Genomic DNA, 56,169 nt, shown 5'->3' on the forward strand with positions numbered 1-56,169 from the left:
CCCGGTCGAAGGCGAAGGCGAGCACCTCGTCGTCCCCGCGCCGGCCCTCCACGCCCACCACCACCGACCGGCGGCGGCTGACCCGCGCCGGGGTGTCGTCGGGCAGCACCACCACCGGGCAGGTGGCGGTGGCCGCCACCGCGGAGGCGACCGACCCCAGCAGGAGACCGGCGACGCCGCCGAGCCCCCGGCTGCCCAGCACGAGCAGCTGTGCCGACCGGGAGGCGCCGGCGAGCACCTCGGCCGGGTGGCCCTCCTCGACCCGGCACGTGATCCGGTCGCGGGGGAGCACCCCGTCGAGCTCGGCGGCGACCGCGCTCAGCGCTGCCTCCGCGTCGGTCTGCCAGGCGGGCAGCGACCCGCTGCCGGGCGGCGGGTCGACGACGATGCCGGCGTGCGCCCACGGCAGCGCGTGCACCAGGTGCAGCGGGACGCCGAGGCGCTGGGCCTCGGCCGCCGCGGACCGCGCAGCGCGCCGGGCCAGGGCCGAACCGTCGTAGCCGCAGACGACCGGCGCGGTGGGGGTGGCGGAGGTGGTCATGGGAGCTCCGTTCGGGACGACGTGGGTCAGGCGCCCGCGGCCTGCCGGGCCACCTGCGGGGCGGCGGGCGTGAGGCGCACGGCGACGACGCCGGGGACCGTCGCGGCCAGCGTGCGGACGGCCCGCTCCTCGGCCGGGTCGCCGCCGACCGGGTCGCCGCCGTCCGGGTTGCCGCCGTCCGGGGCACCGTCCCGGGCGCGGCGCAGCTCCGCCACGCCCTCGGTGACCGCCACGTCCCAGGTGCCGGACCGGCCCGTGTAGGCCTCCACCAGCGCCAGCAGGTCGCGGCGGATGTCGTCGTCGTCCCGGACGAGGGTGCGCAGCAGGTCCCGGCGCGACAGGATGCCCACGAGCCGCTCGCCGTCGACGACGGGGACGCTGCGCAGCCGGTCGTCGACGAACAGCCGGGCCACGTCGGCGACGTCCGCCGTCGCGAGCACGGTGCGGGCGCGGGCCGTCATCACCCCGCGCACCAGGGGCGACGGGGGCACGGCCGCGATCTCGGACCGGCGCAGGTGCAGCCGGGGGTCCTGGGGGAGCCGGTCGCGCAGCACGTCGGCCTCGGTGACGATGCCGACCAGGCGGCCGTCGTCGTCGACGACCGGCAGGGCGGCGAAGCCCCGCTCGGCCAGCACCTCCGCCGCGTACCTCGCCGAGGTGTCCGGCCCCACCGTGACCACGTCGCGGGTCATGACGTCCCTGGCCTGCACGGTTGCCTCCTGGTGGCGGTCCGGCCGTCGTCCTGCGCCCATGCTCGGCAGCCGGGGGCCGGGTCCCCAGGGCCGTCCCGACCGCGGGGCAGGGACCTCCGGCCCTCGCTCTGCCGGTGCGGGGGCGGGACCGTCGGCGCACGCCCGGCCGAGGAGGACCCATGGACGAGCAGACCCCGCTGCCCGCGCTCACCGCCTGGACCGGGGTCGCGCGGTGCGCCGTCCGCTGCGCCCTCCTGCTGGCGCGGGGCCGCCTGCACCTGCCCCGCGAGCACGTGGGCCGGCTGCTGCGGTTCGCCGACGGCACGACGGGGCGCGTCTACCGCGAGACGCGGGTGGACGGGCCGCCGGCCGGAGCGCCGTGCCTGCTGGTCGTGGAGTTCCGGCTGCGCGGCGTCCGCGGCGCGGGGCACCGGCTGTTCCGCTGGGAGAGCCTGCTCAACACGCCGCTGTTCGCCGGCTTCCCGGGGCTGCGCAGCAAGCTCTGGCTCGCGCACGACGAGCACGGCGTCTACCGCGGGGTCTACGAGTGGGACGGCCCGGAGCGCGCCGCGCGGTACGCCAGGTCGCTGTGGCGGGTGCTGGCCCTGGTGAGCGCCCCGGGGTCGATCCACTACCACGTCGTGCCGGGCATGACCCGCGACCGGCTGCTGGCCGACCCCGGCGTCCTCGCACCGGTGGCCGCGGACGACGCCGCCGGCTGGTGGCGGCTGGTCGGCGTCGGGTGACCGGCAGCCCGGACGTGCTGGTCGTCGGGGCCGGACCGACCGGCCTCGCGCTGGCGCTGCAGGCCGCCCGGCACGGGGCGTCGGTGCGGGTGGTCGACCGGCGGGGGGACCCGGTCCGCCGGTCGCGGGCGATGATCGTGCACCCCCGCACGCTGGAGGTGCTCCGGCCGCTGGGCGTCACCGACGCGCTGCTGGACCGGGCGGACACCGCGCCCGGCGCCCGGCTGCACCTGGGCGGTCGCGTGGTGCAGGTCCGGCTGGCCGATCTGGCGCTGCCCGGCACCGCGTTCCCGCACCTGACCCTGGTGCGGCAGGCGGACGTCGAGGCGGTGCTCGCGGCCGCGCTGCGGGAGGCCGGCGTGGCCGTCGGCTGGGGCACCGGGCTCGGGGCGCTCGCCGCCGGCGCCGGCGGGGTCACCGCCGTGCTGCACGGGGCGGTGGGGGAGTCGCGGCTGGACTGCGGCGCGGTGGCCGGCTGCGACGGGGCGGACAGCACCGTGCGCCGGCTGACCGGGACCGGCTGGCCCGGCGCGCCGTACCGGACCGAGGCGGTGCTCGCCGACGTGCACCTGGCCGGGGACCTCGTCGCCGGGGGACCGGCCCCGGACGGCGCCACGATCGGGGTCGGCCGCGCCGGCCTGGTGTTCCTCTTCGCGCTGGGGGAGGGCGCGCCGTGGCGGCTGCTGGCCACCCGGCAGGTCCCGGGCCGGCCGCTGCCGGCCGGTGCGGACGGCCCGCCGGTCGCCCCCGCCGAGCTGCAGCGGCTGCTCGACGCCGCCGGGTTGCCGGCCCGGGTCACGGACGTGACGTGGTCGGCGAGGGTGGGGCTCCAGCGCCGCATCGCCCGGCGGTGGCGGACCGGGCGGGTGTTCCTCGCCGGGGACGCCGCGCACGTCTCCTCACCGGCCGGCGGGCAGGGCATGAACCTGGGTCTGCAGGACGCCGCGGACCTCGGCTGGAAGCTCGCCCAGGCGCCCGCCAGCAGCGCGCCGGAGCTGCTGCTGGGCTCCTACCAGCGCGAGCGGCGCCCGGTCGCGGCCGCGACCCTCGCCCTGACCACCGGCCTGTTCTGGTTCGAGGCGGGCGGGCACCCGCTGGCCGGCGCGGTGCGGGGTGCCCTGGCCCCCCGGGTCGCACCGGTGGTGCCGTGGCTGGCCGGCCGGCAGCGGTTGGTCGCCGAGGGGGTGCGCCTGCTGGGCGGACTGCGGACCGGCTACCGGGGCAGCCCCGTCTGCCGGTGGGGGAGCGTGCGTCCCGCTGGTGGGCCGCACCCCGGCGACCGGCTGCCCGACGCGCCCGTCGTCCGCGGCGGCCGGCCGGAGCGGTTGCACGCCCTGCTGGCCCGACCGGGCGTGCACGTGCTCCTCGACCGGGACGCCGACCCGCTGCCACCCGCGCCGCCCGGCGCCCGGGTGACCGTGCACCGGCTCGACAGCAGCGCCGGCACCGGCGTGCTGGGGGTGCGGCCCGACGGGTACACCGGCTTCCGCAGCGGCCTGGTCGACGACGAGCTGACCGACTGGCTCGGGGTGGTCGGCGCCGGCGGAGCACCGCCGGGCTGAGCGCGCCGGTCACCTCACCGGCCGGCCCCCGGGGTGGTGCCGCCCGGTCGAGGACGTCGCGGGCGGCCGGGAGCCACGCCATGTCGTGCACCGCGCTCCCCAGCACCCAGGCGCGGAAGGCGGCCGGGTCGACATCGGACCCCAGCGGCCGGCACGTCACCGGCTCGCCGGCCGTCTGCAGCCGCGCGGCGATGCGCTCGGCGACCCCGCGGGTCGAGCCCGCGGCGGAGGCGTACCCGACGAGGACCGGGCCGGGGCCGGGGGAGTCGTGGTCCACGGCTCACCCCGGCGGCCGCGCCACGGACCCCGCCAGCGCCCGCACGGTCGCCCCCTGCGGAGCAGGGGGCAGCGGCACCACCAGCGCGGGCACCGCCGACTGGGAGACCGCCGCCCGGACCGATGCGCTCAGCGGCCCGGCCGGCGCGCGGCGGCCCACCACGAGCAGCTGCGCGCCGTCGGCCTGCCCGCGCGCCGGGAGGCCGGCCGGGTCACCGGTCACCTCCAGCCGCATGCGGACGCCCGGGGCGGTCGCCTGCAGCCGGCCCACGGCCGCCGGCAGGTCCGGGCCCTCCTCCCGCTCCGGGCCCGGGCGCAGCTCCACCACCCGCAGGTCGCAGCTGCGCGTGCTGGCCTCGAGCGCGGCCGTGCGCAGCAGCTCCGCGACGTCCGCCGGGTCGCCGGTGTCCACGCCCACGACGACGGGGCACCCGTGGTGCCCGAGCACGGGGGCGGCGGCCGCCGACAGCACCGGTCGCGGGCTCTGCCGGATGACGGTCGCGCGGACGGCCCCGACGACGCCGGCGAGCGGCCCGGGGCCGTGCGCGCCCAGGACCAGCAGGTCGGCGTCCGGGGCCTCCGCGAGCAGGACGTCGGCCGGACGGCCGTCGACGAGTGCGGCCTCGACCCGGGTGCCCGGGTGCGTCGCCGCGAGCCGCCGCCGCAGCCGCTGCAGGTGGTCCTCCGCCGCTTCCCGGGCTGCTCGGCGCACCGGGGACCCACCGGGTCCGGCGGCGCCGCCGACCGGCCAGTCGAAGACCCGCAGCAGGCGCAGCGGCAGCAGCCGTCGCTGCGCCTCGTCCGCGCCCGCCCGGGCCGCCGTCTCGGCGAGGTCGGTCCCGTCGACCCCGACCAGCACCGGCGGGAACCGGCTGCCGGGCCTCACGCCGGCGCCAGCGGCACGGTGAGCACGGGGACGGCGACCCCGTGCAGCACGGAGTGGAGCGTCGCCTCCGCGAAGGGGGTGGCGTGCTGGCCCAGGACGACCAGCGACGCGTCGTCCGCCTCCTGGGCGACGACGTGCGGGGCACGTCCCTGGACAACCACGGCGTCGATGGCCAGCTCCGGGTGCCGCCGGCGGAGTGCGGCGACCAGGTCGTCGACGGCTGCGCGCTCGGCCTGCTGGACGGCGGCCGGGTCCCAGCGCCACTCGAGCGGCCGCAGGGTCTCGTCGGTGAGCTGCCACCAGGCGTGCACCACCCGCAGCGGCTCACCGCGCAGCTCCGCCTCGACGGCCGCCGCCTCCAGCACCGGACCGGCGTCGGCGACCACGTCGACGGCCGCGACCACCCCGCGGTTGCGGGCGCCCCAGGGGGCGGTCCGGTGCACCAGCACCGGGCAGGGGCCGGTCGTCGCGACCGCCTCGGCCACCGAGCCGAGCTCGCCGGTGGCACTGGAGGACGTGCCCGTGGCCCCGAGCACCAGCAGCTCCGCCGTCCGGCCCTGGTCGGTGAGCACCTCGACCGGCGAGCCGTCGAGGACCGCCGTGCCGACCTCGTCGGCCCCCAGCTCGGCGGTCAGCCGGGTGGCGAGCCGGGCCAGCGCGGCCGTCGCGCTCGACCGGACCGCGGCCCGGGCGTCCAGCCCCTCGGGCAGCCCGGTCAGCGGGCGGTCCGGCCAGCGGAGCACCCGGACCAGCCGCAGCGGCCGGCCCCGGCGCGCCGCCTCGGTGGCGGCCGCGCGGGCTGCCGCCTCGGCGGACGGGGAGCCGTCGACCCCGACGACGACGGGGTGGGCAGGGGACAGGGACATCAGCTCTCCTCGATCGGGTGGCGGTCAGGCGGGCCGGCGGCGGCCGGCCCACTCCGGTTCGACGTCGGCCCACTCGCGCTCCCAGCGGCGGCTGCGCTGCCGCCACAGCGCCCGGCAGACGCCCAGGTGCAGCAGCCCGGCGGTGCCGGCGGTGCCGAGGAAGACGAGCACGCCCTGGCTGAACGCCTGCCAGAAGACGTCGTCGGCGCTCATCGGCGCGGGCACCCGGCCGCCGTCGGCGTCCAGCCAGACGGTCACCTCGTCGCCGGCCCGCATCCCCGGGCGGGCCGGGACGGTGCCCGAGCGCGCGGTGCCGTCGGGTGCGGTCCAGCGGGCCTGGGTCGGGTGCCGGTCGCCGGTGGTGCCCAGCGTCGCCGGGGGAGCGTCGTCGACCAGGACGGCGACCTGCTGGGACCGGTCGGCGGCCTGGACGGCGGCGACGCGCTGCGCCGCCGCGTGCGCCACGGTGCCGACGGCCAGGGCGACCGGCACCGCGAGCAGCAGGACGGCGGCGAGCAGGACGCGCGAGGCCAGCTCGAGCCGGTCGCTGCCCCGCTTGAGCGGGCCCCGGCCGAGCACCGCCCGGCGGAGCAGCCGCCGTCCCACACCCGTCTCCCCGGACATCAGCGCACCTCCGCCCGACCGCATCCGTCGAGGTGGAGCGTGGCCCGCCGGCGGCGGGCCGGATCGGGCCGGAGGTCCCTGGCCGGGCGGGAAAGGTCCCCGTCGGTCGGCAGCTGAGGACCAACGACCTGGGGCAGCGCGCCGCCGCGCACCTAGCGTGCAGGAGGACGCGGCGATGCGGAGGGCGTGCCGATGACCGACCTGCGCACCGCGCCCGCCCTGGCGCGGCCGACGCCGCCGACCGGGCTGACCGCGGCCGAGGTCGCCGACCGGGTCGCCGGTGGTCGCACGAACGCCACCACGACCCGCACCAGCCGGACGGTCGGCGAGATCGTCCGGGCCAACGTGCTCACCGTCTTCAACGGACTGCTGGTCGCGCTGTTCGTGGTGGTGATGGCCACCGGCCGGTGGCAGAACGGGCTGTTCGGCGGGGTGGTGCTGGCGAACTCCGCGATCGGCATCGTGCAGGAGCTGCGGGCCAAGCGCACCCTCGACCGGCTCGCGGTGCTCAACGCGGCGCCCGCCCGGGCGGTCCGCGACGGCGCCGAGCACGAGGTGCCGGTCTCCGACGTCGTCCAGGACGACGTGCTGCGGCTGACCGCCGGGGACCAGGTGCCGGTCGACGCCGTGGTGCGCGACGCGGGCGGCCTGACCGTCGACGAGTCGTTGCTCACCGGCGAGTCCGAGGCGGTGGCCAAGCAACCCGGCGACCCCGTCTGGTCCGGCGCGATCGTGCTGGCCGGTTCCGGGCACGTGCAGGCCACCGCGGTCGGCGACGACTCCTACGCCGCGCGGCTGTCGGCCGACGCCCGCCGGTTCACCCGGGCGCCGTCGGAGCTGGTGACCGCGACGAACCGGCTGCTGCGCTGGATCTCGCTGGTCCTGCTGCTCGTCGGCCCCGCCGTGCTGTGGAGCCAGTTCCGGTCGGCGGACAACCGCAGCTGGCAGGAGGCGGTCACCGGGACGGTCGCCGCGCTGGTCGGCATGGTCCCCGAGGGGCTGGTGCTGCTGACCACGCTGGCGTTCCTGCTCGGCACCCTCACGCTGGCCCGCCGCCAGACGCTGGTGCAGGAGCTGCCGGCGGTGGAGGGCCTGGCCCGGGTCGACGTCGTCTGCCTGGACAAGACCGGCACCCTCACCCACGGCGACGTGCGGTTCGACCGGCTGGTCCCGCTGGCGGGCGGCGGGCAGGACGACGGTGCGGTGCGGGCGGCGCTGGGGCTGCTCGCCGCCGCCGACGGCGGCAACGCCACCGCCGCCGCGGTGGCCGCGGTCTTCCCGCCGCCGCCGGGCGTCGCGGCGGCCGGCAGCGTGCCGTTCTCCTCGGCCCGCAAGTGGTCGGCCGTGCGCTCGCCCGGCGGCACCAGCTGGCTGCTCGGGGCACCGGAGATGGTGCTGGCCGGCGCGGCCGGTCCCGGGGTGACCGGCGCCCGGCAGCGCGCCGACGAGCTGGCGGCGGAGGGCCGCCGGGTGCTGCTGCTGGCCTGCTCGGCGCGCCCCTGGACGGCGGCTGGCGCCGACGTCCGGCTGCCGGCGGGGATCCGCCCGGTCGCGCTGGTGGTGCTCGGCGAGCGGATCCGCGCCGACGCCGCTGAGGTGCTGCGGTTCTTCACCGAGCAGGGCGTGGCGCTCAAGGTCATCTCCGGGGACAACCCGCGCACCGTCGGCGCGGTCGCCGCCGCGGTGGGCGTGCCCGGGGTGACCGGCGCGGCCGACGCCGTCGACGCCCGCACCCTGCCGGAGGACCTCGAGGGCCTGGCCGGCGCGATCGAGGCCGGCAGCGTGTTCGGCCGGGTGACGCCGCAGCAGAAGCGGGCGATGGTCGCCGCCCTGCAGCGGCACGGGCACGTGGTGGCGATGACCGGCGACGGGGTCAACGACGCGCTGGCGCTCAAGGACGCCGACATCGGCGTCGCGATGGGCAACGGCTCCCCGGCCACCCGCGCGGTCGCCCAGCTGGTGCTGCTGGACGGCCGCTTCGCCCACCTGCCCGAGGCGGTCGCCGAGGGGCGGCGGGTCATCGCGAACATCGAGCGGGCGGCGAACCTGTTCCTGGTGAAGAACGTCTACTCGCTGGCCCTGGCCCTGGTCACCGTGGCGACCCTGGTCGCCTACCCGCTGGCGCCGATCCAGCTGACGCTGATCTCCACGGTCACCATCGGCGTGCCCGGCTTCTTCCTCGCGCTCGGCCCCAACCGGCGGCGCTACCTGCCCGGCTTCCTCACCCGGGTGCTGCGCTTCTCCGTGCCCACCGGGGTGGTCACCGGCGCGGCCGCCTACACCGGGTTCGCGCTCACCCGCTGGCTGGAGCCGGCCGGCGGGGTCGCCGGAGCCCGGTCGACCGCGACGCTGGTGGTGCTGGCCGTGGCGCTGTGGACGCTGACGCTGCTCGCCCGCCCGGTGCGCGCCTGGAAGCTCGGGGTCGTCGCCGGCATGGCCGGGCTGGCGGCGCTGGCGGTGGCCGTGCCGGCGCTGGCCCGGGACGTGTTCCTGCTGGAGCTCACCCCCACCGGGGTGCTGGTCGCCGCCGGGACCAGCGCCGCCGCGGCCGTGCTGGTCGGGCTCGTCGACCTCCGGTTCGTCGACGGCCGGTTCAGCGGCGCCCGGCGGGCCGCGCCGGCGGCCGGCTGAGCGCCCGCACCACGCCGGCGGCGATCTGCAGGTCCTCGCGCGCGCGGACCACCAGCACCCGCACGCCCGGACCGGCGGCGGAGACGTCGGTGTCGGGGTTCCCGGTGGCGGACGCGTTCCGGGCCGGGTCGACGGCCACCCCCAGGTGGGCCAGCCGCGCCGCCGCGCCCGCGCGCACCGCCGGGGCGTGCTCGCCGACGCCGCCGGTGAACACCAGGGTGTCCAGCCCGCCGAGGGCGACGGTCATCGCCGCGACGTGCCCGGCCAGGGAGTGCAGGTACACGTCCAGCGCCAGCCGCGCGTCCGCGGTGCCGGGGTCGTCGGCGGGGCCGGCGGCGCGGGCCAGGACCTCCCGCATGTCCGCCGTGCCGGCCAGCCCCTGCAGCCCCGAGTCGTGCTCGAGGGCGTCGGCGACCTCGCCGGGCCGCAACCCCTCGTGCTCCTCCAGCCAGAGCAGCAGGCCGGGATCGACCGAGCCGCTGCGGGTCGCCATCACCAGCCCCTCGAGCGGGGTGAAGCCCATCGTGGTGTCGACGCTGCGGCCCTCGAGCACCGCGGCCAGCGAGGCACCGGCCCCCAGGTGGCAGGTCACCACCCGCCGGCCGCCCGGCGCCAGCTCCGCCGCCCGGCCGGCGGCCCAGGCGTGCGACAGACCGTGGAAGCCGTAGCGGCGCACGGCCCACCGGTTGCGCCAGGCGCGGGGCAGCGCGTAGGTCGACGCCGCCGCCGGCAGGGTGGCGTGGAAGGCGGTGTCGAAACAGGCGACGTGCGGGACGCCGGGCAAGAGCTCCCGCGCCGCCGCCAGGCCGTGCAGCGACTTGGGCTGGTGCAGCGGGGCGAGCTCCACCAGGTCGTGCACCCGCCGCTCCACCGCGGCGTCGATGACGACCGGCTCCACCAGGTCGGGGCCGCCGTGCACGATGCGGTGCCCGACCGCATCGACGTCCGGCGGCCGGTCGGGGAGGTCGTCCCAGGAGTCGACGGCCACCCCGTCGTCCACCAGGTCGACCTTCAGCGAGCTCGAACCCGCGTTGACGACGAGGACCCGCACGTCAGTACGGCCAGGTCCAGCCGGACACCTCGGGGAGGTCCTCGCCGTGCTCGCGGGTGTACGCCCGGGCGCGGGCCCGGGCGTCGACCATCTCCTGCCGCAGGTGCGCCATCCGGCCCTGCAGCGACGGGGTGCGGTCGATGACGTCCATGACCAGGTGGTAGCGGTCGAGGTCGTTGAGCATCACCATGTCGAACGGCGTGGTGGTGGTGCCCTCCTCCTTGTAGCCGCGCACGTGGATCTCGGCGTGGTTGGTCCGGCGGTAGGTCAGCCGGTGGATCAGCGACGGGTAGCCGTGGAAGGCGAACACCACCGGCCGGTCGGTGGTGAACAGCGCGTCGAACTGGGCGTCGGGCAGCCCGTGCGGGTGCTCGGTGTCCGGCTGCAACCGCATCAGGTCGACCACGTTGACCACCCGCACCCTCAGCTCCGGCACCCGCTCGCGGAGGATCGCCGCCGCGGCCAGCGTCTCCAGGGTCGGGACGTCGCCGGCGCAGGCCAGCACCACGTCGGGCAGCTCGCCGGCGTCGTTGCTGGCCCACTCCCAGATGCCCAGCCCGCGGGCGCAGTGCAGCACCGCGTCGTCCATCGAGAGGTAGGTCAGCGCCGGCTGCTTCCCGGCGACCACCACGTTGATGTAGTCGCGGCTGCGCAGGCAGTGGTCGACGGTCGACAGCAGGGTGTTGGTGTCCGGCGGCAGGTAGACCCGCACGATCTCGGCCTTCTTGTTGACCACGTGGTCGATGAAGCCGGGGTCCTGGTGGGAGAAGCCGTTGTGGTCCTGCCGCCACACGTGGCTGGACAGCAGGTAGTTCAGCGACGCGATGGGCCGCCGCCACGGGATCGCCCGGGTGGTCTTCAGCCACTTGGCGTGCTGGTTGAGCATCGAGTCGACGATGTGGATGAACGCCTCGTAGCAGTTGAACAGCCCGTGCCGGCCGGTGAGCAGGTAGCCCTCCAGCCAGCCCTGGCACAGGTGCTCGGACAGCACCTCCATCACCCGGCCGTCGGGGGCCAGGTGGTCGTCGCCGGGCAGCAGCTCCGCGTTCCACGCCCGGTCGGTGGCCTCGAAGAGCGCCTGCAGGCGGTTGGACGCCGTCTCGTCGGGTCCCATGACCCGGAAGGTCGTCGGGTTGCGCCGGACTACGTCGCGCAGGAAGGCGCCGGCCACCCGGGTCGCCTCGCTGGTCGCGGTGCCGGGCGCGGGCACGTCGACGCCGTGGCCGCGGAAGTCCGGGAGCAGCAGCTCCTGCAGCAGCTCGCCGCCGTTGGCGTGCGGGGAGGCGCTCATCCGGCGCTGACCGCGCGGGGCCAGCGCCGCCAGGTCCGGTCGCAGCGCGCCCTCGGCGGTGAACAGCTCCGCCGGCCGGTAGCTGCGCAGCCAGGCCTCCAGCTGGGCCAGGTGCGCCGGGTTGCTGCGCACCCCGGCCAGCGGCACCTGGTGCGCCCGCCACGTCCCCTCGACCGGGACGCCGTCGACGGCGGCGGGGCCGGTCCAGCCCTTCGGGGTGCGCAGCACGATCATCGGCCAGCGCGGCCGGGACACGTCGCCGCCGCGGGCGCGCTCCTTGATCGCGGCGATGTCGTCGAGCGCGTCGTCGAGCGCGGCCGCGAACGCCTGGTGGACGGCGTCCGGGTCGTCGCCGGCGACCACGATCGGGCGGTGGCCGTAGCCGCGCAGCAGCGCCAGCAGCTCGTCCTCGGGCAGCCGGGCGAGCACCGTCGGGTTGGCGATCTTGTAGCCGTTGAGGTGCAGGACCGGCAGCACCGTGCCGTCGCGGGCCGGGTCGACGAACTTGTTGGAGTGCCAGCTGGCCGCGAGCGGACCGGTCTCGGCCTCGCCGTCGCCGACGACGCAGGTCACCAGCAGGTCGGGGTTGTCGAAGGCGGCGCCGTAGGCGTGCACCAGCGCGTAGCCGAGCTCGCCGCCCTCGTGGATCGACCCCGGCGTCTCCGGTGCGACGTGGGAGGGGATGCCGCCGGGGAAGGAGAACTGGCGGAACAGCTGCCGCAGCCCGTCGGTGTCCCGGCCGATGTGCGGGTAGACCTCGCTGTAGGTGCCCTCGAGGTAGGCGTTCGCGACGATGCCGGGCCCGCCGTGGCCGGGGCCGATGACGTACATGGCCGACAGGTCCCGGGCCCGGATCGCCCGGTTGAGGTGGGCGTAGACCAGGTTCAGCCCGGGTGTGGTTCCCCAGTGGCCGAGCAGCCGCGGCTTGACGTGCTCCGGTCGCAGCGGCTCGGTCAGCAGCGGGTTGTCCATCAGGTAGATCTGCCCGACCGACAGGTAGTTCGCTGCTCGCCACCACGCCTCGATCAACCGCAGCTCGTCGGCGTCCAGCGGCCCGGCGGCGGTGTCGTGCGTGGGCGACTGGCGCGGTGCGGTGGTGGTCATGCGGCTCCCCGGGTCCCACGGCTGGACGTCCCGGGGGCCACGCTCCCCGAGCCCGGTCGGGCGGTGCAGGGACCAACGTCCCGCCCCGCCGGGGTACCCGGTCCCGGGCGGGCGCCCGGAACGGCTACTGCCGCCCGCCGCGCAGGGCTAGCGTGACGGCAACAGGGCGGGGGACCTGGCCGAGGGCCCCGTCGAGCGCCGACCGGGAGGTGCCGGTGATGGGCAGCACCCCGCAGCCACGGGCGCGCACCGAGGTGCCGGGTCCGCCCAGGAGCCCGGACCCGGACCCGGCGGCGCTCACCTTCCCCGACGTCCCCCGGCTCGAGCTCGACCAGCTGCTGGAGCAGCTGGTCGACCGGGCGCAGGAGGTGCTCACGACCCAGGGCCGGCTGCGCGGGCTGCTGCGCGCGAACCGGCTGGTCGCCGGCGACCTGGCGCTGCCCGTCGTGCTGCGGCGGATCGTCTCCGCGGCGCGGGAGCTGGTGGGCGCCCGGTACGCGGCGCTCGGTGTCATCGGCCCCAGTGGCCTGGTGGAGTTCGTGCACGAGGGGATGCCCCCGGACGCGCTGGCGCGGATCGGCCACCTGCCGCAGGGCAAGGGGCTGCTCGGTGCCCTCATCGACCAGCCGGAGCCGATCCGCATCCCGCACGTCCGCGACGACCCCCGGTCCGTCGGGTTCCCCGCGGGCCACCCGGGGATGGAGAGCTTCCTCGGCGTGCCGATCCGGGTCCGCGGCGACGTGTTCGGCAACGTCTACGTGGCCGACAGCACCCGCGGCACGTTCAGCGCCGAGGACGAGGAGCTGCTGGCCGCGCTGGCCGTGTCGGCCGGCGGGGCGATCGACAACGCCCGGCTGTACGAGACCGCACGGGCCCGCGGTGAGTGGCTGCAGGCCTCGGCCGCGGCCACCCGCGAGCTGCTCTCACCCGGCGCGGACGACGGCCGGGCCCTCGCGCTCATCGCGGAGCGCACCCAGGAGATCGCGGACGCCGACCTCGCGCTGCTGATGGTCCCCGACGGCCCGGACGGGTCCCAGCTGCGGATCGCGGTCAGCGTGGGAGAGGACGGTGGGCACCTGCGCGGGCGCACGCTGCCCGTCGCGACGTCGCTGTCCGGGCGCGTCCTCACCACCGGTGAACCGGTCGCGGTGCCGCGCCTGACCGACGAGGGGGGCCTCGCGGCGCTCACCTCCGGGCGGGTCGACGTCGGGCCGGTGCTCGCCGTCCCGCTGACCGGGTCCGGCCGGGTGCACGGGGTGCTGACCGTGGGCCGGTTGGCCGGGCGCCCCGCCTTCACCACCGACGACGTGGACATGGTGTTCAGCTTCGCCAACCACGCCGCGCTCGCCATCGAGCTCGCGGAGGCCCGCCGCGAGCAGGAGCGCGCCTCGGTGCTCGGCGACCGGGAACGGATCGCCGCCGATCTGCACGACCACGTCATCCAGCGGCTGTTCGCCGCCGGGCTCAGCCTGCAGGCGCTCGCCGCGACCATGGGCCCCGGGGCGGCGGCGGACCGGCTGGCCACGACCATCCGCGACCTGGACGACACCATCGGGCAGATCCGGGCAAGCATCTTCCAGCTGCAGGAGGGGGCGCGGGCCCAGTCCGCCGGGCTGCGCACCCGGGTGCTCGCGGTGGTCGACGAGGTCGTCCCCGCGCTCGGCTTCGAGCCGGCGCTGCGCTTCGACGGGCTGCTCGACGCGCTGGTGCCGGACGCGGTCGCCGACGACGCGGTGGCGGTGGTGCGGGAGGCGCTGACCAACGTCGCCCGGCACGCGCGGGCGCGCAGCGCCCGCGTCGAGCTGACGCTGGCCGACGGGGCGCTCACCGTGGTGGTCCGCGACGACGGCCGGGGGCTGGGGCCGACGTCCCGGCGCAGCGGTCTGGCGAACATGCGCCGGCGGGCGCAGGGGCACGGCGGGGACCTGGTCGTGGCGCCGGCGGTCGGCGGGGGCACCGTGGTCACGTGGCGGGGGCCGACGCGGGCGTGAACCCCCACGCCCGCGTCGCCACCCGGTGGCGGACCGTCGCGACGTCGACCCGGACCAGCTGCCCGCCCGGCTCCGCGGTCAGCGACGCGTCGGCCGGCGGCCACACGCAGACCCCCACCACGGTGACCGTCCAGCCGCGCCGCAGCCCGACGTCCCACGCGTCGGCCTGCAGCGCGACGATCGTGCCGGGCCGCACGTGCTCGGCCGTCTCCGCGTCGACGCAGGTCAGCAGCGCGCCGTCGGCCCCGGTGAGCAGCGGGACCGGCCGGATCTCCGGCAGCGCCCCGACGGTGAAGCCCAGCCGGCCGACCGGGACCGAGGACAGCAGTCGCCGCCACTCGGGCGCCGGGGGCGCGGAACCGGTCATCGTGCACCCCCGCGTCAGCCGGGCGGCGCGGTGGCGGGGGCGGTCTGCCGGCCCGCGGCGAGCACCGCGGCGATCTCAGCCGCCCAGGCGGTCACCGACGGCCAGTCGCGGAAGTCCCCGACCGGGGCCCGCATGGCCGTCACGACCGCCCGTTCGCCGACGTCCAGGCGGGCCGGGTCCAGCCGGCCGGGGAACAGCCGGTGGCCGGTGCTCCCGAGCAGCCGCCCGAGCACCGCGACGTCGTGCGGCTCGTCCGGGGGGAAGGGGGGCGCGCCGATGGGCCCGCTGCTGAACAGCCAGACCGGGCGTTCCCGCAGCCGGCCGAGGTGGCCCATCGCCCAGGCCCTCGCGGGCTCCAGCCACCGCCCGGCGTAGACCGCGCTGCCGAGCACCACGGCGTCGTAACCGGCGGGGTCCGGGGCCTGCGCGACCGGCAGGCAGACCGCCGAGCCGGTGTCGGGGGACCGCTCCAGGTCCCGCGCGAGCGCCACGGCGAGCTCGGCGGTGGCGCCGTGCCGGCTGGCCACCGCCACCAGCACCCGGGGTCCGGGCCGTGCGTCCATGAGATGCCACCCCCTGGGGGCCGGTCCAGCGGGCGGGCGCGCCGTCCTCCTGCTCCCCCCCGAGGCTGGCCCCCCGCGCATCGGCGCGCGCGGTGCCGGCCGTCCCACCTGCCCGGGACCTAGGACCCCGGCTGCCGCGTCGCCGTACGGAGGTCCCGGTGCCCGGGGGACGACTGCGCGCCCGCGCCGAGCCGTTCGGCCCTGGCCGCCGGTGCCGCCGGGGCCGGACGCTGGCGTCATGGCGATCGACACCCGCTCCGCCGCTCGAGCGAGCGGCTCCCGACCGCCCGCGGAGGCCAGGCTGTGGCGACGCTGGCTGCTGGTGGTCACCGCCGGGGAGGCGGTCGGCTTCCTGCTGCCGGCGGCCGCCGCGGCGCTGGGTGCCGCCGGTGCCCCCGGCCCGCTCCCGCTGCTCCTGCTGCCGCTGGCCGGGGCGGGGGAGGGTGCGGTGCTCGGCTGGTCGCAGGCCCGGGTGCTGCGGCGCCGGCTGCCGGACCTGCCCCTCGAGACCTGGACCGCCCGGACGGCGGCGGCCGCCGCACTGGCGTGGCTGCTGGGCCTGCTGCCCAGCAGCACGGCGGACGTCTGGCGCGGCTGGCCGACCGCCGGGCAGGTCGGGGCGGCCGCGGTCGGTGGCACGGTGCTGCTGCTGTCGCTCGGGACGGCGCAGTGGTCCGTGCTGCGGTGGCACGTCGCGCATGCCGGCCGGTGGATCGGGTGGACCGCGGCCGGGTGGCTGGCCGGGCTGGTGGTGTTCACCGCCGTGGCCACCCCGCTGTGGCACCCGGGCCAGGACCCGGTGCTGGTGACCGCGATCGGCGTGCTCGCCGGGCTGCTGATGGCCTCGTCGATGGCGGCGGTCACCGGAGCCGGTGCGGTGCGGCTCGCCCCGGTGCCGCGGCTGCTGCCGCGCCGGTGAGCCCGGACCGGCCGGTGCCGGCTCCGCACCCGCCCCGGATCGTCGTGGGGGTCAGCCCGACGGACGACGGCGACGGCCCGCTGTGCTTCGCGCTCCGGGAGGCCGCCCGGCGGGACGCCACCGTGCTGGCGGTCACCGTCTGCCCCGGTCCGGTCGCTGCGCCGGCACCCGACCCGGCGGAGGTCACGGCCCGCCGTGAGCACCTCGTGACCCTGGTCCAGCGCGCGGTCGCCGCGACCGGCGTCCGGGGACGCACCCAGGTCGAGGTGCTCGCCGGCCCGGTCACCGGCGTCCTGCTCGCCCTGGGCCGGGACGCCGACCTGCTCGTGCTCGGCCTGCACCGGGACCTCCGGCGCGGGGAAGGGGTCCGCGGGGAGAGGGAGCGCGCATGAGCGAGCAGCGGGACGACGGGCCGGGCGGTCCCGCCGGGGTGGACCGGCCCCGGGTGGTGGTGGGCGCCGACGACTCGCCCGGGGGACGCGACGCCCTGGTGGCGGGGCTGGTGGAGGCGGCCCGCCGGGGGGCTGTGGTCGAGGCGGTGCACGCGGTGCAGCCGCCGGTGTCGTTCGGCGGGCCCTACCCGGTGCCGAGCTCGGTGTGGCCGGAGGTGCGGGAGCGGGCGCTGCTGCGCACCCAGGACCTGGTGCGCAGCGTGCGCGCCGACCCCGCGGTGGCCGCGGTGCCGGGCGCGGCCGAGGTGCCGGTGACCGTGCACGCCTGCTCGGTACCGGCCGCGGAGCGCCTGGTCGGCCGGGCGCACGGGGCGGAGCTGCTCGTCGTGGGCAACCGCGGCCGGGGGGCGGTCGGCAGCGTCCTGCTGGGCTCGGTCGCGCTGCACTGCGCGACGCACGCCCCCTGCCCGGTGCTCGTCGTGCACCCGGCCCCGCCGGGCGCGGCGGGCCGGCGGGTGGTCGTGGGTCTCGACGGGTCGGGTCACGCCCGGGCCGCGCTCGCGGCCGCGCTCGACGCGGCGGCGGCCCGGGCGTGCCGGTGCGCGTGGTGGCCGCCTTCGAGATGGCCGACCAGTGGGCGGAGCTGACGACCGTCGTCGTGCCCACCCGGGCGGAGGTGGCCGCCCAGCTGCGCGCGGCGGTGGACGCGGCAGTGGCCGAGGAACGAGCGGCCGCCGGCGCCCGGCTCGGCCGGCCGGCGCCCGAGGTCGACGTCGTGGTGGTCGAGGGCCGCCCGCTCGATGCGCTGCTGCAGGCGGCCACCGACGCCGGGCTGCTCGTCGTCGGCTGCCGCGGCCACGGGGAGTGGCGGGGCCTGCTGCTCGGGTCGGTCGCGCTCGGCGCGGCGATGCACGCCCCGTGCCCGGTGCTCGTCGTCCACCCCGCTGCCTGAGCCGGTCCCGGACCGACCTCCGACCCGCCCGGGGCCGACGAAGGGCCGTGGTCCCGGGGGTGCCCCCGGCGCGACGGTGGGCGGGCCCCGTGCAGCAGGTCGGCGCGACCGCGGCGGCAGGCGCGGGCAGATCCCTCAGGAGGTGCGCCGTGACCGAGCAACCCGCGCCCTACCCGGTCCGGGTGGACGCGACCCAGGAGCAGACCACCCGGTGGCTCTGGCTGGTGAAGTGGTTGCTGGTGCTGCCGCACGCGGTGGTGCTCGCGTTCCTGTGGCTGGCGTTCACCGTGCTGACCGTCGTCGCGTTCTTCGCCGTCCTGGTCACCGGCCGCTACCCGCGGGCGGTGTTCGACTTCAACGTCGGGGTGCTCCGCTGGACGTGGCGCGTGCAGTACTACGCGTACTCCGCGCTCGGCACCGACCGGTACCCGCCGTTCACCCTCGCCGAGGTGCCCGGTTACCCGGCGCACCTGTCCGTGGAGTACCCGGAACGGCTCTCCCGGGGGCTGGTGCTGGTGAAGTGGTGGCTGCTGGCGATCCCGCACTACGTCGTGGTGGCCGTCTTCGCCGGCGGCGGTCTCTGGCTGACCTCCCGGGCGGGGGACGACGGGTGGGGCGGGAACTGGGGCTCCGGCGGCCTGATCGGGCTGCTGGTGCTCGTGGCCGCGGTCGTGCTGCTGTTCACCGGCAGGTACCCCCGCCCGCTGTTCGACTTCGTCCTCGGCATGGACCGGTGGGTGCTGCGGGTCGCCGCCTACGCCGCGCTGATGACCGACCGCTACCCGCCGTTCCGGCTGGACATGGGCGGCACCGACCCCGGCTCGGTGCCGGCCGGGCCGCTGCCGCCGGCACCGACGGGCACCGGGACCGCGGCGCCCGTCCCGGCCGGCGGTGCCACCGCGACCACGACCGCGCCCGCCGGGCCCGGGGGCCGGCCCCGGGGCTGGACGGCGGGCCGGGTGGTCGCCCTGGTCGCCGGCGCGCTCCTGGTGCTGGTGTCGACCGCGCCGCTGGCCGCCGGGACCGGGCTGCTCGTCGCCGATGCCACCCACCGGGAGGGGGACTGGCTGGTCAGCCCGGCCAGCACGGTGTCGACCGGGCGGTACGCGCTGGTCAGCGACCGAGTCGTGCTGGAGACGGCGGGAGCTGACTGGGTGCTCGACGACCTCGTGGGCCGGGTGCGGGTGCAGGCCACCCCGACCGACGGGTCGACACCGCTGTTCGTGGGCATCGCCCCGTCGGCCGAGGCCGACCGGTGGCTGGCCGGTGTCGGCCAGCGGATGGTGACCGGCGACCGGATGTGGGACGGGTGGACCAGCGGGATGGGCCGGATGACGACCGACCTGGCCGGCGGCCCGCCGTCCTCGGCGCCCACGCAGGCCAGCATCTGGGCGGCGCAGACCAGCGGTCCGGGTGCGCAGCGGCTGACCTGGACCCCGCGGGACGGCGACTGGACGGTCGTGGTCATGCGGGCCGACGGCGCGGCCGGGGTCTCCGCGGACGTCCGGCTGGCCGCCACCGTCCCGGCGCTCCGTGCGGTCTCCATCGGGCTGCTGGCCGGCGGTGCCCTGCTGCTGGTGGTCGGCGGGCTGCTCGTCGCTCTCGCCGTCCAGCGCGCGCACGTCCCGCCGGGGCCGCCGACCGCACCGGACGGAGCCGGCACCGCACCGCGGATCCCGGGTCCGGCCGCCGCGCCCACGGCGGAGACGGCACCGGAACGGGCGACGCAGGAACAGGCGGCGCAGGGCCGCTGAGCGAGGAGCGCGGGGCGCCGGGACCTACGTCCCGGCGCCCCGTGACGTGCGGACGGCGCCCCGTCCCCGCCGGCGGCGGCAGGCTCGGGACGACCGGGCCGGAACGGCCGGCACCCGGTGCGAGGAGGACGTCGTGGACCAGAAGAGCACCGCGCCCGCCGACCGGGTCGTCGTCGGGGTCGACGGGTCACCGGGCGCCCGGGCCGCCCTGGACTGGGCCCTCGCCGAGGCGGCCCGCCGGCAGTCGCCGCTGGAGGTGGTCGCCGCCTTCCCGGTGGACTTCTACTGGATCGACCCGCTGCTGGAGAACCCCGCGCGCATCGAGGAGATCCGCGCGGACACCGAGCGGTTGACCCGGGAGCTGGTCACCGGGGCCCGGGCGGCCGCCGGGCGGGACGTCGACGTGACCGTCACGGTCGTCGCCGGTGCCGCCTCCGAGCACCTGGTCCAGCGCAGCCGCGACGCCGCCCTGCTCGTCGTCGGCAGCCGCGGCCGGGGCGGGGTGCGCAGCACGCTGCTCGGGTCGGTCGCGCTGCACTGCGCCGCGCACGCCGCCTGCCGCGTCGTGGTCGTCCACCCGGGGGCGGTGGCCGCCCCGGCGCGGGTGGTGGTCGGGGTCGACGAGTCGGACACCGCGGGCGCCGTGGTCCGCGCCGCGGCGGAGGCGGCGGCCGCGCTGGGGGCCGAGCTGCACGCGGTCACGGCCGTGACCGTGCCCGACTACTGGACCGAGGCCTACGTCTTCGAGGTCCGCGAGTTCACCCGGATGCGCGAGGCCGCCCAGACGGCGGCCGAACGCCTGGTCGCCGAGGTGCTGGGCGACCGGCCGGACCTCCGGGTGCAGGTGCGCGCCCTCGACGGGCCGCCGCAGGACGTGCTGGTCCGGCAGGCCGCGGGCGCCGCGCTGCTGGTGGTCGGCAGCCGGAGCCGCAGCCGGCTGGCCGGCATGGTGCTCGGCTCGGTGGCGCTGCACGCCGTGGTGCACGCCCCCTGCCCGGTCCTGGTGGTGCACCCGGACACGGTTCCGGAGGCCGGGCGGGACACCACCGCGCTGGCCGCCGCCGGCAGCTGAGCCCCTCTCGTGCTCGCCTGGGTGGTCGACCGCCCCGGGCCGCTCGCCGACGGGGTGCTGCGCCGGGTCGAGCGCGACACACCGGCCCCGGGCCCCGGCCAGGTGCGGGTGCGGATCTCGCTGTGCGGGGTCTGCCGCACCGACCTGCACCTGGCCGAGGGCGACCTGCCGGCGCGCCGTCCCGGCGTCACCCCCGGCCACGAGGTCGTCGGGCGGGTCGAGGCGCTCGGCCCCGGCGTGACGCGCTTCGCCGTGGGCGACCGGATCGGCGTCCCCTGGCTGGGGCGCACCGACGGCAGCTGCCGGTTCTGCCGGCGGGGGCAGGAGAACCTGTGCCTGCACCCCGCCTTGACCGGCTGGGACGTCGACGGCGGGTACGCCGACGCCTGCTTGGCCGAGGAGTCCTTCGCCTACCCGCTGCCCGACGGGCTCAGCGACGAGCAGGCGGCGCCGCTGCTGTGCGCCGGGATCATCGGGTACCGGGCCCTGCGGGCCGCGGAGGTGCCGCCCGGTGGTCGGCTGGGGATCTACGGCTGGGGGCAGCGCGCACCTCACCGCGCAGGTGGCCCTGGCCCAGGGGCTGCGCGTGCACGTCCTCACCCGCGGCACGCGCAACCGGGAGCTGGCGGTGCGGCTGGGCGTGGACTCGGTGGGCGGTGCCACCGACGTCCCGCCCGAACCGTTGGACGGCGCGGTGCTGTTCGCGCCGGCGGGGGAGCTGGTGCCGGCGGCGCTCCAGGCGCTGGACCGCGGGGCGACCCTGGCGGTGGCCGGCATCTGGTTGTCCGACGTCCCGGCGCTGGCCTACGACCGCGACCTGTTCCAGGAGCGCCGGCTGCGCAGCGTCACCGCGAACACCCGCCGGGACGGGGAGGAGTTCCTCGACCTGGCGGCCCGGCTCGACGTGTGGGCCACCACCACCGGCTACCCGATGGAGCGGGCCGACGTCGCCCTGGCCGACCTCGCCGACGGGCGGTTCGGCGGCGCCGCCGTGCTGCACAACTGACCGACCGGTCGGCGGGCAGCGGGCCCCTCCCCGCGGGCCGGGACAGCGGCCCGAGCCGGCGGTGCGCCGCGCACCAGCTCCTTCCACCGCCCGGCCCGACCCACCAGGATCGGACGGGCGCTGCGGTGTCGGGAGGAGGCCCGGGTGGACGACGTCCTGTCGATCGACACCCTGGCCGCCGTCGCCGCGGTGTCGCTGCTCGCCGCCCTGGTCAAGGGGCTGTTCCCGAAGCTGGCCGTGCCGCAGGTGGTGCTGCTGCTGGCCGGGGGGATCGTGCTCGGGCCGCACGTGCTGGACGCCGGGTCCGCCGGTGACGTGCAGGTGCTCGCCGACGTGGGCCTGGGCTTCGTCTTCCTGCTCGCCGGCTACGAGCTGGACCTCCGACTGCTCGGCGAGGCGGCCGGGCGGCGCGCGGTCCTCGCCTGGGGCACGTCGCTCGCGCTCGCCCTGCTCGTCGTCGGTGCGCTCACCGCCGGCGGGGTGGTCCGGGACTTCCTGCCGGTGTCCCTGGCGCTGACCACCACGGCGCTGGGCACCCTGCTGCCGGTGCTGCGCGACGAGGGGCTGCTCACCGGCCCGCTCGGGCGGGTGCTGCTGGCGACCGGCGGCGCCGGCGAGCTGCTGCCGGTGCTGGCGATCGCGGTGTTCCTGGGCAGCCAGGGGCGGCTGGCCGCGCTGGCGTCCCTCGGTGCGGTCGCCGTCCTCGCCGGGGCGCTCGCACTGCTGCGCCACGCGGTCCGCGACGGCAGCCGGCTGGCGACCGTTGCGCTCGCCGGGCAGGACGAGACCGGCCAGATCACCCTGCGCGGCACGGTGCTGCTGCTGGTCGCACTCATCGCGGTCACCGACCAGTTCCACCTGGACGCGGTGCTCGGCGCCTTCCTCGCCGGCGTGGTGCTCCGGCGCTGGGTCGGGCCGGCGGCGCCGCAGCTGGAGGCGAAGCTCGACGCGGTCGGCTACGGGTTCTTCGTCCCGGTGTTCTTCGTGTCCTCCGGCATGGCCCTGGACCTGCCGGCCATCGCCGACGCGCCGCTGCGGCTGGTCCTCTTCCTGGTGCTCATGGTCGCGGTGCGGGGTGGCCCGGCGCTGCTGGTCTACCGCGGGCTGCTGCCGGCCAGGCAGCGGGTCCAGGCCGGGCTGGTCAGCGCGACCGCGCTGCCGGTGCTGGTGGCGCTCACCGAGATCGGGCTCCGCAGCGGCACCATGCTCCGCGAGAACGCCGCCGCCCTGGTGGGCGCCGGCGTCGTCACCGTGCTGGTGTTCCCCGCGCTCACCGTGTCGCTGGCCCGGCGACCGGTGGCCGGCCCGCCGGGCCCGGGGCGCCGGCCCGGCGCCCGCCGGCGGACCGGCCCCGCGCCGCCGGTGCGCCGAGGCCGCGGGTGAGCACGGCGAGCAGGTCCGGCACCCCGGTCACCGGGCCGGCACCTGCTCGTCGAGCCAGTCGAGGAGGCGCTCGTCGCGCAGGCCCGCGGCGGCCGGCTCGCAGTGCCCGTCGGCCCCCTCGGCGGCGGTGAACGGCACCAGGGTGGCGCGGGCTCCCACCCCGGCGGCCATCCGGGCCGGCTGGCCCGGCCAGAACTGCTCGTGCTCGGGGTCGGTGACCAGCAGCGGGCAGCGGATCGCGGCGAGCTGCTCGTCGCTGACCCGGTGCTCGCGCATCGCGGTGAAGAAGTCGAACGGCGAGGTCGTGCCGTAGGGGCGCATCCGCCACCGCAGCGTCGTCCGGGTCGCGGGGGAGACCTTGAGCCCCAGCTCCATCTGCCGGTCGAACCTCTCCCGGTCGCCGGCGTCGAGCAGTTTGACCAGGAAGTGCGGCAGCTGGCCGACCGCGTAGCTGGCGACCTCGACGACGCCGGGGTCGGCCACCGCCGCGGCGACGCGGTGCTCGGCGGCCAGCGCGCGGGGCACCCAGCAGCCGGCCTGGCTGACGCCGACCACCGCGATCCGCCCGGGGTCGACCTCGGGCCGGGTGGCGAGCAGGTCGAGGACCGGGGTCAGCACGTGCTCCCAGTCGGGGCGGAAGGGGAGGGACTGCCGCACCAGGGCCGCGTTCTGGCCGGGGCCGTCGTAGGTGACGACGTTCCAGCCGCGGGGCAGCGCCCCGGCCGCGCACCGGGTCCACGCGCCGACGACGGAGCCGTCGCTGCCGTTGGTGTAGACCAGCGTCCGGCGGGGCTCGTCGGGTGGCCCCGAGCGGAACAGGTACCCGGGCAGCGTCGTGCCCTCGTAGGGCACGGCCAGCCGCTCGACCGGGACGTCGCCGAGCTCGGTGAACCGGTCCCAGGCGTCGCGGTGGCGTTCCCACAGCTCGGTGAACGTCCCCGTGGCGTCCGCCTTCTCCGACGCCGCGGCGAAGTAGGTGGCCGCGCGCAGCCAGCGGGCCGCCGCCGACCGCCGGTGCCCCACCGCCTCGGCCTCCTGCGCCAGCGCGGCCACCCGGTCGGCCGTCGCCGTCCACTGGGTGACCCAGCTGCGGGCGTCGCCGTCGTGCACCCGGTCGACGGTGGTGAGCACCTCGCCCACGTCGGCTCCCCGGGCGTAGGTGGCGCCGAGGACGTTCTCCGCGGCGAACTGGAAGTCGGCGTGCTTGAAGAAGGTGTGCACCCTCAGCTCCTCGGGGCCGGGCCGGCGGGCGGCGGGTCCGCCCGGCGGGGGCACCGTCGCGTCGCCGTCGCCAATCCCGCTCCAACCGCGGGTGCGCGGTCAGGACGGCGCGGCGCAGCTCCCGGTCATCGCGGCGGTCTGCCGGACCATCCCGAGCCGGGCGGCGAGGAAGGGCAGCGACGACCGGAACGCCGCCCGCCACACGGCGAAGGTGTGCTGGCCGCCGGGCACGACGACCAGGCAGGTGTCGATCTGCGCCTGCCGGGCCAGCGGGGCGAGCTGCTCGGCGGCGGCGAGCGGCTCGGCGTCGTCCGCACCCACCTCGAACCACCCGCCCAGGTGCCGGTAGCGGTCGCCCGCGGCGGCCAGCAGGTCGGGAGGCTCGTGCGCCCGGAACGCGGCCTCCGAGCCGCCGAACAGCTCGGCCACCGTCTCCGCGACCCCGCTGTTGGTGTCGCCGGCGCGCGGGCCGACCAGCCCGCTGTACTGCCCGAACGCGGTGAACAGGTCCGGGTGGCGCAGCGCGAGCACCATGGCGCAGGTGCCGCCCTCGGACAGCCCGGCCACCGCCCACCGCCGCCCGGGCGGCTGCGCGCCGGTCATCGCCACCACCGCGGCCGGCACGTCCTCGGTCAGGTAGGTCTCCACCCGGCCGCGGTCGCTGTCGACGCACTCGGTGTCACCGGTCAGGGTGCCGTTGACGTCGGGCATGACCAGCACCGGCGCACGCCCGCCGTGCCGCGCCGCCCAGGCGTCGGCGGTGGCCGGGGCCTCGCCGCCCTCGACCCAGTCGGTCGGTGAGCCGGGCGTGCCGTGCAGCAGCATCACCACCGGCAGCGTCGGGCGGTCCCGGGCGAACCAGGCCGGCGGCAGGTACACCTGCGCCGGACGCGCGTCGAAGCCCGACCGGGGCGCGGGCAGCTGCACCGCGACCACCGACCCGTGGTCGGGGACCCGGCCGCGGCGGTCCTCGGCCGCCTCCAGGCTCGACGCGTCGGGGGAGGTCCGGCCCAGCGCCTGGCCCAGGGTGGGGTAGTAGCCGTAGTGCGCGTTCACCGCGGCGGCCGCGCTGGCCAGCAGCAGCACCAGGGTCACCAGCACGCCGGTGAGCCGCAGCAGCAGGCCGCGGTGGCGCACGAACGCCCGGACCGTGCCGGCCAGCGCGAGCACGGCCAGGACCAGGACCAGGCCACGAACCGGCCACCACGCGGTGGCCGAGACGTCCTCCAGAGCGTCGATGCCGGGCAGGATAGGCCGGGTGACCGCGCTCGCGGCAGGCCTTGCCCTCCTCGCCGCCGCGCTGTTCGCGGTCGCCGCCGCGGTGCAGCAGCGGTCGGCCGCGGAGGTCCGCGACGAGCAGGCGCGCGGGCTGCGGCTGGTGCTCGCGCTGGCCCGCCGGCCGCTGTGGTGGGCCGGGGCGGTGAGCGACACCGGCGGCTACGTGGCGCAGGCCGCCGCGCTCGGCGCCGGGTCGCTGGTGCTGGTGCAGCCGCTGCTGGTGACCACGCTGCTGTTCGCCCTCCCGCTGGGCGCCGCCTGGGCCGGCCGGCGGCTCCGGCCGCGGGACTGGCTGTGCGCGCTGCTGCTGGCCGCCGCGCTCGCGGTGTTCGTGGTCGCCGGCCAGCCCTCCGCGGGCACCGACCGCGCCGGGCTGCGCGACTGGCTGCCCACCGCGGTGGTGCTGGCCGTGGTGCTCGTCGGCTGCCTGGCCGGGGCGGCGACCCTGCGCGGCACGCCGCGCGCCCTGCTGCTGGCGGTGGCCACCGGCATCGCCTACGGCGTGGGCGCGGCCCTGACCAAGGGCGTGGTCAGCACCCTGCACGCCGGGCCGGTCGCGGTGCTCACCAGCTGGGAGACCTACGTGCTCGCCGCCGCGATGGTCGGTGGCACGCTGCTGCAGCAGTCGGCCTTCCAGGCCGGGGACCTGGCCGCCTCGCTGCCCGCGATCACCGTCGGCGAGCCGGTGGTCGCCGTCGTCATCGGCACGGTGGTGCTGCACGAGCGGCTGCGGGCGGACGGGGCCGAGTGGGTGCTGCTGGCGGCCGTCGTCGTGGCCATGGTGGTCGCCACCGGCGTCCTCGCCCGGTCCGCCGCGGGACCGGCGGCCCCCGCCGGCGAGCCGGCGACCGCGGGACGGCGGGGCTGAGCCGGTTCAGCCGGTGGTCGCCGGCTCCGCGGCAGGCGCGGACCGGCGCCGCAGCCGCGCGGTGAACGCCAGCAGGAACGGCGGCAGGCACAGCACCACCGTCGCCAGCGCCAGCAGCGACACGTACACCACCGGGTCGCCGGTCTTCAGCTGGCTGGGCGGGATGAAGCCGAGCACGAAGGAGCCCAGGCAGCCCAGCAGACCCACCCCGCCGACCAGGTACACGCCGGGCAGGCCGCCGGGGACCCGGTAGGGGCGGGGGGTGTCCGGCTCGGTGTGCCGCAGCCGGATGACCGCGGCGAACATCAGCCCGTACATCACCACGACGATCTGGGCGGTGACCGCCGACAGCATCCAGTAGGAGGTGCTCACGCTGGGCACCAGCAGGAACAGCAGCGCGAACACCGAGCCGGCCACGCCCTGCAGCACGAGCAGCCGCACCGGGACGTCGTCGCGGTTGACCTGCCCCAGCCGCGCCGGGGCCAGGCCGTCGCGGGCCACCGCGGCCACGCCCTTGGCCGGGCCGAGCACCCACGGCGTCAGGTGCGCGATGCCGCCCAGGGCGACCAGCAGCGCCAGCGGCGCGACCAGCCAGCCCAGGTCGAACCGGTCGAGCACGCTGCGGAACAGCTCCATGGTCCCCGAGACGAGGCTGATCTCCCGCCGGGGCAGCACGAACGCCATGAACAACGAGCCGAGCACGGAGAAGACCACCGTCACCGCCACGGTCAGCGCGATGGCGCGGGGCACGGTGCGGCCGGGGTCGCGGGTCTCCCGGGCGTGGAATCCGGCCATCTCCATGCCGGTGAACAGCAGCACGATGCCGCCGAGGAACGCCAGGTTGTCCCACGCCACGTCGGGCACCAGCGCGTCGGCGGAGAAGGGGATCTGCGACCGGTCGCCGCGCAGCAGGAACGCCGCGCCCAGCACGACCACCAGCACGGCCGGCAGGATCGACCCGGCGACCGTGCCGACCGCGCCGATCACCGAGGACGCCCGCACGCCGTGCAGCGCCGCGGCCGTGGTGCCCCAGAAGCACACCAGCATGACCACGACCAGGTAGGTCTTGTCGGTGGCCAGCGACGGGTCGACCACGTAGGCCAGCGAGGCGGCGATGAACGACAGCACCGTGGGGAACCAGGCCACGTTCTCCGCGTAGTCGCACCACACCGCCAGGAACCCGGTGCGCCCGCCGAACGCCTGGCCCACCCAGGCGAAGACCCCGCCCTCCCGCGGCCAGGCGGTGCCGAGCTCCGCCGCGACCATGGCGATCGGCACCAGGAACACCAGGATCGACAGCGCGAACAGCGCGAGCATCGCCCAGCCGTACTCGGCCATCACCGGCAGGTTCCGGGCGCTGACGATCGACGCCACGTTGATCATCGCCAGCGCCAGCACGCCCAGACGCACCGGCCGCGCGACCCCGCCGCTCACCGGGCGCCCGCCGCGCGCAGCGACCGGCCCAGCCGGTCGCGCACCTCCCGGTCACCGGACCCCTGCAGGAAGACCGTGGTCCGGCCGAGGGTCCACACCACCCCGCTGCCGCGCGGGCGCACGAGCGACTCGAACTGCCGGGCCGCGGCGTCCCGGTCGGCGGTCGAGGCGAAGCCGTCCACGGTCACCCCGGCCCGCCCGCCGTCCGCCGCGCAGCGGACCGCCAGCTCGTACGTGCGGCTCTCCACGGCGCCGGGGGCCAGGCCCGCCGGGTGGTCGTCCTCGGCGCACACCTCGAGCCCGGCGTCGGTGACCGCCCGCTCGACCTCGGGGAACGACGCGCTGCCGTCGTCGGCCCGCGGCCGGCCGGCCCACTGCACGACGGCGAGCGCGGCCAGCAGGCAGACCAGCACGGCCGCTCCCGCGAGGGCGGTGCCGCGGTCCCGGTCGACCGGGGCGGTCACGCCGCCGCCCGGGGTGGCCCGTCGTCCTCCACGGCCTTGGGCACCAGCAGGTCCCCGAGCCCGGGGACGGCCAGGAAGCCCTCCGCGCCGGCGTAGCGGATGCCGACCCGCGGCAGGTCCGCCGGGTGCCGGTAGGCCAGCACCCGGGGCAGCCACTCCGGGCCGAACTTGGCGTTGAAGTCGTGCAGCGACTTGATCTGGAAGAACGGGTTGACCACGCCGACCGCCCAGCGGGCCGCCCGCTGGACCGGGGTGAAGGGGACGTCGTCGGCGAACAGCCGGCCCCACATCGCGAAGTTCATCGACAGCCGGGCGATGCCCCGGGCGCCCAGCGACGCCGCGGTCTGGCTGATGAGGAACTCGGTCATGCCGTTGGGCGCGTCCGGGTCGTGCCGCATCAGGTCCAGCGTGTAGCCGAAGTCCGGGCCGTACGCCGGGACCAGCCGCAGGAACCCGCCGGGCACCCCGTCGGCGTCCAGCGCGACGCAGAGCAGGAACTGCGGGTCGGCGCCGGCGCCCTGCACGTCCTGGGACAGCGTCATCGTGAAGCCGCGCTCGGGGTGCTTGCCCCGCCACCGCTCGCTGATCGCGTTGAGCTGGGCGACCAGCGTGGGCGAGGCCTGGGACTCCGCGACCAACCGGAACGAGTGGGTGCGCCCCACCCGCCGCACCGCGGCCCGCAGGCCCTTGCGCTCGGGGCCCTCCAGGCTGAAGGTGCGGCAGTCGATGACCGCCTCGTCGCCGAGGTAGAACGCGGAGAAGCCGCGCGAGGAGTACAGCGGCATGCTCGCCTCCCGCGCAGCGAGCAGGGCCGGCTCCCAGGACCGCTCCTCGCACTCGGCGAGGAACTCGTCGAGCACCCGGACCACCGAGTCGCGGGCTCCCACCGGGTCGCCGGACACCAGCGCGTAGCCACCGAGGTAGGTGTAGGCCAGGAACGCCTCGCCGTCCCGGGAGAAGAAGAAGTTCTTGTCCGGTCGCAGAGCGAAGTAGGCCAGGGTGTCCCAGCCGTAGGTGTGCACGAGCCGGCTGGCGTGCTCCCAGTCACCCTCCCGCCGGGGCTGCCGGGTGGTGAGCGGCCGGAACAGCAGCAGCGCGAGGACGGCGAGGCCCGCGATGCCGAGCGCCAGCAGCGCGTCGGGGAAGAACGCGGCGAAGAACCGGGACCGGTAGGTGTACGGGCCGTCCAGCCCGACCAGGCCGCCGAACACCGTCGCCAGCGCGCCGCCCGGACCGAGCGCGGGGCTCAGCCGGTCGTGCTCGAGGGCCAGCGCGCCGAGGCCGAACGCCAGCACGCAGGCCAGGTACACCGGGACGAACCGGGCCAGGCGCAGCAGGGACGGCGGGTCGGCGGGTGCCCGGAAGGCCGAGCGGTGCACCAGCAGCAGGGCGAGCAGGACGACGCACACGCCCAGCGCGACCGGGTGCGGGGAGCGCCCCTTGACCAGGTTCACCAGCACGCCCAGCGCGAACAGCACCACCGCCACCCGCCAGGCGGTCCGTTTCCGCTTGGCCAGCTGGTCGGCCACCAGGACCAGCACCAGCCCGATGACCACCGAGGCGACGTGCCCCGCGACCGGCAGCGCCATCGGTCCGGCGTCCAGGGTCTCGGTGCGCCACGCGGAGTGCACGAACGGCAGCCGCGGGAGCAGCTGCAGCAGCCCGGCGAGCGCGGTGAGCACCGCGAGCACCCGGGGTGCGGTCCGGTGGGCGGCGCGCGCCGGGGGTGGCGGCACCTCCCCGGTGGACGGCGCCAGCGGCGACAGCGCGACCACCGACCCGCCGGGCGGGCCGCCGTTCCCGCCCGCGGCGGGCGGGGCGACCGGCGTCGGCGCCAGCAGCGGCCGCGGCGCGCCGCCGGGACCCCCGCCGGGCGGCGGGGCGAACTCCGGGCGCAGCGTCGGGAAGAGGATGACCTCGCGGATGGAGTCGACGCCGGCCAGCAGCATGACCAGCCGGTCGACGCCGATGCCCAGCCCCCCGGTGCACGGCATCCCGCGCTCCAGCGCCCGCACGTAGTCCAGGTCGACGTCGCCGGCCTCCGGGTCGCCACCGGCCTTGGCCCGGGCCTCCGCCTCGAAGGCCGCCAGCTGCTCCACCGGGTCGTTCTGCTCGGAGTAGGCGTTGCACAGCTCGGACCCGGCGACGATCAGCTCGAACCGCTCCACGTACGCCGGGTCGTCGCGGTGCACCCGGGCCAGCGGCGACACCTCGCGGGGGTAGTCGGTGCAGAAGACGGGGCCGACGACGTCGTGCTGGACCTTCTCGTCGTAGACCTCCTTCATCAGCCGGCCGGCCCCCCAGCCGGCCTCGTACGCCAGGCCCAGCCGGTCCAGGACGGCGCGCGCCTCGTCCAGCGGCATGTCCGGGTGCATCCGGGCGCCCGTGACGCCGGCGATCATGTCGGCGAACCGGCGGCGCGGCCACGGGGTCGCAGCCAGGTCGATGGTGGTGCCGCGGCGGTGCACGACCAGCTGGTCGCCCAGCGCCGCCCGCGCCGCGTCGAGCACCATGCCCTCGACCAGCTCCATCATGTCGCCGTAGTCGGCGAACGCCTGGTAGGCCTCCAGCAGGGTGAACTCCGGGTTGTGCCGGGTGTCGATGCCCTCGTTGCGGAAGACCCGCCCGATCTCGAACACCCGCTCCATGCCGCCGACGACCAGCCGCTTGAGGTGCAGCTCCAGGGCGATCCGCAGGTAGAGGTCGAGGTCCAGTGCGTTGGAGTGGGTGACGAAGGGGCGGGCCGCGGCCCCGCCCTGGATCGTCTGCAGCACCGGCCCCTCGACCTCGGTGAACCCGCGGTCCTCCAGGTGCCGGCGCAGCGCCCGCACGGTCGCGTGCCGCACCCGGAACACCTCGCGGGTGCGCTCGTTGCCCTGCAGGTCGGCGTACCGCTGGCGGTACCGGGTCTCCACGTCGGTGATCCCGTGGTGCTTGGCCGGCGGGTCGGTGAGCGCCTTGCCCAGGACGGCGAACCGCTCGACGCAGATCGACGGCTCGCCGCGCCGGGTGGTCATGACCGTGCCCTCGACGCCGACCCAGTCGCCGCGGTCGAGGTCGTCGAAGGCGCGGTAGCGGTCGGGGGGCAGCACGGTCCGGTCGGCGTACAGCTGGATCGTGCCCGTGCGGTCACGGAGGCGGCCGAACGACAGGAAGCCCTGCGGCCGCAGCAGCTCCAGGCGCCCGGCCACGCGCACCCGCTGCCGGGTCCGGACGTCGGGCGCCAGGTCGCCCGCGGCGGCCCGGACGTCGGCCAGCGACGCGTCGGTGGGCCAGCGGTAGGGGTAGACCTCCTGGCCGGCCGCGCGCAGCTCCTGCAGCTTCTCCAGCCGGCGCCCGCGCTCGCCGGCGCGCGGCCCCGCGGTGTCCGCGTCCTGGACCATCACCGCACCATAGGGGCGTCGTCGGGGGCCGGACAGGGGTTCGCGTCCCGGTCCGGCACCCCCGTCTCCGGGGCAGGTACGAACAGGTCGACCACGGTGTCCCAGCGGGTGCGGCGGCCGACGGGGTGGCGCAGCCGCGCCCTGCGCATCCGGCGCGAGCCCGCCGGGTACCAGCGCCGGGCCCAGGGCGACTCCGGCCGGGCCAGCCGCACCGCGCCCACGAGCGCGATCACCGGGACGAAGACGCCGGCGACCCCCAGCACGACCCGACCCTTGAGGATGCACACCAGCGCCAGCACGAGGTCGGCCAGCACCGTGGCGGCCACCACCGTCTCGCCGTGCGCCCGGTCGGCGTCGAACGGGTTGGCGCCCAGCAGCAGCAGGACCCCGACGATGAGCGCGATGAGCACGGCGTCGACGGAGGTGCGCCCCTGCTTCGACCAGTACACGTCGTCCAGGTGCAGCCACAGGGCGAACTCGTCCAGGGTCAGCCCGGCGCCGACGCCGAACAGCACGGCGACGACCGACGCCCACGGCTGCTCCGGCCGGTAGGTGATCTGCGCCGTGCCGGCGCCCAGCAGCAGGAAGATGCCGTAGACCTCGTGGTGCACGTGCACGCCGCCGACCGAGGCGTCCCGGAACGGGCCGCGGCCGGCCCGGATCGCCCGGGTGATGAGCCGGGTGACCAGGAAGGTGAGCAGGAACGCCCCCACCATCCAGGCGACGACCGCGCGGCGGCCGCCGAGGAAGGGCATCAGCTCCGGGGTCAGCGCCGACACCGGGCACCTCCGGTCGCGGGGCCACCACCCGGCCCGCCGCTCACCGGGAGCTCCCACCGGACCATGCCGCTCCTCCCGGTCGGGGCCGCCCGCACGGCCGCTGCCGCGACCCTGCCCGGCGCCGGTCCAACCGCACTCCAACGCCGGCCCGGCGCCGGCCGGGGGCGCCGCGTTGCAGCGGGGTTGGACCGCCGGCCGGCACCGTGCCGCCACGGGCTGCGCACCCGCGCACCGTGCGACCGCTCGGGTGGGAGGAGGGCCATGACGGACGACCCGGCGCACCGGACCCCGGCCGCGGGGCCGGCGAGCTGGTGGTCGGCCCTGCTCGCCGGCACCCGCGCGGGCCGTGCGCCGTGGGCCGTCGGCGCCGGCATCCGGGCGGCCGTCGCCGCGGGGGCGGTCCTCGGCGGCTCGGCCGCCCTCGGCGACCTGCGCGCGGGCGGCATCGCCTACCTCGGGGTCGCGTGCGCCGTGGGCTTCCTCGGCCACGGTGCGCTGCGGGCCCGGGCGGCGCGGGTCGCCGGTCAGGCCGCCGGCGCCGCGGTCGGGATGACGGTCGGCGCCCTGACCCCGGCCACGACCGGGTGGGTGGTCGCGGTGGCGGCCGCCGTGGGTGCGCTCGCCGGGGTCGTGGGCCGCACCGGGCCCGCGTCGACCGGGGCGGCGGTCATGGCGGTCGTCGGCCTGGCGTACACCCAGTTCGGCCGGCTCGACCTGCCGGTGTGGGAACCTCCCGCGCTGTTCTGCGCGGGCAGCGCGCTGGTGCTGGCCCTGGAGCTGCCGGGGGCGGTGCTGCACCGCGGCCGGGCCGGCCGGGAGGCGGTGGCGCAGGTCTTCACCGCGGCGGCCGACCTGCTGGGCACCGGCCCGGGGCCGGCCGGCGACGCCGCCCGGCACCGGCTGGCGCGGGCGTCCGCGGAGGCCCGGACGGCGGTGGCCGGCTACCGCGCGCGGCCGGGGGCCAGCCCGCTGGACGCGGCCTGGACCGAGGCCCGGGACGCGGCGGCCACCGCGGCCCGGCTGCACGCGCTCCCGGCCGCCGCCGGCGGCCCTCCCGCCCCGGAGGTGGCGGAGCTGACCGGCGGCTGGCGCCGCCGGTCGGCGGAGCTGCGGACCGGGCGCCTGGACCGCTGGTGGACCGCCGCGCCCGCGCCGCCCCCGGCCCGGCGCCGGTGGGCCGTCCCCGCGCCGGCGGGCGGACCGGAGGCGCTCCTGCTGGGCGCCCGGCTCGGCGTGTGCGTCGCGCTCGCGACGGCGCTGGCCGGCTGGCTGCACCCGCCGGCGCACGCGTTCTGGATCCCGCTGACCGTGGCGGTGGTCCTGCGCCCGGAGTACGGCCCGGTCGTGCTGCGCTCCCTGCACCGGTTGGCCGGCACGGTGGTCGGGGTCGGCCTCGTCGCCGGCGTGCTGGCGCTGGGCCCGTCGCCGGCGTGGCTGTGCCTGGCCGCGGCGCTGGCCCTGGGGATCGACGCGCTCGCCGCGCCCCGGCTCTACGGCCTGGCCGTCGTGGGGATCACCGGCTCGGCGCTGCTGAGCACCGGCGTCGCCGACCCGTCCGGCGTCCAGCCCGGGGCCCGACTGCTGGACACCGTCCTCGGCTGCGGCATCGCCGCGCTGGCCGGGGTGCTGCTGTGGCCGCGGCGCGGGCTGCCGGACGCGGCGCGCGCCGCGCGCGCGACCCTCGCCGCCCTGGCCCGGCAGGTGGACGGCGAGCTGGGGACCGGTGTGCCCGCGGCGGAGCGGGCCGCCGCCACCGAGGCCGCGTACCGCGCCGCGCACGCCTGGCGGGACCAGCTGGAGCGCGACCTCGCCGAACCCGACCCCGCCCACGCCGCGGCGGACTGGCTGCCGGTGGCGGTGCAGGCCGAGCGGGTGGTCGACGTGGTCTGCGCGGCGGGGGAGGACGCCCGGGCGGGTGGTGGACCGCCGGACGCGCCGGTGCCGCCGTTCGACCCCGGCCCCGGGCCGCTCACCCCCGCGCGCACCCTCGCCGTGCTGGCGGAGCTGACCGGCGCCCTCGGCCGGCGCGGGGGCGGGCAGCCACCGGACCCGTCGACGGGCTGGCCAGCAGCAGCACCGCCGAGCTCGCCGTCAGCGCCTCGGCGACCCGGTCGACGTCGCCGTCCGGGGTGAGGAGGAACAGCGCCGACGTGCGCGGCGACTCCTCCGGGCAGCAGCAGGGCCCGCCGTCGGCCACCCGGTGCCGGGGTGGCCACGTGACCACCGACGCGTCGTCGAGCCGCACCTCCTCCCGGGGCAGCTGCTCGAGCCGGCGCAGCGCGCGCTCCCCACCGTCGGCGGTGTCGAACTCCCAGACGCTCAGCGTGGACACGGTCGTGCTCCTCCGTCCCGGCGGACCCGCGCGGTCCGCGACGGGGACCACCGTCGGCCCGGCGTCTCCAGGGCCGGTCCAACCGCGGGCGGGCAGCGGTGGGACCGGGGTTGGCCCGCCGTTGGACGTGCCCCCGCCACGGTGTGCGCATCGCCGCTCCACCGGGGCGGCACGACGAACGGAGACCGCGGTGCGCACGCCCGTCCTGCTGCTGTCCGCCTCGGCCGGTGCCCTCCTCCTCGGGGGTCTCACCACCGGCACGGCCCTGGCCGCCCCCCTCACCGCCGACGCCGCCGACCCGGCCACGGCCCCCGCGACGGCACCGGCGACCGCCCCCGCCCAGGAGCCCGGCTCCGTGTCGGTGTCGCCGTCGAGCGCCGCCCCCGGCCAGACCGTCCGCGTCTCCGGTACGTGCCCGACGCCCGCCGACGGGGCGCCCCAGCCCACGGTGGAGTCGGTGACCTCCGGCGCCTTCACCGGGCCGGAGACCTTCTCCAAGACCGACCCGGCCGCCTTCGACGGCACCGCGACCATCGCGCACGGAGCTGCCGCCGGTGCGCACCAGGTGCTGCTGACCTGCAGCAACGGGACGGCGACCGGGACGGTCACCGTCACCGTCACCGTCACCGGCGGCAGCGCCCCCACGCCGCTCCCCGTGCCGCGCCCCACCCCGCAGCCGGCTCCGCACCCGGCACCCCAGCCCGCTCCGCAGCCCGTGCCGGTGCACGGCGCGGGCGCGACCGCGACCGGACCGGACCGGACCGGACCGGCGGGGCGGGCGAGGCCGGGCAGCTGCACACGGCCGCCCACACCGTCACCGCCGCCGCCCCGTCGGACCCGGCCGGCGGCGGCACGCCGTGGGGCTGGATCGCTGCCGGCGGCCTGGTCGTCGCCGGGGCCGCCGCCTCCGGAACGGCCCTCACCCTGCGGCGCCGCGACCGCCGGGCCGCGACGCACCCGGCGGCGGACGCCCCCACCGACCTGCTGCACCGGTGACCCGGCCGACCGCCGCCCGCCGGCCCGCACCCACCCTGCCCACCCCGCCGACCCCGCCCACCCCGCCCAGGAGGACCCCTGCCATGGACGCCCCCACGCCGCCCCCGGGACCCGCGACCTACCTCGACGACCTGCTCACGCAGCTGCACCGCGCGGGCGACCGGGCGGTGCTGCGCGCCGACCCGACCGGCACCAGCGGCCGGGACGGCGACGGACGGGACACCACCGGCGCGGACCTGCTGGCCGCCGTCCGGCGCACCGCCCGCGCGCTGGCCGCGCTGGGCATCGGCCGCGGCGACCTCGTCGCTCTGCTGGCACCCAACCGGCCCGACGCGCTCGCCGTGCGGTACGCCGCCCACCTCGTCGGCGCCGGCGCCGTGTACCTGTCCGCGCCGCCCGCGGAGGCCGACCGGGCGCGGCTGGTCCGGTCGCTCGCCCCCCGGCTGCTCGTGGTGTGGCCGCAGACCGCCCGGCTGCTGCCCGGTGGCACCGGCGTCCCGGTCGCCGCCGTGGGTCCGGTGCCCGGGGTGGCGCTCCGGTTGGACGAGCTGTCCGCGGCCCAGCCGGCCACGCCGCTGCCGTCCCGGGCGCGGCCGGCGGACCTGGCGGTGGTCGTCTCCTCCGGCGGCACCACCGGCGTGCCCAAGGGCAGCCGGCGGGACTTCGCCCGCTACACCGCGATGGTCGCCGGCCCCGCCCGCCCGGAGCGCCGGCAGCTGGCCAACGGCAAGCTCGCCTACCTCACCCAGGTGCTGGTCGACCAGACGCTGCTCGGTGGCGGGACCGTCGTCCTGCGGGACGGCTTCGACGCCGGGGACACCCTCGCCGCCGTCGAGGCCGAGCGGATCACCGACCTGTTCCTGGTCGAACCGCAGCTGCTCGAGCTGGCCGACCACGCGGACCTGCCCCGGCACGACCTGCGCTCGCTGCGCGCGGTGACCCACGTCGGGGCCGACGCCGCGCCGGTCCTGCGCCGGCGGGCGCGCGCCCGCCTGGGCCCGGTGCTGGCGCACACCTACGGGGCCAGCGAGATCGGCATCGTCAGCGCGCTGCCGCCGGCCGAGTACGACCAGCCCGCCCGGCTGGGCAGCGCCGGGCGCGTCCGACCCGGCGTCGAGGTCCGGTTCCGCCGCAGCGACGGGTCGCTCGACGCCCGCACCGGAGCCGTCGAGGTGCGGTCACCGGCGATGGCGCAGGGCTACCGCACGGCGGAGCAGGGGCTGACGGCCCGCTTCGCCGACGGGTGGTACCGCACCGGCGACCTCGGCGGTCTCGACGACGAGGGTGTGCTGCGGGTGCTGGGCCACGTCGACGACGTCCTCCGGCTCGGCGGGGTCGCACCGGTCGACCTGCAGGAGGCCCTGTGCCGGCTGCCGGCGGTGCGCTACGCGGTCGCGTTGCCCGGTCCACACCCGGGCACCGGCCTGGCCGCGGTGGAGCCGTGGCCGGGGGAGCGGGTCGACGCGGACGCGTGCCGGGCCGCGGTCGCCGCCGCGGTCGACCGCACGGTCGCCGGCACGCTGCAGGTGCTGCCGGTCGAGCGGATGCCGGTGACCGAGCAGGGCAAGCCCGACCGGGCCGCGCTGCTGGAGCACGCCGGCGCGCACGCCCCTGCGTGACCGGCGGGCCGTCCTGGTCAGACGCGGGCGGGGTCCCGGGCGCCGGCCACCAGGTCCGCGAGGCGCAGCCGGGCGCCCTCCGCGCCCGCCCGCTCGGCCTCACCCGGGCCCAGCGCACGGGTGGCCCGCTCCAGCAGGGCCGGCGTCTGGTCGCTGGTCGGCCAGCGCAGGCCGTTGCGCAGCGCGTGCGCCCGGGCCGCGGCGAACAGCCGCACCGCCTCGCGGTCGTCGCCGGTCAGCGCGGTGGCGATCGCGCGGAGCTCCAGCGCGATCGGCCCGTCGGAGCTGCCGATCTCCAGCCGGTCGGCGTTCAGCTGGTCCGACCACCGCAGCGCCCGCACCGGATCGCCCTCCCGCAGTCCGGCGATCACCGCCATCGCCGAGGCGAGGACCGCGACGTGGGTGTTGTGCAGCTGCCGTGCGCGCTGGTGCAGCGCGGTGAGGCCCGCATCGGTCGTGCGGCCCGCGGCGCTGTCGACCATCGTCGTCACGGTGTCGGCGAGCAGGTCGAGCTCGGCGTCGCCCCCGCCGGCGGCCGCCGCGACGGCGGCGACCCGGTCGGCGGTGTGCCGGCCCAGCTCCGCGGTGCCGGCCACCAGCAGCGAGTACGTCAGCATCGTGTACAGGTCGGCGGCCTCCCGGGACGCCTCGGCGGGGGTGCCGGCCAGCAGCTGCTCGGCCCGGGCCACGTGCACCCGGGCCAGCTCCGGCTGTCCCCGGGACGCCAGGAAGTGGGCCAGGGACAGCCGCACCAGCCCGGCGGTGGCCGGGTCGGCCCGGGCCTCGCACGCGGCCGCCCGCTCCGACCAGTTCTGCCCCTCGACGCCCTTGCTGCGGAAGCTCCAGAACGCGGCCAGCCGGGCGGCCAGCGCCACCCCGTCCGCCGACGGCTGCTCGACCAGCAGCTGCTGCAGGCTGGCCCGCAGCGCCGCCAGGTCGTCGTCCAGGGCGTCGAACCAGCCTGCCTCCGCGGGGTCGCCGAGCCCCGGTCTCGCCAGCACCCGGCCGCGGACCCAGGCGTTGCGCCTGCGCCGCAGCTCCGGCAGCTCCTCGCCCGCGGTGTGCGCGGCGTGCCCGCGGACCGTCGTCAGCTGCGCGAACCGCGACGGCCCGCCGGGGCGGTCGGGGCCCAGCGGCACCAGCAGCGACCGGCGGACCAGGCGGGCCACCAGGTCGGCCGTGGGCCCCGGCGGCGACCCCTCCAGCAGGGCGGCCACGGCGGCCACGGTGAACGGTCCGGGCAGCACCGCGACCGCGCGGTGCACCGCGGCCTCGTCGGGCGGGAGCAGCGCGTAGCTCTGCCCGATCGCGGCGCGCACCGTGCGGTGCTGGTGCCCGCCGCGCCCGATGCGCCCCAGCGTGCTGGGGTCGACGGTGACCTGGTGCGCGATCTCCTCCAGGCTGAACGCCTGGAAGCGGGCGGCGGCCAGCTCCAGCGCCAGCGGCACGCCGTCGACGGCGGTGGCGATCCGGACGGCGGTGGTCTGCAGCCGCAGGTCGCCGGGGTCCGCGCCCACGGCCGCGAGGCGGTCCAGCAGCAGGGCGACCGCGGGCGCGGTGGTGGCGTCGGCGTCCCCGCGGGGGAGCGGCAGCGGACCCAGCCAGCGCACGTGCTCACCGGCGACCTGCAGCGGCTCCCGGCTGGTGGCCAGCACGGCGGCGCCGGTGGGCGGCGGCTGCCAGTCGTCGACCAGGTCGGCGACGGCGTCGGCCACCTGCTCGCAGTCGTCGAGCACCAGCAGCATGCGCCGGGCCCGGAGGAACGAGCGCAGCGCGGCGCGTGGCTGCTCGCCGCCCGCCGGCGTCAGCCCGATGGCCGACAGCACCGTCGGCAGGACGGCGGCGTCGTCCTCCGCACCGGTCAGGTCGACGAACCAGATCCCGTCGGGGAACCGGGCGGCGACCGTGCGGGCGACCTCGAGGGCCAGCCGGGTCTTTCCGCAGCCGGCCGGGCCCACCAGGGTCGCCAGCGGGACGCGCAGCAGGAGCTCGCACAGCTCCGCGAGCTCCTCCTCGCGCCCGACCAGCGTGCCGCCGCGGTGCGGCAGGTGCACCTCGCCGGGGCCCGGCGCCGCCGGCGGGGGCGCGGTCGGTGGCGGGGGCGGGGCCGGCCGCGGCCCGGCCAGCGCGGGGTCACCGTCGAGCAGCCGGGCGTGCAGCTCCTGCAGCTGGGGGCCGGGCTCCAGGCCGAGCTCGTCGAGCAGCAGCTCCCGGACCTCGCGGTAGCTGCGCAGCGCCTCCTCGGGCCGGCCCAGCCGGTGCTGGGCGAGCATCCGCAGCGCCCACAGCCGCTCCCGCAGCGGGTTGGCCGCCAGGGCCGGCTCCAGCTGCAGCAGCGCCCGGTCCGGTGCGCCGGTCGCGAGCTCGGCCTCGGCGAGCAGCTCCTGCAGCTGGTCGTGGGTCTCCTGCAGCCGGGCGACGGTCGCGCGGACGTCGGCCGAGTCCGCCAGCGCCGGGTAGGGCGGGCCGCGCCACAGCTCCAGCGCCCGGACCGCGCACCGTTCGGCGTCCGCCGCCCGGCCTGCCGCGAGGAGCCCGCGCGCCTGGTCGGCCAGCGCGGTGAACACCTGCGAGTCGACCGCCTCGGGTGCCACCACCAGCCGGTAGCCGCCGTCCTCGTGCTGCAGCACCGCCGACGGCGCGCCGCGGTCCCGCTCCGGCTCGAGCGCCCGCCGCAGCCGCCAGATGTGCGAGTCCAGGGTGGAGGAGGAGCGCGACCGGGCCCCGTCCCCCCACATCGCCTCGGCGAGCGCGTCGACCGGCACCCGCTCCCCGGCCCGGGCCAGCAGCAGCGACAGCGCGGCCGCCAGCCGGGCGCCGCCCAGCGGCACCGGTTCGCCGCGGCGCAGCACCCGCAGCCCGCCGAGGTCGCGGAACCGCAGGTCGGCCGGTCCGGCCGGCGCCCGGGGTGGGCCGGCGGCCTCCCGGGAGGGGCCCGCGGCGCGGGCGGCCACCGCCGGCGCACCCGGCCCCGCGGTCACCGCGACCCGCTCGGCACCGACCGGTCGAGGGCCGGCACCTCCGCCGGGCCCCGGTGGCCGGGCCGGCGGCCGCCGGTCGCCTCGTGCGCCGTCCAGCCCAGCACCCCGAGGCTGAGCACCGCGACCACCGCGGTGCCCGCCGTCGTGTGCTGGCTGTCCCAGGCGGTGTGCAGCGCGACGGCGACCACGTACGCCAGGCCGAACCGGGCCAGGTACCGCGGGCGCCAGCCCGCCGCGGCCGCGGCGAACAGCGCCGAGGCGGTGATGCCGGTCCACGACATGTGCCCGGCCGGGCTCATCACCCCGCGCAGCAGCAGGATGTCGACGGTGTCGGTGATGCTGCCGCGGGAGGAGATCAGCTCGGTGAACCCGTAGCCCATCGTCTCCAGCGCCGCGAACCCGGCGCCCGCGGCGACGCCCAGCAGCAGCCCGTCGGCCCGGGTGTACCGGCGCCGGGCCCACAGCAGGACGACCAGCGGGACGAGCAGCTTGCTCGTCTCCTCGATCAGCCCGACGCCGACCATGGGCAGGAAGCCGAGGTCTCGCCGGGTGTCGTACTCCAGGGTGCCGGCGACGACGGTGCCGATGACGCCGGCCAGGAACGCCGTGCCGAGCACCACGGCGACCGGGACGTGGTACTCCAGCCGCCGGCTGTAGACGAACGTCAGGAACGCCGCCGGGACGACCGCCGCGCCCAGCAGGATGGCGGAAGGCACGAAGTTGGGGTTGTCGGTGGACACCAGCGTGCGTTCCACCGCCACGAACAGCCCCGCGCCCACGACGAGGACGGCCAGCCACGCGTGCCGGCGCACGCCGGATGGGGCCGGCGAACGGCCGGCGGTCGGTGCGGTCACGGACATGCTCGCTCCCGGGGATCTGGTCGATGGCCCACCGCCCGGCAGCGTCCCGCGGTGCACGCGAGCCGGGGCACTCGGTGACGCGGGAGCACGCGCCACGCCGTGACGGTGACGCTGGGTCGATCACCGGCCACGAGCGGCCACCGACCCGCCCGGCGGCCCGGTGCCGCGCCGATCGGACGCCGGTCGGACCGGCGTCGTCCTGGCGTCCAGCCCGCACGGCACCGGCCGGGCCACCACCGCCGACGCCACCGCTGCCGGGCCGGCCGCCGGGTGGACGCCGACGGCGCCGGCCCCCGTGAGGGGACCGGCGCCGTCGTGGTGGTGCGGGAGGCGTCAGGCCTTGACGCTGGTGCGCCAGCCCTGCTGGTACTCCTCGCGGGCCATGGCGCTGTAGGGCGCCGGGCTCACGATCGCGCGGACGGCCAGCTGGCGGTGCGGCTGGACCGTGGTCTTCTTCGAGCCGCCGTCCGGCTCACCCCAGATCACGCGGACCTCGGCGCCGAGCGGCACGTCGGGGGCCACGGTGGCCAGCGACAGCGCCTTGCGCTCGTTGCTGCTGATGCCGGTGAACAGCGACAGGCCCACGAGGTTGCCGTCGGCGTCCTCGACCCGGTCGAAGTTCGACGAGCCGTAGTTGGCATTCGGCAGGTCGAAGAACTGGTAGGGCTCCTCCTCGCCGAGCTGCGAGGACATCAGCTTGGCGACGTCCTCGTTGTTCCACTCGAGGGTCACCTTGCGTCGCTGGCTGTCCTTGTCGATGCCCTCCAGCGCCTCCCGCCCGATGAAGTCGTGGTCGAACTTCACGAACGAGCCGTACCCGAGCTCCCAGGGGTTCAGGTAGTAGTCGCGGATGTCGTTGGTGACGTAGCTGCCGGCCAGCGCGTTGGTGGCCTCGTAGCTGTTGGCGGGCAGCCACTCGCGGTACTTGCGCTGCTCCTCGCTGCTGTAGACGGCCGGCAGCGGCGAGGGGATCCAGCCGGACTCGAGGGTGTTGGTGGAGTAGGCGCGCGAGCCGCAGGGCTCCAGGCCGAACTCCTGGCCGGCCTCGAGGATGGCCTCGCGGGTCTTGTCGTAGGTCTCGTACGGGCCCCAGATCTCCAGACCGGGGGCGCCGGCCATGCCGTGGCGCAGGGTGCGGACCTGCTCGCCGGCGATGTTCATGGTGCTCATCTTGAAGAACTTGAGCTGCTCGACGGTGCCACCGTTGAGCTTCTCGATGACCTCCCAGGCGCGCGGGCCCTGGATCTGGAAGCGCCACACGTCGCGCTGGACGGCCTTGCCGTAGGGGCGCGAGGGGGAGCGGGGGTCGTTGCGGACCTCGAGGTCGTAACCGCCGGTGGTGCCCTGGAACTCGAGCCAGTTGGCGACCGGGGCGCGGCCGACGAAGACGTACTCCTCCTCGGCGAGGCGGAAGAGGATGCCGTCACCGATGACGCCGCCCTCGGGGGAGACCGGGACGAACTGCTTGGCGCTGTCGACCGGGAAGTTCGCGGTGCTGTTGATGCCGGTGTCGGTGAACAGCTTCAGCGCGTCCTTGCCGCGGACCCACGTGTTGTACATGTGGTGCGACTGGTCGAACAGCACGGCCGACTTCTGCCAGGAGATCTGCTCGCGGCGGAAGTTGGTGAACTCCGCCGGCACGACCGGGTAGATGTAGGCGCCGATCTGCGAGTTGCGCAGCAGCGAGACGGTGTCGCCGGTCTGGTCGATCAGTTCCTGGAGGTTCTTCGCGCTCACGTGTCACCCGTTCTTCGTCGAGGTGGGTATCGGTTCGTCCGCAGGGGACGACGTGCGGTGGAGCCCGAGGTGGGCCCCGGCGCCGGGAGTCCTCCGGCCTCGGCCCCACGCTAGGGACGCCCCTCCCGCGGCGGCAGCCACGAATGGCGGGAGCGCGGCGGCCAGCGTAGGCGGAGTGGTGTGGGTCATATGACGTACCCCACCCCCACGCGGCCCGGTCCGGGACAGATGACCTGGGCGGGGTCGGTCGGACGGCCGGTGCCGGACCGCCCATCTGCCCGATGGAGCGCGGGCGGTCAGGCCCTAGCGTCGAGTGCTCCCGGCGGCGCTCCCGCCGCGCTCCACCGACCGCTCCCACCCACCCCTGCCGACTGTGAGGAGGAGCCCGTGCGCACCGATCTCCCCGGGCTGCCGGACACGGGCCACTGCCACGTGATGGGCGTCCTCAACGTCACGCCCGACTCGTTCTCCGACGGCGGCCGCTACGGCCGCGCGGACGCCGCGGTCGCCCACGGCCTGGCGCTGTGGCGGGCCGGCGCCGACTCCGTCGACGTGGGCGGGGAGTCCACCCGGCCCGGCGCCGGGCGGGTCGACACCGCCACCGAGCTGCGCCGGGTGCTGCCCGTGGTGCGCGAGCTCGCCGCCGCCGGGGTGCCGGTCAGCATCGACACCACGCGGGCCGCGGTCGCCGAGGCCGCCGTGACCGCCGGCGCCGTGCTGGTCAACGACGTCAGCGGCGGGCAGGCCGACCCGGCGATGGCCGGCACCGTCGCCGCGCTCGGGGTGCCCTGGGTGCTCATGCACTCCCGCGGCAGCAGCCGCGACATGTACGCCGACGCGCACTACGACGACGTCGTCCGGGAGGTCGCCGACGAGCTGGGCCGGCGTGTGGACGCCGCGGTGGCCGCAGGCGTCGACGCCGCCCGGCTGGTGGTCGACCCCGGCCTGGGCTTCGCCAAGCACGCCCCGGAGAACTGGGCGCTGCTGGCCGGCCTGGACCAGCTGGTGGCCCTCGGTCTGCCGGTGCTCGTCGGCGCCTCCCGCAAGCGCTTCCTCGCCGGGGTGCTCGCCGGCGGAGAGGCCCGGCCGGCCACCGACCGGGACGCCGCCACCCTGGCGACCACGGTGCTCGCCGCCCGGGCCGGCGCCTGGGGCGTGCGGGTGCACGACGTCGGCCCGTCGGCCGACGCCGTCCGCGTGGTCGCCGCCGCCCGCACCCGGACGCCGGTCACCCGGCTGCGCGGGCAGGCGCAGCCGGGTGCAGCGACCCGGCAGGGTCAGGCGGGGCGGGCCGCCACCGCCGCGGTCGCCGGCTGACCCGGCGCCCCGACCAGCACCGCCGTCCGCCGGCCGCGCAGCGAGCTGACCAGCGCGAGCTCCTCGGCGCGCGCCAGGTCCGCGGGGGTCAGCACCCGCTCGCGCAGCACGCCCGCGGCCAGGAGCCGCGCCCGCTCGACCCCGGGCAGGCAGCCGCTGTCCTGCGGCGGGGTCCACCACCCGCCGTCCAGCCGGACGGCGAGGTTCGCGGTGCACGACTCGGTCAGCTCGCCGCGCTCGTTGACCAGCAGCACGTCGTCGGCCTCCGGGTGGCGGGCCAGCCGGGTGGTGTACGGCGCGCGCCGGCTGGTCTTGTGCTGCGGCCAGGCGGCGCGGGAGTCGACCGGCTCGTCGTCCACCGCCAGCAGCACCGGCCCGGACGGCGGCGCCGGCAGCGGGTCCAGGTCCACGACGAGCCGGCCGTCGCGCTGGCACCGCAGCCGCACCCGGGCGTCCCGGCCGCCGGCCAGCCGCCGGGCCAGCAGCGCCCGGGCTGCCCCGGGGTCGAAGGCGAAGCCGAAGTACCCGGCCGAGTCGGCCAGCCGGGCCAGGTGCGCGTCCAGCGACCGGACGACGCCGCCGTCGGCCCGCATGGTCTCGAACAGGGAGAACTCCTCCGGGCGGGCGTCGAGCACCCGCGCCTTGGCCAGCAGCTCGGCGTACTCGGCGGCGGGCTCGGAGCTCCAGGTGATCCCGCCCCCGGTGCCGTAGACCCCGGTGCCGGTGGCCCGGTCGACCACCACCGTGCGGATCGCGACCGAGAACCGGGCGCGCACCTGCTCCCCGGGCGGGGCGACCACGCCGATCGCGCCGCAATAGACGCCGCGCGGCCCCGGCTCCAGCTCGCGGATCAGCTCCATCGTGCTGGCCTTGGGTGCGCCGGTCACCGACCCGCACGGGAACAGCGCGCGGAACACGTCGGTGAGCCCGACGTCCGGGCGCAGCCGCGCCGTGACGTCGCTGGTCAGCTGGTGCACCGTGCCGTACCGCTCGGCCTGCAGCAGCCGGGGCACGGTGACGCTGCCGGTGGTCGCCACCCGCGCCAGGTCGTTGCGCACCAGGTCGACGATCATCACGTTCTCGGCGCGCTCCTTGGCGCTGGCCCGCAGCCGGTCCACCGCGGCGGCGTCCTCGGCGGTGGTGCGCCCGCGCGGGGCGGTGCCCTTCATCGGCCGCATCAGCACGCTGCTGCCGCCGTCCGGGTCGGCCGTCCACTCGAAGAACAGCTCCGGGCTGGCGCTGACCACGGCGAACCGGCCGGTGTCCAGCAGCGCGTTGTGCGCGCCGCGCTGGCCCAGCGCCAGGTCGGCGTACAGCTGGGTCAGGTCACCGGCGACCGGGGCGGTCAGCCGGGTGGTGAGGTTGCACTGGTAGGTCTCACCGGCGGCGATCCGCTCCTGGACGGCGTGCACCGCGGCCCGGTGCTCCGCCTCGTCCCAGGCGCACCGCCACGGGCCGACGTCCAGCGGCCGCCGCGGGCCCGGGGCGACGACCGGCGGGCGCTCGGGTGCGTCGGCGAGGCCGAACCACACCAGCGGCAGCCCGGGCACCGGGTCGTGCACGGCCAGCCCCGGGTCCAGCCCGGCCGCCGCCTCGGCGGCGACGAAGCCGACCGCCCACCGGCCGGCCGCCGTCCGCCGCGCCACCTCGTCCAGCACGGGGGCGACCTCGTCCGGTGTCCAGGCGACCAGCTGCTCGGCCAGCCGCGGGAAGTGCAGCGCGGCCCCGGCGACCAGGTCGTCCAGCCGGGCCCACGGCATGGCAGGGTGCGCCCCGGGCGGGGGCTGCGGAGAGGCGTGCACGAGCCGATCGTGCCCGGCCGCCGCCCGGATCCGCGCAACCGGCTGCGGTCTACGTCACCTGTCCTAGGGGGTGGCGGACGTGTGCTGCGGGTGAGTCCGGTCATCCGCGTGATCCCCGTCGCACCCCGGGTGCCTAGCTTCGGAGGGGACTCGGGCTCCCTCGTGAGCGGGCCCGCCCGACACGAGCGGAGCACGATGACCTCGCCGACGAACTCCCAGGACTCCCGCCGCAAGATCGGCCTGCGCCCCGGCGCCGGCCGCGACGCGCTGGCCGCCGCGCTGCGGAACGCCTCCTACGAGGTGCTGCCGTTCAAGTCCGCGGAGGAGAAGATCCTCGCGCACGTCCCGACCAGCGTGCCGATGACCGTCACCACCACCGAGGCCAAGGGCTTCGGGCCCACGATCAGCCTGGCGATCAAGCTGTCCAAGCAGGGCTACAAGGCCGCCCCGCACCTCGCCGCGCGCAACGTGCGCGACGACGCGCACCTGACCGAGCTCGTCGCCGAGCTGCGCGAGGCCGGCATCGACAGCGTGTTCGTCATCGGCGGCGACGCCAACGAGCCGGCCGGCAGCTTCCCCGACGCGCTCAGCCTGCTCGAGGGCCTGGACCGGATCGGCCACCCCTTCACCACGGTGGGCATCGGCGGCCACCCCGAGGGCCACGGCAAGATCGCCGACTCGATCATGGAGCAGGCGCTGGTGGCCAAGGCACCGCACGCCACCCAGATCCTCACCCAGCTGTGCTTCGACGCCGGCACCATCATCAACTGGGCGAAGGGCGTCCAGGCCAGCGGCGTGCGGCTGCCCATCCGGGTGAGCATCCCCGGCGCGATCAACCGGCAGAAGCTCATCCGCGTCTCCGCCGGGCTCGGCATCGGTCAGTCCGCGAAGATCATCAGCAAGCAGCAGGGCATGCTCTGGCGGTTCTTCCTGCCCGGTGGCTACAGCCCGAACAAGCTGGTCGAGAAGCTCACCCCGGCCTTCGCCGCGGACGACAACCAGCTGACCGGCTTCCACGTCGCCACCTTCAACGAGCTGGAGGCCACCGAGGCGTGGCGGCAGCGCTGGCTGGAGCGGTTGTCCTGAGCGCTCAGGTCATCGACGGCCGGGCCGCGGCCCGGGCGCTGAAGGAGCTGCTGACCGCCGACGTGGCCCTGCTGCGCGCCGAGGGGCTCGGCATCGGCCTGGCCACCGTCTCGGTGGGCGACGACTACGGCTCGTCGGCCTACGAGCGGCGGCTGCGCCGGCTGGCCGCGGAGCTCGGCGTGCCCTACGTCCCGCGCACGTTGCCGGCCACGGCCACCCAGGACGACGTGCTGGCGGTGGTCGGCGAGCTCAACGAGGATGCCGGGGTGTCCGGCGTCCTCGTGCTGCGGCCGCTGCCGCGGGACGTCGACGAGGCGGTCGTGTTCCGCGCGATCGACCCGCGCAAGGACATCGAGGCGGTGCACCCGGAGAACGCCGGGCTGCTCGCGCTCGGCGTCCCGCGGTTCGTCCCGTCGACCGCCGCGTCGGTGTTCCACCTGCTCGACACCTGGCTGGACCAGGTGGGGGAGGACCGGGCGGACTTCTACCACCGGTCGCTGATCGTGGTCGTGGGCCGTTCCAACAACGTCGGCAAGCCCGCGATCTCCCTCGGCTACGAGCGGCAGGCGGCGGTCGAGTCCGTCGACGAGTGGGCCGACCGCACCACCGGCCTGGGCCGGCACACCCGCGCGGCGGACGTGCTGATCGTCGCGGCCGGCGTGCCCGGGCTCATCCGGGCCGAGCACGTCACCGAGAAGGCCGTCGTCATCGACGTCGGGATCAACCCGAAGGAAGGCCCGGACGGTCGGGTGCACATGGTCGGCGACGTCGACTGGGACTCGGTGGCCCCGCGGGTGCGGGCGATCACCCCGGTCCCGGGCGGCGTCGGCCCGGTCACCGACGTCTGGCTGTTGCGCAACACCGTGGCCGCGGCCCGGCTCCTCGCCGGGGGCCCGCTCCCTGCCGAGAACCCGGTCCCGGCCGAGACCCCCGACCCCCTCCTGGAGGCATCGTGACAGCGTCGTCCCCCGCTCCGTCCACCCCGGCCCCGCTGGCCGACGTCCGGCGCGCCCCGCACGGCGCGCTCATGCTCTCGTGCCCGGACGCCCCCGGCATCGTGCACGCGGTCAGCGGGATGCTGGTCGACAACAAGTGCACGATCATCCAGAGCCAGCAGTTCGGCAGCCTGGTCACCGGCAAGTTCTTCATGCGGGTGGAGTTCGCCCACGAGGACGGCTCGCCGCTGGACCTCGCCGCGATCGGCGGCGACGTCGAGGGGCTGGCGCAGCGGTTCGGCATGACCTGGCGGCTGACCGACACCTCCCACCGGCAGCGGGTGGTGATCATGGTCAGCAAGTTCGCCCACGCGCTCAACGACCTGCTGTTCCGCAACTCCATCGGCGAGCTGAACCTCGACGTCGTCGCGGTGGTCTCCAACCACCCCGACCTCGGCCGGATCGCCGACAACTACGGCGTGCGGTTCGTGCACATCCCGGTGACGCCCGAGACCAAGGCGGACGCCGAGGCCGCGCTGCTGGACCTGGTGCGCGAGGAGAAGGTGGAGCTGGTCGTGCTGGCCCGCTACATGCAGATCCTCTCCGACGGCCTGTGCCGGGAGCTCGAGGGCCGGGCGATCAACATCCACCACTCGATGCTGCCCAGCTTCAAGGGCGCCAAGCCCTACCACCAGGCGCACGAGCGCGGCGTGAAGTTCGTGGGCGCCACCGCCCACTACGTCACCGCCGACCTCGACGAGGGCCCGATCATCGAGCAGGAGGTGCTGCGGGTCGACCACTCGCTGAGCCCCGACGAGCTGGCGGCCCGCGGACGCGAGGCCGAGCGCATCGCGCTGTCCCGCGCGGTCCGGTGGCACACCGAGAACCGGATCGCGACCGTCGGCCACCGGACCGTCGTCTTCCAGTAGCCGATCCGCCTGCGCACCGCCCGCCGCGCCGAGCCCCTCAGGCGCGGCGGGCGGTGAGCAGCAGGTACTCCCAGTCCATGACCAGGTGCCCGCTGTCGCCGAACGCGCGGCCCGCCCCCCGGGCGACGTCGGCCAGCGCCGTGTCCAGCGCGGCCACCCGCTCCGGGTCGCCCGCGATGGTCCGGTACGCGGCGACCGTGGGGCCGTAGGCGTTCTTGAACATGTCCCGGAAGTCCTCCGGGGCGGCGAACCGCTCGACCGTCAGCGTCCGGCGGGCGGTGCGGACCCCGGTGACCCGGTCGCCCAGCAGCTCCCGCACGTGGTCCTCGCGGCCCCACAGCGGTGGCGGCTGCGCGCCCGGCGGCGGGGCCGGTGCGAACGGCCGCACCGCGGCCAGCATCTGGCCGACGAAGCCCTCCGGCGTCCAGCTCAGCAGGCCGATCCGCCCACCCGGCCGGCACACCCGCACCAGCTCGTCGGCGGCCGCCCGGTGGTGCGGCGCGAACATGACGCCGATGCACGACAGCACCGCGTCGAACGAGGCGTCCGGGAAGGGCAGGTGCTCGGCGTCGGCCTCCTGCCACTCGATCGCCAGCTGGGCGGCGTCCGCCCGCCGCCGCCCCTGCTCGAGGAGCTCGGGCGTGAGGTCGCTGGCGACCACCGTCGCGCCCCGGCGCGCGGCGGCCAGCGCGGCGTTGCCGGTGCCGGCGCCGACGTCCAGCACCCGGTCACCCGGCCCCACGCCGCTCGCGTCGGCGAGCACCGTGCCGAGGGGGAGCACCACCTCCTCGGCGATCAGGCCGTAGTCGCCCGAGGCCCACATCGCGCGGTGCCGTGCCTTCAGCTCGCGGTCCGTGCCGGTCGCGGCGGAGGTGCTGGTCGTGTCCGTCATCGGGGTTCCTCTCGTGGTCCGGCTGCCCGGCCCCCGTGGCGCGGCCAGGGTCACCCCGGACGCCGCCGGACGAGGCGGACGACGGCGTCCGCGGGCACGGCCGCGTCCGCGCCGTGCCCGTGCGCGGGCGGAGCGTCACCCGCTGCGAGCGCGCCGGGAACCGGGTGAGCCGCCCGCCGGTGCCTGGGCACTAACCTGACCGGCGGTGGACGGCGAGGGTGGTACTCCGATGACGACGGCGGACGGTCGGGCTGCCGACCTCCCTGGGCAGGGCACGGCGGGCGCGGCGACGCCGGAGCGCGAGGCGGCGGCGCGGGTGTCGAACCGCGACGAGCTCGGCGACCGGATCTGGACGGTCCCCAACCTGCTCTCGGTGCTGCGGCTGCTCGGTGTGCCGCTGTTCCTCTGGCTGCTGCTGGGCCCGCACGCCGACGGCTGGGCAGTCGTGGTGCTGGCGCTGTCCGGTGTCAGCGACTGGGCCGACGGCAAGATCGCCCGGGCCTGGAACCAGTCCAGCCGCCTCGGGGCGCTGCTGGACCCCGCCGCCGACCGGCTCTACATCGTCGCCACGCTCATCGCGTTCGTGCTGCGCGACGTCGTCCCGCTGTGGCTGGTGCTGGTGCTGGTCGGCCGCGAGCTGGTGCTGGGGATCGTGCTGCTGGTGCTGCAGCGGGCCGGCTGGCCGCCGCTGCAGGTGCACTACCTGGGCAAGGCGGCCACCTTCCTGCTGCTCTACGCCTTCCCGCTGCTGCTGCTCGCCGACGGCGACAGCACCCTCCAGCAGGTGGCCCAGCCGTTCGCCTACGCGTTCACCATCTGGGGCGGCGTCTTCTACCTGCTCGCCGGGGCGCTGTACGTGGGCCAGGCGGTCGGCCTGCTCTGGTCCGGCCGGCGGGCGGCCGGGGCCCGGCCGTGACCACCGTGCCGCCCACGGTCGACCCCCCGCCCCGCCGGCCGCGCACGCAGCAGCGCTCGCTGGGGGCCTCGCTGCTCGACCAGGTCCTCGCCGAGACGCTCGACCCCTCCTACGCGCAGGCCGCCGCCCGCAAGCGGGAGGCCGCGGCGCAGCAGCCGGAGGGGGCGCGGCCGCCGGGCAGCTGGCTGGCCCGCCACCGCGGGCAGCTGCTGGTCGCCGCCACGCTGCTGATCGCCGGGCTGCTGGTCGCGGTCACCTACCGGGAGGCCGCAGCCGGCGCGCAGGGCCGGGAGCAGCGGCGCGAGGCGCTGGTCGAGGACATCCAGGCCGAGTCGGCCACCACCGACCAGCTGGCCGACCAGGTCGCCGAGCTCAACCGCCAGGTGACCCGGCAGCGCGACGAGGCGCTGGCGGCCAGCGCCGTCGGCCAGCGCGCGCTGGAGCAGCTGTCGGCCGCCGAGCAGGCCACCGCGCTCACCGCGGTCCGCGGCCCCGGGCTGGAGGTCGTCGTCGGCAACGCCGACCCCGCGTCGGACACCGACCCGGTGGGCGGCTCCGAGTCGGTGGCGCTGGCCGGGCTGGTGCAGGACCGCGACCTGCAGCAGGTGGTCAACGCGCTGTGGGCGTCCGGTGCCGAGGCGGTCAGCATCAACGGCCAGCGGCTGGGCGCCACGACCACCATCCGGCAGGCCGGCAGCGCCATCCTGGTCGACTTCCGCCCGCTCACCAGCCCCTACCGGGTGCAGGCGATCGGCGACCAGGAGACGCTGTACAACCGCTTCCTGGTCTCACCCGGCGCCCGGTACGTCGCCGACCTGTCCAAGCGGTACGGCCTGAAGTTCACCGTCGGCCGGGACAAGGACCTCTCCCTGCCCGCCGGCAGCGCACCCGAGCTGCGCTCCGCCCGGCCGCTGGAGGAGCCCCAGCCGGCTCCCGGCGCCCCCACCGACCCCACCCCCGGAGGCTGACCCCGTGATCCCCGTCATCGGACTCGCGGTCGGGGTGGTCCTCGGGCTCGTCCTGGACCCCAGCGTCCCGCTCTGGCTGCAGCCCTACCTGCCGATCGCGGTGGTCGCGGCGCTGGACGCGGTGTTCGGCGGCGTGCGCGCCCGCTTCGACCGGATCTTCGACGCCAAGGTGTTCGTGGTGTCGTTCGTGTCCAACGTCGTGGTCGCCGCGCTCATCGTGTTCCTCGGCGACCAGCTCGGCGTGGGCGCGCAGCTGTCGACCGCCGTCGTCGTCGTCCTCGGCATCCGGATCTTCGGCAACGCCGCCGCGATCCGCCGGCACCTGTTCCGCGCATGACCACCCCCGGCCCCGCCGAGCCGGACCCGCCCGCCGAGGAGCCCGCTCAGCCGGACCCGCCCGCCGAGGCGCCCGTCGAGGCCCTCGCCACAGCGGCCGGGGTGCCGCCCGTCGAGCCGTCGGCGGGGGAGCGCCCGCGCCGGCGGCGGAGCCGGCGGGGGCTGGTGGCCGCCTGCCTGATCGGCGTGCTGACGCTGCTGCTGGGCTTCGCGATCGCCGTGCAGGTGCGCAGCACCGACACCGGCCAGCAGCTCGCCGGCGCCCGCGAGGAGGACCTGGTGCGGGTCCTCGACGACCTGACCTCCCGCGAGGACCGGCTGCGCCAGCAGGCCGCCGAGCAGCGCGCGGTGCTCGCCCAGCTGGGCAGCAGCGACACCGAGTCCGCCGGCGCGCTGGAGGAGGCCCGCCAGCGGGAGCGCACCCTGGGCCTGCTCGACGGCACGGTGGCCGCCCGTGGACCCGGGCTGGAGCTGACCGTCAACGACCCCGAGGGGCTGATCAGCGCCGCCGACCTGGTCAACGTCGTCCTGGAGCTGCGCGGGGCCGGCGCGGAGACCATGCAGGTCGACGACGTCCGGGTCGGTGTCGACACGGCGGTCACCGGCACCCCCGGCGACCTCGCCGTCGACGGCCAGGCCGTGCAGGCGCCCTACCGGGTGCGGGTCATCGGCATCCCCGAGGACCTCGCCCCGGCGCTGTCGATCCCCGGCGGGGTCGCCGACCGGGTCGCCTCCCGCCGCGGCACCCTGGACGTCGTCCCGTCGCAGGACGTCGTCGTGGACGCCGTCCGCCCGCTCACCGTGCTCCGCCACGCGGAGCCGGCCGACCACGACTGATCTCGCACAGTCCGCGCCAGCCCACCCCGAGCACAGGAGATCCCGCATGGCCACCCCCGACGACCGTCGCTACACCGACCAGCACGAGTGGGCGCTCGTCCAGGGCCGCGACGGGACGGCGACGGTCGTCCGCATCGGCATCACCGACCACGCCCAGGACGCCCTCGGCGACATCGTGTTCGTGCAGCTGCCCGAGGTGGGGGAGGAGGTCGCCCCCGGCGACCCGATCGGCGAGGTCGAGTCGACCAAGTCCGTCTCCGACGTGTTCTCGCCCGTGGCCGGGGTGGTCACCGCGGTGAACGGCGCCCTGGCCGGCACGCCCGAGACGATCAACGCCGACCCGTACGGCGACGGCTGGCTGCTCGAGGTCGCCGTCGAGGGGGAGGACGACCCGACCGGGGACCTGCTGGACGCCGCCGGCTACGAGGCCGTGCTCGACGCCTCCTGACCGGCCCGCGGGCCCGGCGCGGCGGGGGAGCACACGCCCCGGAGCGCGCCGGCGGCACCCACCGTCCTGGCGGCCCCGGACGCGATCACTATCATCGCTGCGACGGAACGGTCCCCGAGCCAACGGGGGCCCGACCCTCACCCTGTACGTCCGGTTGACCCTCGGGTCGACCGCTGGTTCCATGACCCACCGGCCCGACCGCGACCTGCGGAGGCCGACAACGGCGGGCCGTCCGGCCCGTCGCACGCCGGCCGCCCGTGGCCTGACCACCAGGTCCGCGGCGGTGCCGCCTGCACCGGAGGAGACAGACGTGCTCTGCACTCGATGTGGCCACCAGAACCCCGAGGGCAGCCGTTTCTGCGCTCAGTGCGGCGCTGCGCTCGCCCCGCAGGGGGTCGGCGAGTCCACCAGCATCATCCCGAAGGTCGGGGGCGAGGACTCCGGCGAGCAGGCCGAGGTCTCGGAGTCGACGGCCGACGCCCACGCCGGCGCCGTCGAGTCGCTCCCGCCGGGTTCGGCGCTGCTGGTGGTCAAGCGCGGCCCCAACGCCGGCAGCCGGTTCCTCCTGGACCAGGAGGTCACCACCGCCGGGCGCCACCCCGACAGCGACATCTTCCTCGACGACGTGACGGTCAGCCGCCGGCACGTGGAGTTCCACCGCGAGGGTGGCGGCTTCACCGTGCACGACGTCGGCAGCCTCAACGGCACCTACGTCAACCGCGAGCCGGTCGACGTGGCCTCGCTCGCCGGCGGCGACGAGGTGCAGATCGGCAAGTTCCGGCTGGTCTACCTCACCGGTCCGCGGACCGGCGAGACCGTCGCCGGTCAGTGACCCGGGGCGCCACCGCACATCGGGGAGCCGAGCAGTGAGCGCCGTACCCCAGCCCTCCGGGGCACAGCCGGACACCACGCCCCGGCTGACGATCGGGGAGGTCCTCGCGCGCCTGCGCGGGGACTTCCCGGACGTCACGATCAGCAAGATCCGCTACCTCGAGTCCGAGCAGCTGGTCCACCCGCAGCGGACGCCGTCGGGCTACCGGAAGTTCTCCGGGGCCGACGTCGACCGGCTGCGGTACGTGCTGTCCGCCCAGCGCGACCAGTACCTGCCGCTGCGGGTCATCAAGGAGCACCTCGACGCCCTCGACCGGGGCGAGCCGCTGCCCGGCAGCGACCCGTCCGGCGACGGCGCCCTGCTCGCCGACGTCGGCGCACCGGTGGCGCCGCTGGCGGCCGGGGCGTTCTGCGAGGCGGCCGGGCTGGACGCCGGCCAGCTGGCCGACTGCGTCGAGTACGGGCTGGTCGGGGTGGACGCCGAGGGGCGGCACCCGGTCACCGACCTGCCCGTCGCCCGGGCGGTCGCCGGGCTGGCCCGGCACGGGATCGAGCCGCGGCACCTGCGCATGTACCGCAGCGCCGCCGAGCGCGAGTCCGGGCTGCTCGAGCAGGTCGTGGCGCCGCAGCTGCGGGCCCGCTCGGAGGAGGCGCGCGGCCGGGCGACCGAGCAGCTGCGGGAGCTCGCCGCGCTGTCCGCGCAGCTGCACGCGGGACTGCTCGAGGCGCGCCTGCGCGAGGTCCTCGGCGGCTGACCGCTGGCGTACGGTTGACGCCTGACGGGCACCCGCACGGGGGCCGGCGGCACCGGGCGACGATGCGGTGCCGGCCGCACGGCGAGGGTCCCGGCGGTACCGAGCGGAGGGAGCTGGTCGTGCAGGAGCTCAGAGTGGTCGGCGTCCGGGTCGAGCTGCCCGGCAACCAGCCGATCCTGCTGCTCAAGGAGACCGCCGGTGAGCGCTACCTGCCGATCTGGATCGGCGCGGTGGAGGCCGCCGCGATCGCGTTCGAGCAGCAGGGCGTGCGGCCCGCGCGGCCGATGACCCACGACCTGCTCAAGGACGTCGTCGGTGCGCTCGGCGCGACGCTGGAGGCCGTGCACATCACCGAGATGCGCGACGGCATCTACATCGCCGAGCTGGTGTTCGATGACCAGCGCACCGTGAGCGCCCGCCCGTCGGACGCCGTCGCGCTCGCCGTCCGCACCGGGGCCCCGATCTTCGGGGCCGAGACGCTGCTCGACGAGGTGGGGATCGAGATCCCCGACGAGCAGGAGGACGAGGTCGAGAAGTTCCGCGAGTTCCTCGACAACATCAGCCCCGAGGACTTCGGGGCCGGGTCGGGCTCGGGGGGCTCCGCCTGAACCGCCGCGTCACCCCCTGGAGGGTGACGGGAGCGACACGCCGCCCCGCGCGGTTGACCGCCTCCACAGGTCGGCCTACGGTCAGCGAATCACGCCTGTGTGACTCCTTGGTCTCGGGGCGTGGGCGTCGCCCGACCGCGGGCGACCCGGCTCGTGAGGAGGCGCTGACGTGAGCGACCAGGTCACCGGCGTTCAAGGTCAGGGCGTCCAGGGTCAGCTGTTCAGCGACGCCGCCGTCGGCGCGCCCGCCTACGACGAGGTCGACTCCGACGTCGTGGGCTACCGCGGTCCGACCGCGTGCGCCGCCGCCGGGATCACCTACCGGCAACTGGACTACTGGGCCCGCACCGGGCTGGTGTCCCCGTCGGTGCGCACCGCCACCGGGTCGGGCACGCAGCGGCTGTACTCCTTCCGCGACATCCTGGTGCTCAAGGTCGTCAAGCGGCTGCTGGACACCGGCGTCTCGCTGCAGAACATCCGCAAGGCCGTCGACCACCTCCGCCAGCGCGGCGTGAGAGAGCTGGCGAACGTCACCCTGCTGTCCGACGGTGCGACGGTGTACGAGTGCACGTCGGCCGAGGAGGTCGTCGACCTGCTGGCCGGCGGTCAGGGCGTGTTCGGCATCGCCGTGTCCGGCGCCCTGCGCGAGCTGTCCGGCGAGCTCGCCGAGCTGCCGGCCGAGCGGCTGGACGGTTCCGGCCCGCACGTGGACGACGAGCTGTCCGCGCGCCGCCGTCGCCGCGCCGCCTCCGCCTGACCTCCCCGGCGGTCCGCCGCCGGCCGGGCTGGTCACCCGGAACTGTCAGACCCTGCTCGTAGGTTGCGGGCATGACCTCGACCGCTGCGCTCCCCGGTTCTGCGGGTGGGTCGCGGGTGGAGGTCGACCTG

48 protein-coding genes and 2 pseudogenes (1 of these 50 running past the window's edge) are annotated in these 56,169 nt (G+C 77.1%); 29 read left to right on the forward strand and 21 right to left on the reverse strand.

Annotated features, from left to right (window positions below):
* Positions 1-541, reverse strand: the 5' portion of a protein-coding gene (locus tag AB0J00_RS16835) for a universal stress protein (protein ID WP_357746712.1). It extends 362 nt beyond the left edge of the window; the window shows 541 of its 903 coding nt (coding positions 1-541); the start codon lies at positions 539-541; its stop codon lies off the left edge, out of view.
* 26 nt (positions 542-567) lie between these two features.
* Positions 568-1,251 carry a CBS domain-containing protein gene (locus AB0J00_RS16840; RefSeq protein ID WP_357746714.1) on the reverse strand — a complete coding sequence of 228 codons (684 nt, stop codon included), beginning with the start codon at positions 1,249-1,251 and terminating at the stop codon, positions 568-570.
* Between the two features lie 161 nt (positions 1,252-1,412).
* On the opposite strand from AB0J00_RS16840, the gene AB0J00_RS16845 reads away from it, so the two are divergent.
* Both AB0J00_RS16845 and AB0J00_RS16850 read left to right on the forward strand, forming a co-directional pair.
* Positions 1,413-1,979, forward strand: coding sequence for a hypothetical protein (locus AB0J00_RS16845; protein WP_357746715.1), 567 nt, complete (start codon positions 1,413-1,415; stop codon positions 1,977-1,979).
* Entirely contained in the window at positions 1,976-3,541 is a 1,566-nt protein-coding gene (locus AB0J00_RS16850) for an FAD-dependent monooxygenase (RefSeq protein ID WP_357746717.1), read from the forward strand. Before AB0J00_RS16845 ends, AB0J00_RS16850 begins: the two co-directional genes overlap by 4 nt.
* 67 nt (positions 3,542-3,608) lie before the next feature.
* Here AB0J00_RS16850 and AB0J00_RS16855 read toward each other — a convergent pair.
* From AB0J00_RS16855 to AB0J00_RS16870, 4 genes and pseudogenes are all read right to left on the reverse strand, one after another.
* A pseudogene (locus AB0J00_RS16855) lies at positions 3,609-3,818 on the reverse strand (flavodoxin domain-containing protein); the annotation flags it as partial.
* A 3-nt stretch (positions 3,819-3,821) separates the two neighbouring features.
* Positions 3,822-4,703, reverse strand: a complete 882-nt coding sequence (locus AB0J00_RS16860) for a universal stress protein (protein WP_357746719.1) — start codon at positions 4,701-4,703, stop codon at positions 3,822-3,824.
* A complete protein-coding gene (locus AB0J00_RS16865) occupies positions 4,700-5,569 on the reverse strand; it encodes a universal stress protein (protein WP_357746722.1) in 870 nt (289 codons plus the stop codon). Before AB0J00_RS16865 ends, AB0J00_RS16860 begins: the two co-directional genes overlap by 4 nt.
* 24 nt (positions 5,570-5,593) lie before the next feature.
* Entirely contained in the window at positions 5,594-6,193 is a 600-nt protein-coding gene (locus AB0J00_RS16870) for a hypothetical protein (protein WP_357746724.1), read from the reverse strand.
* A 192-nt stretch (positions 6,194-6,385) separates the two neighbouring features.
* Between AB0J00_RS16870 and AB0J00_RS16875 the strand changes: the two genes are divergently transcribed.
* Positions 6,386-8,824 (forward strand): HAD-IC family P-type ATPase, encoded by a 2,439-nt coding sequence (locus AB0J00_RS16875; protein ID WP_357746727.1) that lies wholly within the window; start codon positions 6,386-6,388, stop codon positions 8,822-8,824.
* On the opposite strand, the gene AB0J00_RS16880 is transcribed toward AB0J00_RS16875, so the two are convergent.
* Together AB0J00_RS16880 and AB0J00_RS16885 are read right to left on the reverse strand one after the other, a co-directional pair.
* Positions 8,787-9,875: an acetate/propionate family kinase gene (locus tag AB0J00_RS16880; protein WP_357746730.1), complete on the reverse strand. Its 1,089-nt coding sequence runs from the start codon at positions 9,873-9,875 to the stop codon at positions 8,787-8,789. The genes AB0J00_RS16875 and AB0J00_RS16880 overlap by 38 nt on opposite strands.
* A gap of 1 nt (position 9,876) precedes the next feature.
* Entirely contained in the window at positions 9,877-12,270 is a 2,394-nt protein-coding gene (locus AB0J00_RS16885) for a phosphoketolase family protein (protein ID WP_357746733.1), read from the reverse strand.
* Positions 12,271-12,488: 218 nt separating this feature from the next.
* On the opposite strand from AB0J00_RS16885, the gene AB0J00_RS16890 reads away from it, so the two are divergent.
* Positions 12,489-14,261: a GAF domain-containing protein gene (locus AB0J00_RS16890; protein WP_357746737.1), complete on the forward strand. Its 1,773-nt coding sequence runs from the start codon at positions 12,489-12,491 to the stop codon at positions 14,259-14,261.
* Here AB0J00_RS16890 and AB0J00_RS16895 read toward each other — a convergent pair.
* Both AB0J00_RS16895 and AB0J00_RS16900 read right to left on the reverse strand, forming a co-directional pair.
* Positions 14,233-14,628, reverse strand: a complete 396-nt coding sequence (locus tag AB0J00_RS16895; RefSeq protein WP_357746740.1) for a pyridoxamine 5'-phosphate oxidase family protein — start codon at positions 14,626-14,628, stop codon at positions 14,233-14,235. The genes AB0J00_RS16890 and AB0J00_RS16895 overlap by 29 nt on opposite strands.
* A 14-nt stretch (positions 14,629-14,642) precedes the next feature.
* Positions 14,643-15,191 (reverse strand): flavodoxin domain-containing protein, encoded by a 549-nt coding sequence (locus tag AB0J00_RS16900; protein WP_357746742.1) that lies wholly within the window; start codon positions 15,189-15,191, stop codon positions 14,643-14,645.
* Positions 15,192-15,429: 238 nt separating this feature from the next.
* Between AB0J00_RS16900 and AB0J00_RS16905 the strand changes: the two genes are divergently transcribed.
* The 9 genes and pseudogenes from AB0J00_RS16905 to AB0J00_RS16945 all read left to right on the forward strand — a co-directional run bounded on the left by AB0J00_RS16905 (position 15,430) and on the right by AB0J00_RS16945 (position 22,669).
* A complete protein-coding gene (locus AB0J00_RS16905) occupies positions 15,430-16,110 on the forward strand; it encodes a hypothetical protein (protein ID WP_357746746.1) in 681 nt (226 codons plus the stop codon).
* Positions 16,111-16,124: 14 nt separating this feature from the next.
* On the forward strand, positions 16,125-16,502 hold the full coding sequence (locus AB0J00_RS16910) for a universal stress protein (RefSeq protein WP_357746749.1): 378 nt from the start codon (positions 16,125-16,127) through the stop codon (positions 16,500-16,502).
* Positions 16,499-17,149, forward strand: coding sequence for a universal stress protein (locus AB0J00_RS16915; RefSeq protein WP_357746752.1), 651 nt, complete (start codon positions 16,499-16,501; stop codon positions 17,147-17,149). Before AB0J00_RS16910 ends, AB0J00_RS16915 begins: the two co-directional genes overlap by 4 nt.
* Positions 17,110-17,454: a universal stress protein gene (locus tag AB0J00_RS16920; RefSeq protein ID WP_357746755.1), complete on the forward strand. Its 345-nt coding sequence runs from the start codon at positions 17,110-17,112 to the stop codon at positions 17,452-17,454. The genes AB0J00_RS16915 and AB0J00_RS16920 overlap by 40 nt, the downstream gene beginning before the upstream one ends.
* A 149-nt stretch (positions 17,455-17,603) precedes the next feature.
* Positions 17,604-19,208 (forward strand): DUF4389 domain-containing protein, encoded by a 1,605-nt coding sequence (locus AB0J00_RS16925; RefSeq protein ID WP_357746758.1) that lies wholly within the window; start codon positions 17,604-17,606, stop codon positions 19,206-19,208.
* 133 nt (positions 19,209-19,341) lie between these two features.
* The gene (locus AB0J00_RS16930; protein WP_357746761.1) at positions 19,342-20,280 is read left to right on the forward strand and encodes a universal stress protein; all 939 of its coding nucleotides are present in this window, start codon (positions 19,342-19,344) and stop codon (positions 20,278-20,280) included.
* Positions 20,281-20,382: 102 nt separating this feature from the next.
* Positions 20,383-20,685: pseudogene (locus AB0J00_RS16935) on the forward strand (alcohol dehydrogenase catalytic domain-containing protein); the annotation flags it as partial.
* Positions 20,686-20,791: 106 nt separating this feature from the next.
* A complete protein-coding gene (locus AB0J00_RS16940; protein WP_357746764.1) occupies positions 20,792-21,286 on the forward strand; it encodes a hypothetical protein in 495 nt (164 codons plus the stop codon).
* A gap of 144 nt (positions 21,287-21,430) precedes the next feature.
* Positions 21,431-22,669: a cation:proton antiporter gene (locus tag AB0J00_RS16945; protein WP_357746766.1), complete on the forward strand. Its 1,239-nt coding sequence runs from the start codon at positions 21,431-21,433 to the stop codon at positions 22,667-22,669.
* A 27-nt stretch (positions 22,670-22,696) separates the two neighbouring features.
* Here the strand turns inward: AB0J00_RS16945 and AB0J00_RS16950 are convergent, their stop codons facing one another.
* Positions 22,697-23,890 carry a hypothetical protein gene (locus AB0J00_RS16950; protein ID WP_357746769.1) on the reverse strand — a complete coding sequence of 398 codons (1,194 nt, stop codon included), beginning with the start codon at positions 23,888-23,890 and terminating at the stop codon, positions 22,697-22,699.
* Positions 23,891-23,989: 99 nt separating this feature from the next.
* A complete protein-coding gene (locus AB0J00_RS16955) occupies positions 23,990-25,060 on the reverse strand; it encodes an alpha/beta hydrolase-fold protein (protein ID WP_357746771.1) in 1,071 nt (356 codons plus the stop codon).
* A gap of 88 nt (positions 25,061-25,148) precedes the next feature.
* Between AB0J00_RS16955 and AB0J00_RS16960 the strand changes: the two genes are divergently transcribed.
* The gene (locus AB0J00_RS16960) at positions 25,149-26,036 is read left to right on the forward strand and encodes a DMT family transporter (RefSeq protein WP_357746774.1); all 888 of its coding nucleotides are present in this window, start codon (positions 25,149-25,151) and stop codon (positions 26,034-26,036) included.
* Positions 26,037-26,042: 6 nt separating this feature from the next.
* On the opposite strand, the gene AB0J00_RS16965 is transcribed toward AB0J00_RS16960, so the two are convergent.
* The 4 genes from AB0J00_RS16965 to AB0J00_RS16980 are packed head-to-tail and all read right to left on the reverse strand — an operon-like array spanning position 26,043 to position 32,096.
* Positions 26,043-27,470, reverse strand: a complete 1,428-nt coding sequence (locus AB0J00_RS16965) for an amino acid permease (protein WP_357746777.1) — start codon at positions 27,468-27,470, stop codon at positions 26,043-26,045.
* Entirely contained in the window at positions 27,467-27,934 is a 468-nt protein-coding gene (locus AB0J00_RS16970) for a hypothetical protein (RefSeq protein ID WP_357746779.1), read from the reverse strand. The genes AB0J00_RS16965 and AB0J00_RS16970 overlap by 4 nt, the downstream gene beginning before the upstream one ends.
* Positions 27,931-31,317: a lysine--tRNA ligase gene (gene lysS / locus AB0J00_RS16975; protein WP_357746782.1), complete on the reverse strand. Its 3,387-nt coding sequence runs from the start codon at positions 31,315-31,317 to the stop codon at positions 27,931-27,933. The genes AB0J00_RS16970 and lysS overlap by 4 nt, the downstream gene beginning before the upstream one ends.
* Positions 31,317-32,096 (reverse strand): hypothetical protein, encoded by a 780-nt coding sequence (locus AB0J00_RS16980; protein WP_357746784.1) that lies wholly within the window; start codon positions 32,094-32,096, stop codon positions 31,317-31,319. Before AB0J00_RS16980 ends, lysS begins: the two co-directional genes overlap by 1 nt.
* A 261-nt stretch (positions 32,097-32,357) precedes the next feature.
* On the opposite strand from AB0J00_RS16980, the gene AB0J00_RS16985 reads away from it, so the two are divergent.
* A complete protein-coding gene (locus tag AB0J00_RS16985) occupies positions 32,358-34,229 on the forward strand; it encodes an FUSC family protein (RefSeq protein ID WP_357746786.1) in 1,872 nt (623 codons plus the stop codon).
* A gap of 1,278 nt (positions 34,230-35,507) precedes the next feature.
* Positions 35,508-37,043 (forward strand): AMP-binding protein, encoded by a 1,536-nt coding sequence (locus AB0J00_RS16990; protein WP_357746789.1) that lies wholly within the window; start codon positions 35,508-35,510, stop codon positions 37,041-37,043.
* A 17-nt stretch (positions 37,044-37,060) separates the two neighbouring features.
* On the opposite strand, the gene AB0J00_RS16995 is transcribed toward AB0J00_RS16990, so the two are convergent.
* The 3 genes from AB0J00_RS16995 to AB0J00_RS17005 all read right to left on the reverse strand — a co-directional run bounded on the left by AB0J00_RS16995 (position 37,061) and on the right by AB0J00_RS17005 (position 42,621).
* The gene (locus AB0J00_RS16995; protein ID WP_357746792.1) at positions 37,061-40,024 is read right to left on the reverse strand and encodes a BTAD domain-containing putative transcriptional regulator; all 2,964 of its coding nucleotides are present in this window, start codon (positions 40,022-40,024) and stop codon (positions 37,061-37,063) included.
* Positions 40,021-40,878, reverse strand: coding sequence for a PrsW family glutamic-type intramembrane protease (locus AB0J00_RS17000; protein WP_357746794.1), 858 nt, complete (start codon positions 40,876-40,878; stop codon positions 40,021-40,023). Before AB0J00_RS17000 ends, AB0J00_RS16995 begins: the two co-directional genes overlap by 4 nt.
* A 339-nt stretch (positions 40,879-41,217) precedes the next feature.
* Positions 41,218-42,621 (reverse strand): aminomethyl transferase family protein, encoded by a 1,404-nt coding sequence (locus AB0J00_RS17005; RefSeq protein WP_357746796.1) that lies wholly within the window; start codon positions 42,619-42,621, stop codon positions 41,218-41,220.
* A gap of 387 nt (positions 42,622-43,008) precedes the next feature.
* On the opposite strand from AB0J00_RS17005, the gene folP reads away from it, so the two are divergent.
* On the forward strand, positions 43,009-43,938 hold the full coding sequence (gene folP, locus AB0J00_RS17010) for a dihydropteroate synthase (protein WP_357746799.1): 930 nt from the start codon (positions 43,009-43,011) through the stop codon (positions 43,936-43,938).
* Here the strand turns inward: folP and pabB are convergent.
* Positions 43,899-45,740 (reverse strand): aminodeoxychorismate synthase component I, encoded by a 1,842-nt coding sequence (gene pabB / locus AB0J00_RS17015; RefSeq protein WP_357746802.1) that lies wholly within the window; start codon positions 45,738-45,740, stop codon positions 43,899-43,901. The two genes, folP and pabB, sit on opposite strands and share 40 nt — an antisense overlap.
* Positions 45,741-45,935: 195 nt before the next feature.
* On the opposite strand from pabB, the gene AB0J00_RS17020 reads away from it, so the two are divergent.
* The 3 genes from AB0J00_RS17020 to purU are packed head-to-tail and all read left to right on the forward strand — an operon-like array spanning position 45,936 to position 48,690.
* Entirely contained in the window at positions 45,936-46,826 is an 891-nt protein-coding gene (locus AB0J00_RS17020) for a methylenetetrahydrofolate reductase (RefSeq protein WP_357746804.1), read from the forward strand.
* Positions 46,793-47,782 carry a tetrahydrofolate dehydrogenase/cyclohydrolase catalytic domain-containing protein gene (locus AB0J00_RS17025; RefSeq protein ID WP_357746806.1) on the forward strand — a complete coding sequence of 330 codons (990 nt, stop codon included), beginning with the start codon at positions 46,793-46,795 and terminating at the stop codon, positions 47,780-47,782. The genes AB0J00_RS17020 and AB0J00_RS17025 overlap by 34 nt, the downstream gene beginning before the upstream one ends.
* Positions 47,779-48,690 carry a formyltetrahydrofolate deformylase gene (gene purU / locus AB0J00_RS17030; protein ID WP_357746809.1) on the forward strand — a complete coding sequence of 304 codons (912 nt, stop codon included), beginning with the start codon at positions 47,779-47,781 and terminating at the stop codon, positions 48,688-48,690. The genes AB0J00_RS17025 and purU overlap by 4 nt, the downstream gene beginning before the upstream one ends.
* A 37-nt stretch (positions 48,691-48,727) precedes the next feature.
* Here purU and AB0J00_RS17035 read toward each other — a convergent pair whose 3' ends face one another.
* Positions 48,728-49,582 (reverse strand): methyltransferase domain-containing protein, encoded by an 855-nt coding sequence (locus AB0J00_RS17035; protein ID WP_357746811.1) that lies wholly within the window; start codon positions 49,580-49,582, stop codon positions 48,728-48,730.
* A 229-nt stretch (positions 49,583-49,811) separates the two neighbouring features.
* Between AB0J00_RS17035 and AB0J00_RS17040 the strand changes: the two genes are divergently transcribed.
* The 9 genes from AB0J00_RS17040 to AB0J00_RS17080 all read left to right on the forward strand — a co-directional run bounded on the left by AB0J00_RS17040 (position 49,812) and on the right by AB0J00_RS17080 (position 56,038).
* Positions 49,812-50,498: a CDP-alcohol phosphatidyltransferase family protein gene (locus tag AB0J00_RS17040; protein ID WP_357746814.1), complete on the forward strand. Its 687-nt coding sequence runs from the start codon at positions 49,812-49,814 to the stop codon at positions 50,496-50,498.
* Positions 50,495-51,466: a DUF881 domain-containing protein gene (locus AB0J00_RS17045; protein ID WP_357746816.1), complete on the forward strand. Its 972-nt coding sequence runs from the start codon at positions 50,495-50,497 to the stop codon at positions 51,464-51,466. Before AB0J00_RS17040 ends, AB0J00_RS17045 begins: the two co-directional genes overlap by 4 nt.
* Before the next feature lie 4 nt (positions 51,467-51,470).
* Positions 51,471-51,803 (forward strand): DUF1290 domain-containing protein, encoded by a 333-nt coding sequence (locus tag AB0J00_RS17050; protein WP_357746818.1) that lies wholly within the window; start codon positions 51,471-51,473, stop codon positions 51,801-51,803.
* Positions 51,800-52,639, forward strand: coding sequence for a DUF881 domain-containing protein (locus tag AB0J00_RS17055; RefSeq protein WP_357746821.1), 840 nt, complete (start codon positions 51,800-51,802; stop codon positions 52,637-52,639). Before AB0J00_RS17050 ends, AB0J00_RS17055 begins: the two co-directional genes overlap by 4 nt.
* 46 nt (positions 52,640-52,685) lie before the next feature.
* Positions 52,686-53,087 carry a glycine cleavage system protein GcvH gene (gcvH, locus tag AB0J00_RS17060; protein WP_357746824.1) on the forward strand — a complete coding sequence of 134 codons (402 nt, stop codon included), beginning with the start codon at positions 52,686-52,688 and terminating at the stop codon, positions 53,085-53,087.
* Between the two features lie 310 nt (positions 53,088-53,397).
* On the forward strand, positions 53,398-53,919 hold the full coding sequence (locus AB0J00_RS17065) for an FHA domain-containing protein (RefSeq protein ID WP_357746826.1): 522 nt from the start codon (positions 53,398-53,400) through the stop codon (positions 53,917-53,919).
* A 34-nt stretch (positions 53,920-53,953) separates the two neighbouring features.
* On the forward strand, positions 53,954-54,673 hold the full coding sequence (locus AB0J00_RS17070) for a MerR family transcriptional regulator (protein ID WP_357746828.1): 720 nt from the start codon (positions 53,954-53,956) through the stop codon (positions 54,671-54,673).
* 119 nt (positions 54,674-54,792) lie between these two features.
* The gene (locus tag AB0J00_RS17075) at positions 54,793-55,281 is read left to right on the forward strand and encodes a bifunctional nuclease family protein (protein WP_357746830.1); all 489 of its coding nucleotides are present in this window, start codon (positions 54,793-54,795) and stop codon (positions 55,279-55,281) included.
* Positions 55,282-55,498: 217 nt separating this feature from the next.
* Positions 55,499-56,038, forward strand: coding sequence for a MerR family transcriptional regulator (locus tag AB0J00_RS17080; protein ID WP_357746833.1), 540 nt, complete (start codon positions 55,499-55,501; stop codon positions 56,036-56,038).
* The last annotated feature ends 131 nt before the right edge of the window (positions 56,039-56,169 follow it).

The organism is Modestobacter sp. NPDC049651, assembly GCF_040659695.1.
Taxonomy (GTDB): domain Bacteria; phylum Actinomycetota; class Actinomycetes; order Mycobacteriales; family Geodermatophilaceae; genus Modestobacter.

What these genes read in the sequence shown, in the direction of transcription:
- AB0J00_RS16845 (WP_357746715.1), top strand. Translation starts at nt 1,413, where the DNA reads ATGGACGAGCAGACCCCGCTGCCCGCGCTCACCGCCTGGACCGGGGTC.
- AB0J00_RS16865 (WP_357746722.1), bottom strand. Translation starts at nt 5,569, where the DNA reads ATGTCCCTGTCCCCTGCCCACCCCGTCGTCGTCGGGGTCGACGGCTCC.
- AB0J00_RS16870 (WP_357746724.1), bottom strand. Translation starts at nt 6,193, where the DNA reads ATGTCCGGGGAGACGGGTGTGGGACGGCGGCTGCTCCGCCGGGCGGTG.
- AB0J00_RS16875 (WP_357746727.1), top strand. Translation starts at nt 6,386, where the DNA reads ATGACCGACCTGCGCACCGCGCCCGCCCTGGCGCGGCCGACGCCGCCG.
- AB0J00_RS16885 (WP_357746733.1), bottom strand. Translation starts at nt 12,270, where the DNA reads ATGACCACCACCGCACCGCGCCAGTCGCCCACGCACGACACCGCCGCC.
- AB0J00_RS16890 (WP_357746737.1), top strand. Translation starts at nt 12,489, where the DNA reads ATGGGCAGCACCCCGCAGCCACGGGCGCGCACCGAGGTGCCGGGTCCG.
- AB0J00_RS16895 (WP_357746740.1), bottom strand. Translation starts at nt 14,628, where the DNA reads ATGACCGGTTCCGCGCCCCCGGCGCCCGAGTGGCGGCGACTGCTGTCC.
- AB0J00_RS16900 (WP_357746742.1), bottom strand. Translation starts at nt 15,191, where the DNA reads ATGGACGCACGGCCCGGACCCCGGGTGCTGGTGGCGGTGGCCAGCCGG.
- AB0J00_RS16905 (WP_357746746.1), top strand. Translation starts at nt 15,430, where the DNA reads ATGGCGATCGACACCCGCTCCGCCGCTCGAGCGAGCGGCTCCCGACCG.
- AB0J00_RS16915 (WP_357746752.1), top strand. Translation starts at nt 16,499, where the DNA reads ATGAGCGAGCAGCGGGACGACGGGCCGGGCGGTCCCGCCGGGGTGGAC.
- lysS (WP_357746782.1), bottom strand. Translation starts at nt 31,317, where the DNA reads ATGGTCCAGGACGCGGACACCGCGGGGCCGCGCGCCGGCGAGCGCGGG.
- AB0J00_RS16985 (WP_357746786.1), top strand. Translation starts at nt 32,358, where the DNA reads ATGACGGACGACCCGGCGCACCGGACCCCGGCCGCGGGGCCGGCGAGC.
- AB0J00_RS16990 (WP_357746789.1), top strand. Translation starts at nt 35,508, where the DNA reads ATGGACGCCCCCACGCCGCCCCCGGGACCCGCGACCTACCTCGACGAC.
- AB0J00_RS17020 (WP_357746804.1), top strand. Translation starts at nt 45,936, where the DNA reads ATGACCTCGCCGACGAACTCCCAGGACTCCCGCCGCAAGATCGGCCTG.
- AB0J00_RS17035 (WP_357746811.1), bottom strand. Translation starts at nt 49,582, where the DNA reads ATGACGGACACGACCAGCACCTCCGCCGCGACCGGCACGGACCGCGAG.
- AB0J00_RS17040 (WP_357746814.1), top strand. Translation starts at nt 49,812, where the DNA reads ATGACGACGGCGGACGGTCGGGCTGCCGACCTCCCTGGGCAGGGCACG.
- AB0J00_RS17055 (WP_357746821.1), top strand. Translation starts at nt 51,800, where the DNA reads ATGACCACCCCCGGCCCCGCCGAGCCGGACCCGCCCGCCGAGGAGCCC.
- gcvH (WP_357746824.1), top strand. Translation starts at nt 52,686, where the DNA reads ATGGCCACCCCCGACGACCGTCGCTACACCGACCAGCACGAGTGGGCG.